Source organism: Ruegeria sp. H6 (assembly GCF_056532975.1).
Window position 1 is genome coordinate 171326 of record NZ_JBQFOA010000006.1, and the last position, 42956, is coordinate 214281.

A 42956-nucleotide genomic window follows, 5' to 3' on the forward strand; every position below is an offset into this window, starting at 1 on the left:
CCCGAGTTGACCAATCTGCTGGTGGCACAGGCGGCCGAGATGACGGGCGACACAAAAAAGGCGTCTGACACCTACAAAAAGCTGGTGACAAACAATGCAACCCGTTTTGTCGGTGTGCGTGGGATCATGAAGCAGAAGTTGGCCGAAGGCGATGATGAAACCGCCCGTAAGCTGGCCGAAAAGGCGCTGGCGCTGAAGCCGCGGCATGAGGAAACGCAGGACGTTCTGCTGAATCTGCAGACCAAGGCACAGGATTGGGCGGGCGCGCGGTCAACGCTGACGTCGAAACTGAAGGCGGGGTATCTGCCGCGCGATGTGTTCAAGCGCCGCGATGCGATCCTGGCCCTGTCCGAAGCCAAGGGCATTCTGGACGAAGATGCCTCGGTCGAGCAACAGGAACGCGCGATTGAGGCGAACCGCCTGTCGCCCGATCTGGTCCCTGCCGCTGCCATGGCGGCCCGCGCCTATATCGCCAAAGACAAGCCGCGCGCTGCCACCAAGATCCTGAAAAAGGCGTGGGAGGTTCAGCCTCATCCCGATCTCGCCCATGCTTTTGCGGAAATCGCGCCGGATGAAAGCCCGGCGGATCGGATCAAGCGCTTTGCCGCGCTGACGCGGGTTCACCCGGAAAACATGGAAACCCGGTTGATCCTGGCCGAGCTGAATATTGTGGCCGAAGACTTCCCCGAAGCGCGCCGGGCGCTGGGCGATGTGGTGGAAACAAGTGCGGATGCGCGGGCCTATACGTTGATGGCTGCGATCGAACGGGGTGAGGGTGCCTCGGACGCGGTTGTTCAGGGCTGGCTGGCCCGGGCGCTGAATGCGCCGCGTGGACCGCAATGGGTCTGTGACAACTGCCATGACATTCAGGCCGAATGGGCGCCCGTTTGTCAGAACTGCGGCAGCTTCGATACGCTCAGTTGGCAGACACCGCAAACGCCCGAAATCGCCAGTGCAACCGGCGTACACATGCTGCCGCTGATCGTTGGTGCGCTGGAAGACAAGGCGGATGAACCTGTCGAAGAGCCTGAGATGCCAGAGCAGGACGGCGCCGAGGTGATCGAACTGGACGTGGAACCGGTCGAGGAAAAGGCCGAGAAACAAGCCTGACATACCGGGCAGCGGATGATTGTCGCGATCTGTTCCGTTTGCTAACGTCGACCGCACGTCGGGGAGGGCGTGCAGACCCATATGTTGGACTATTCGCATAACGGCTGGCTTGTGGCCGCGTCGCTTGCTGTGGCGCTTATGGCCGGGTTCACCGGGCTCTACCTGACGCATGGGGCGTCGAAACTGGATGTGCGGCAACGCAAGCTGGTGGTGGCCTTAGCGGCCGTCGTGCTGGGCGGCGGCATCTGGTCGATGCATTTCGTGGCCATGCTGGGGCTGCAGCTGCCCATCCTGTTCTACTATGACGCGCTGATTACCCTGATGTCGGCGCTGGTTGCGATCCTCATGGTCGGGCTGGCGCTGTTGTTGCTGCACTTTCGACCTCGAACCGCGCCGACCGTGATTGGTGCGGGGGTCATCGTCGGGCTGGGCATTGTGGTGATGCATTATGTCGGCATGGCGGGGATGCAGCTGTGCCGTCCTGTCAACAACGCGCTGGACATCGCTCTTTCGACATTGGCATCGGTTGTGCTGTCGGTGGCGGCCATCTGGGTGGCTTATGGCAACCGCACGCAGCGAAATATCCTTTTGGGCACGGCCTGCTTTGGTCTTGCGGTCTTTACCATGCATTTTGTCGCCACCAACCTGACCGATTTTGTGGCCAGCGATACGGCTGGCGGTGCGGGTCCGGCATTGGACAATCAGGTGCTGGCGATGGGTGTGACCGTCGCCGTGTTTCTGATTTGCGGCGCGTTTCTTCTGACCGGGATCACCTTTATCGAGCCCAAAGCCGCGCTTGCGCCCGCTACCAATTCGACGCCGCCAACGGAACCATCCACGATGCGCGCCGGAATTCCCTTTGAGAGGGAAGGCCAAACGTTCTTTGCAGATCCCGCTCAGATCGCGGCCATTCGGGCTGAGGGACACTATACGGTTCTCTACATGGGGGCTGAGAAACTCTTTTGCCCCTGGTCCATCACCGAAGCCGAAAAGAGGTTGATCCCCGAGGGGTTTTTGCGCGCGCATCGCAGCTATCTTTTGAACCCGCGACATGTCTCGGGGTTCGAGCGGCACAAGGATAACGGGACCTGCTATTTCGACGATGTCGAGGCGCTGAGCAAAGTCCCGGTCAGCCGGTCCCGCCTGACGGACATTCGCGAGGCGCTGGGCCTCTGATCGCAACTCGTGCAGCCCATTCGCATTTCGTGAAACAGGCTGCGCCCCCCGTTTTCCTTGGCTGGATCGGTTGATCCCTGCGCCCTTTGATCCTTCGTGGAAACCCCAGGCACTTTGCTCGGACCCAGGGAGGAAAAACATGATACCAGCCGGTTTTGAGTATCACCGGCCAGGCGACATCGCCTCGGCCATTGGCATTTTGCAAGAACACGGAGATGAGGCGCGCGTGATCGCGGGCGGGCACAGCCTGATCCCGATGATGAAGCTGCGCATGGCCGAGATGGGCCATCTGGTCGACCTGCAGGCCATTGAGGAGCTCAAGGGCATCGGTGTCGGGTCTGACACCGTCACCTTGGGCGCGATGGTCACGCAGCACGAGTTGATCACCCATGACGGGTTGGCCGCTGCCGTCCCGCTGATCCGAGAGGCAGCGCTGCAAATCGCGGATCCTCAGGTCCGGTACATGGGCACTGTGGGCGGCAACGTTGCCAATGGAGATCCGGGCAATGACATGCCGGGGTTGATGCAATGCCTGAACGCGACGTTTGATTTGTCCGGTCCGGATGGCGCGCGCAGCGTTGCCGCACGTGACTTTTATGAAGCCGCCTATTTCACCGCGCGTGAAGACGAAGAAATCCTGACACGGATTTCGATCCCTGTTCCCGGCGCAGGCGTTGGTCAGGCCTATGAGAAACAGAAACGCAAGATCGGCGATTATGCCACCGCTGCGGCTGCAGTGATGGTGGGCAATGGCACGGCTTCGGTCGCGATGACCAATCTGGCCGACACGCCGATCTGGTCCGAAGACGCCGGCACCGCTTTGGCGGGTGGCGATGTCGATGGCTGTGTGGCTGCGATGCTCGATGCGATTGATCCGGTCGCCGACAATCGTGGCCCTGTCGAATTCAAGAAACATGTGGCCAGCGTCATGCTGCGCCGCGCCATCGACCGCGCGCTAAGCCGCGCGGGTTGAGGAGGGATTACCCATGTCGAAAATGCACGTCAAACTCACCGTGAACGGCAAAGAGGTCGAAGGTCTGGCCGAGCCGCGCACGTTGCTCATTCACTTCCTGCGGGAAGATCTGAAAATCACCGGCCCTCATATCGGGTGCGAAACCAGCCATTGCGGCGCCTGCACCGTGGATATCGATGGCAAGTCCGTCAAATCCTGCACCACCTTCGTGGCGCAGGTGAACGGGGCCGATATCACCACGGTCGAAGGGTTGACCAATGACGACGGCAGCCTTGGTGTGTTGCAGGAAATGTTCCGTGAACATCACGGACTGCAGTGCGGCTTCTGCACGCCGGGCATGATCACCCGCGCGCATCGCTTGCTACAGGAAAACCCGAACCCGACCGAGGAAGACATCCGTTTCGGCATGGCCGGGAACCTCTGCCGCTGCACTGGCTATCAGAACATCGTCAAGGCGATCTCAGCCTCGGCTGACATGCTGAACGCTCAGAAGGAGGCTGCGGAATGAACGACCAGACAATGACCCCCGAAGAACGCGCCGCCAATCTCAAAGGCATGGGTAGCTCGCGCAAACGCGTCGAGGATGTGCGCTTTACCCAAGGCAAGGGCAATTATGTCGATGACATCAAGCTGGACGGGATGCTGTTCGGCGACTTTGTGCGCTCCCCCTACGCACATGCCCGCGTCAAATCCGTGAACAAAGAGGCCGCATTGGCGCTGCCCGGTGTGATCGCTGTTCTGACGGCTGAGGATCTGTCTCCGCTGGGCCTGCACTGGATGCCGACCTTGGCCGGTGACAAACAGATGGTTCTGGCCGACGGCAAGGTACTGTTCCAGGGCCAGGAGGTCGCGTTTGTCGTGGCCGAAGACCGGTACATTGCGGCGGATGCCGTGGAACTGGTCGAGGTGGATTATGAAGAGCTTCCGGTCATCACCGACCCGTTCGAGGCGCTGAAATCCGATGTGGTCCTGCGTGAAGATCTTGAAGGCCAGACCGAAGGCGCGCACGGGCCGCGCAAGCATCACAACCATATCTTCACCTGGGAACAGGGCGACAAAGACGCGACCGAGGCCATTCTGGCCGAAGCTGACGTAGTCGCCGAGGAGATGGTCTATTACCACCGCACTCATCCCTGCCCGCTGGAAACCTGCGGGTCCGTGGCCAGCATGGACAAGGTGACGGGCAAGCTGACGCTGTATGGCACGTTTCAGGCCCCGCATGCGATCCGTACGGTTGTGTCGCTGATTTCGGGCATTGCCGAACACAATATCCGCGTGATCAGTCCTGATATCGGTGGCGGGTTCGGCAACAAGGTCGGGGCTTATGCGGGCTATGTTTGCTCGGTTGTGGCGTCGATTGTCACCGGCAAGCCAGTGAAATGGGTCGAGGACCGGATGGAGAATCTGATGTCCACCGCCTTTGCCCGCGACTACTGGATGCAGGGTAAGATCGCGGCCACCAAGGATGGCAAGATCACCGGGCTGTGGTGCCACACTACTGCGGACCATGGCGGCTTTGACGCCTGTGCTGACCCGACCAAGTTCCCGGCAGGCTTCATGAACATTTGCACCGGGTCGTATGACATCCCCACCGCTTATCTGGCCGTGGATGGTGTCTATACCAACAAGGCTCCGGGCGGGGTGGCCTATCGCTGTTCCTTCCGTGTGACCGAGGCGGCCTATTTCATCGAGCGCATGATCGAGGTTCTGGCCATCAAGCTGAACATGGACGCCGCCGAGCTGCGCCGGATCAACTTCATCAAGGCCGATCAGTTCCCATATCAGTCCGCACTGGGTTGGGAGTATGACTCGGGCGAATATCACACCGCCTGGGACAAGGCGCTGAAGGCTGTCGATTACGACGGTCTGCGCGCCGAACAGGCGCAGCGGGTCGAGGATTTCAAGGCTGGCAAAACCCGCAAGCTGCTGGGCATTGGTCTGACGCATTTCACCGAAATCGTGGGTGCCGGGCCAGTGAAGAACTGCGATATCCTCGGGCTGGGTATGTTCGACAGCTGCGAAATTCGCATCCACCCGACTGGGTCGGCTATTGCGCGATTGGGGACGATCTCTCAGGGTCAGGGTCACGCCACGACCTTTGCGCAGATCATCGCCAGCGAGATCGGCCTGCCTGCAGATGACATCACGTTGGAGGAAGGCGACACGGATACAGCGCCTTATGGGCTAGGGACCTATGGATCTCGATCCACGCCTGTGGCTGGTGCGGCAACGGCAATGGCCGCGCGCAAAATCCGTGCCAAGGCGCAGATGATTGCGGCCTATCTGCTGGAGGTCCACGACGACGATGTCGAATGGGATGTGGATCGCTTTGCGGTCAAAGGTGCGCCCGAGCGGTTCAAGACCATGAAGGAAATCGCCTTTGCAGCCTATAATCAGGCGATCCCGGGGCTGGAACCCGGGCTGGAGGCGGTCAGCTACTATGACCCGCCGAATATGACCTACCCGTTCGGGGCCTATATCTGCGTCATGGAGATCGACGTGGATACCGGCGAGTGGGACGTTCGGAAATTCTATGCGCTGGACGATTGCGGCACCCGGATCAACCCGATGATCATCGACGGGCAGGTGCATGGCGGCGTGACCGAAGCGTTGGCCATCGCGATGGGGCAAGAGATTGCCTATGACGAAATGGGCAATGTCAAAACCGGCACGCTGATGGATTTCTTTCTGCCGACCGCGTGGGAGACGCCGAACTATATCACCGACTATACGGTGACGCCCTCGCCCCACCATCCGATTGGTGCGAAGGGTGTTGGTGAGAGCCCCAATGTTGGGGGCGTGCCCTGTTTCTCGAACGCGGTGCATGATGCGTTCCGGCCCTTTGGGCTGGTGCAGAGCCATATGCCGCATGACCATTGGCGGATCTGGAAGATTGCCAATGGGCTGGGGATGCATGGGTGATTGGTCTCGGACCGGTTTTGGCCGGTCCGAGCGAACGGAGGGGGCCAGCCCCCTCGCAACCTCCCCCAGGATATTTTTAGCCAGATGAAGAATGGATCCTGGTTTTGACTTTGAGTGACGTGCAGAACGGGTTGGCCGCGCAGGGCTATGTTGCCGATGATCGGTTGGCGATGGCGTTGCATCTGGCGCAGGCTTTGGGGCGGCCTTTGCTGTTGGAAGGGCCCGCAGGGGTGGGCAAGACCGAGGTGGCAAAGGCAATGGCGGCGTGGCGTGATACCCGCTTGATCCGGTTGCAGTGCTATGAGGGGCTGGATGCGTCTCATGCGATTTATGAGTGGAACTATCAGCGGCAATTGCTGGCGGTCAGGGCAAGCGAGGCGCAGGGCGGTGTTGGTGAGGCGCAGTTGTTTTCCGATGCGTATTTGCTGAAACGTCCCTTGTTAGAGGCTATTTCCGAGGACAAGCCGCCTGTTCTTTTGATAGATGAGATTGATCGGGCGGATGAGGAGTTTGAAGCGTATTTGCTGGAAATCCTGTCCGACTTTCAGATCACCATCCCCGAACTTGGGACGGTCACGGCGAAAGCGCGACCTGTTGTGATCCTGACAGCCAACGGGACACGCGATCTGTCGGACGCGTTGCGGCGGCGGTGTTTGTACAGTTTCCTCAACTACCCCTCGCGTGAATCCGAGATGGCCATTCTGAAGGCGCGGATGCCCGAGGTTGAGGGGTTGTTGGCGCGGCAGATCATCGGCGTCGTACAGGCGCTGCGCAGTGAGGATCTGGAGAAAACGCCGGGTATTGCCGAGATGCTGGATTGGGCGGCTGCGCTGTCTGGATTGGGTGTGAACGATCTGGCGCAATCCCGGGAGGCGGTTCAGGCGACCCTGGTCTGTTTGTTGAAAACCGCCGCTGACTATGATGCGGCCCCACCCGAGCTGCTGGATCGCTTGATCGGAAAGGTGGCGTGATGCAAGTGACGCGCTTTCCCTCTCGCGCAGCTGGCCTGGCTGATCGGATGTCGGGGTTCATGGCGCATCTGCGCATGAATGGTATGCGCGTAGGCGTGAGCGAAACCGGAGACGCCCTGGCCGCTTTGTCGGAGGTCGAGGCCACGGATGTCGCCCAAGCCCGGCAGGCATTGTGTGCCCTCTTGGCCGGGGATGCAGATGACTGGCGGCGCTTTGACGAATTGTTCGACGCATATTGGTTCAATGCGGGCAAGCACCGCAGCGGTGTGGCTCAGAACGCCCATGTCCGCGTGCAATCGGCAAAACCGATGATCTGGCAAACCCGGGATCAAGCCGTTCAAGAGGATGGCGCGGGTCCGGATCAATCAGCGACCACTCCGGATACCGGAGAGGGTGAGGCCGAAGGAACAGATGGCAAGTTGATTGCGACCCGAACGGCCAATCTGAGCCGGCGGGACCTGCGCGAATTGATGGATGAACAGAGCCTAAAACAGGCGGAAGTGGCTGCAACGCGGATTGCACGCGCTATTCGCGATCGGCGATCCCGGCGGCGTAAACAAGCCGCCAGAGGACCTGCGCTGGACATGCGGCGCATTCAAAGGGCCAGCCTGTCTCGGGGTGGCGAGCCGATGGACCTGTTTCGAAAAGCGCGCCCCCCGCGTCCGATGCGAATCGTCGCCTTGTGCGATGTCAGCGGGTCGATGACCGTTTATTCGCGCGTGTTTCTGGCCTTTCTCAAAGGGCTGATCGGCAGCGGGTCCGAGGCGGATGCCTATCTGTTTCACACGCGGTTGATGCGCGTGACCGATGCGTTGCGCGACCACGATTCGATCCGGGCGGCGGGACGGCTGTCGCTGATGGCCGAAGGTTTCGGGGGCGGCACCGATATCTCCGGGAGTCTTGAACGTTTCGTCGCGGGCTATGGCGCAAGGGCGCTGAACGGGCGTACCATCGTTCTGATCTTGTCGGACGGGTATTGCAGCTCTGACCCGCAGGCTTTGGGCCATGTATTGGCCCGGCTGCAACGCAAGGCCCGCCGTGTCGTCTGGTTGAACCCGCTGAAAGGGTGGAAAAACTATGAGCCGGTGGCCGCCGCCATGCAGGCTGCGCTGCCGCATCTGGATGCCCACCTGCCCGCGAACACTCTGGACGCTTTGGCGGCGCTTGAGCCCGAATTCCGCAAGTTGTGAAAGGTACAGCCATGCCCGGTTTCGACATATTCGACACGATCGACACATTGCGCGAAAAAGGCGAGAGCTTTTGTGTCGCCACGGTGTTGCGCACGGCGGATGCGACCTCGGCCAAAGCCGGGGCAAAAGCAGCTATCACCCGGGGTGGTGACATCCTGGGGCATCTTGGCGGGGCCTGCGTTCAGCGGGCGGTGCGAAAATCTGCAGATCAGGCTCTAACAAGCGGCGAACCGCAGCTGATCAGCATCAAACCCTCACACAAGGTGGTGGCCATGTCGGATACGGATGGGGTTCAAACCTACAAAAGCGGCTGTCCGTCAGGGGGAACGGTGGATCTGCTGGTCGAGCCATATCAACAAGCGCCGCGTCTGATGATTTTTGGCGAGACACCCATCGCATCGGCGCTTGCCGCCCATGCGAGCCTTGCGGGGTTCCGCGTCTGCCTGCCCGAGGGGTCCGAAGGTCCGGATCATATCCCATTCGATCCCACCGATCTGACCGCATTTAACATCGAGGCGCGGGATTTTGTGGTTGTTGCCTCTCAGGGCAATTCGGACAGCACGGCGTTGAAGGCAGCGCTTGCGTCGCCTGCGCGGCGTGTTTCGATGGTTGCCAGTCGACGCAAGGCGCAGGTTTTGTGCGACAAGCTGATCGAACAGGGGGCCGAGCCCGCTCAGGTGGCGCGGCTGAAAGCCCCGGCAGGGCTGCATATTCACGCTGTTGACCCGCATGAGATCGCGCTGTCGATTCTGGCCGAGATCGTCAAATGGCGAAACACTGACAAGAACACGGAGACGCTCAATGATGAAAAAATGGCGTGAGCGGTTGCGGGCCTTCTGGCCAGCGCGACCTGAAATGTCTACCAAAGAAGCGACGGAAGAGGCGCTTCGCGTGTATCCGAGATGTTGTTAAACAAGGAAAATCCCAATGGAACTAACCGATGAAATCCGCATCTCCGCACCGCGAGACGTCGTGTATGAAGCGCTCAACAATCCCGAAGTGCTGCGCGATTGCATTCCCGGCTGTGAAGAGCTGACGCAATCCGCACCCGGCCAGCTTGAGGCGAAGGTCGTGCTCAAGATCGGGCCAGTCAAAGCGAAATTTGCGGGTGAAGTAACGCTGGATACCTCGAACGCTCCGAATGGCTTTACCCTGACCGGTGAGGGCAAAGGCGGCGCTGCAGGGTTTGCCAAGGGCGGCGCCGATGTCACCCTGACCGAAGAAGGCGCCGAAACCGTTTTGGCCTATACGGCAAAGGTTGATGTGGGTGGCAAGATCGCCCAGTTGGGCAGCCGGCTGATCGCCGGGACGGCCAAGAAACTGTCCGGCAAGTTCTTTACCAAGTTCGGCGAAATCGTCTCGGAACAGGCGGCAGGCTGATTTTGACTGGGCCTCGGGCCAACCCGACGGTTTCACATTGACGCACGGGCCTTTGCACGCGATCAAAAGACCGACCTGCGGACCCCTTTCCGCAGGCGGAGACCCGCATGACCCACGACGCGCAGCAAATCGAGGCACTTGAGGCACGGCTACGCCAGACCCCAAACGACATGCAGGCCCTGCGTCGGTTGGTGACACGGCTGGACCAAATGCCGCCTGACTTTGCGGGCGACGGTCGGTTTACAGCCGCTCAGCGGTTAATCGCGAACAGTTTGCCAGAGGATTGGCAGCTGGCTTTTCTGCATGGGAACACGGCCGCAGAAAGCTATGGGGAATGGCAGGGTGCGTTGCGCAAGGCGGGGATCAAGCGAGCCGTTCCCATCGGTCAGATCTTTGCCGGGCGCACGATGACGATCAAGGGCACCCACGCGCATTGTGGTGAGCGGCTGAAGTTCTTCGCACAAACCGGCGCGATCTCTGCACTGTGCAACGATTGCTACAAGGTTCAGATCCTGCCGAACAACCTGGAGGCCCTGATCCGGGTCTATTTCTTGCTGATCAATCTGAGGCTGCCGAATGACAACGCCCGGAAATGCATGATCGAACTGCGTGACGGGATCAAATACCCCTACAAAGCCTATATCTACTGCGAAAGTATCCCTGAGGTTCAGGAGTGTCTGGCAGCGTTTCAACGCGCACAGGCCGAGGTTGGGATTGCGGGCGTCCGCTCACAGATTTCGCATGGATGTTCGGAATATTCTCAGGCCTATCCGGCGTTCAAGTTTGACGAACATTCACGCGATGCGTTTCGGGCGCCATCAGAATGGGCAAAGATCGAGCGGGAGTATTTTGGGAAAATCGCCCTCACCCCACCCAAACGCACCGATAACAGCAAACCGCTGATCAGCCTAAGGGACGTATTCGCGTTTCGAACATGGGCCAAATACGCCGAACTTATCGGCGACCCCAGCGCTGAAAGGTTCAAAAACCCCACCGCCCCCGATTTGCCACCCGTCTTCCTGCAGCGCGTGACCGCACAGGCCGCCAAGCGGCGGGACGAGCTTGCCGAATTGGTGTCTTAGGCGGGCCCTCTGCCGAAGGGTAAATTGCGTGGCGTATCGAATATTGATGCGTTTCAACAACTTGCATGTCGCTGTATTTGCCGCCATTCTCGGTAGGTACCAGACAGATGCGTCCAAAAGGGGCAAAGAATGCTGATTACGCTTGTTGCTTGCATGCGTAACGAGGCGGCGGTGCTGCCGGAATGGATCGCTTACCATCGCGCTATTGGCGTCACGGATTTCGTTGTATTTACAAATGATTGTGAGGATGGCACCGACCTGATGCTTGATCGCCTTGCCGAGTTTGGTGGCGTGCATCATGTGCCCAACCCCCGGCAAGGCAAGAAGACGGTACAATGGAAGGCGCTCAACCGGGCGAGGCATCATCCGGCTGTCAAAAAGGCGGATTGGCTTGGTGTATTGGATGCGGATGAATATCTCGTAATTCATCCGGGCGAAGGAAAACTCCAGGATCTGATCGCGTCTGACCCGGATGCTGCCGGGTTCATCTTGTCTTGGCGGATGTTTGGCTGCTCGGGCTTTTCGGCCCCCTTAGCGGATATGCGCCTGACCACCCGGTTCACGCGGGCCGCGCCGGACCGGATGCTTTGGCCCTGGCGATCTGTTCAACATAAATGTCTGTGGCGAAACAACGGGCGTTACAAAAAACTGGGCGTCCACCGTCCTTTGGAACCCACCTCGGAAGCTCGGGATGAATATTGGGTGGATGACCGCGGCCAACGGCAGCCTCCGCCAAAAGCCACAGTAAGCCTGCATGATCAGCCGCGATACGGGCTGGCACAGATCAACCACTATGCGCTTGGCTCTTATAGCGATTTTCTGCTGAAACAGGAACGCGGGCGCCCCAACCGCAGCGATCTGCCAATTGATATTGACTATTGGATCGAGCGGGATTTCAACGATGTTGAAGACCAGAGTATTTTGCGCTTTTCAGATGCGATAGAAGACGGCATTGCCTCAATGATGACAGATACGAAACTGCGAGAGCTTTACGAGCAGGGTCTTGCGTGGAAGCAATCGCGGATTTCTAAACTTAGCGAAACGCCGGAGGGGTTTCAGACTTTGCAACTGCTCGAACATCTGGGTCAGGGCAAAAGCCTTCCTCTGGCCAGACAGCGCCAGCTGTTGCATGCGTTCATGGCCCTTCGGCGAAAAGAACTGGCCCTGGATGAGGAGCAAACCGTTGGAAGGGCTGGCGACCTTGCTTAAGTTGGATGCCTGAGCAAAGGAATAGGTTTTGACGGACCCGGCTATTCTTACCGAATTGCGCGATCGAAAAAGTCGGCACGGGACAGTGTTGGCGGTTTCGATGATGAAAGATGAGGCAACCTATCTGCTGGAATGGGTCGCGCATCATCTTGCGGTCGGGTTTACGGATTTGCTGGTCTATACCAATGACTGCACCGACGGAACGGTCGAGATGCTGCAAAGGCTTGAGGAACTTGGCCTGGGCTATCATCGCGAGAACAAGATCCCCAAGAACATCAAACCTCAACCCTCGGCCATCAAACACGCGCAGAAAGAGCCGATCGTCGGCGCGGCCGATTGGGTGATGTTGTTTGATGCAGACGAATACCTGTCGATCAACCACCCTTCCGGGGAATTGGACGGTTTGTTGGATGATGTTGTTGCCAAAGGCGCCAATGGTCTGGTCGTCACCTGGCGGGTATTTGGCTCTGGCGGGGTTGTTGATTGGTCACGCGAGCCTGTAACGGAACAATATCAAAGGGCGGCCCCGCCCCTGTGGAACAAGGGATGGGGTGTAAAGACGCTGTTCAAGTTCGATCCGGAGTATTGGAAGCTTGGAATTCACCGGCCCAAGATCAAACGCAAGCACATAGAAAAAGGATTCGCCGACAAAGTCCATTGGCTGAACGGCTCTGGCCAGCCTATGGAGGAGTATTTCAAATTCCGTGGCTGGCGCTCTATCCGTCGCACGGTCGGGTACGATTGGGCGCAGTTGAATCATTACGCGGTGAAGTCGGTTGATGCGTATGCGGTTCGAAAGTTTCGCGGCAACGTCAACAACAAGAAAGACAAATACAACGCTGACTATTGGTCGCTGCAGGACCGCAACGAAGTTCAGGATCGTTCGATCTTGCGGCACGCCCCGCGCCGTGCCCAGATCATGGCCGGACTGCTGCAGGATCCGGTCTTGTCAGACTTGCATGAAAACGCCCTGGCGCGGGTCGAGGCCCGCTTGAACGCGTTCCGGTCGACCGATGCATATGAGGCTTTGAAGTCCAGCCTTGTTGAGGCAAGCGCTGTTCCGATCACCAAAGTCGACGCCAAACCACCGAAAGCGCGCGATCCTGCCAAGATCGCTGCGCGCATGAGCAAGGTCGAAAAGCAGACATTGCAGCATTCGGAACACACAAGGAAAGCCCCCACATTCATCCGGCAAAGTTGGGCTGGCGAAAGCTTGTATGTGGATCAGCGCATTGATTTGTCCGAAGACATCGACCTGGAATGGGTAGACAATCAAGGGCTGCAATTGCCGGTCGATCCGCGCATTTTTTCGCCATCGGGGCTCGAAGGGGTCGTGTCCGGCAAATTCGACCGCCGCAACGCGCGCAATATCTCGACCTACTATGCCGACAGCTCTCGCATTCTGGACGTCGGGGCAGGCGTGGGTTTTGTGGCTATGAAGGCTTTGTCAGCGGGGCATCCGGCCATCGTGATGGCCCATGACGAGAGAAAGGGCATGGACGCCGCCGCCCGTTTGATTGCCCAAAAAAACGGCTTTTTCGATTCCTCTCGCTTTAAATATGTAAGCGGGCCGCTTCAGTTTGACGACAGCGGCGAGGCCCCCGGGCTTGTCGCACTTCTGAACGATTTCTCACCGGATACGCTGCGGCTGGGCGAGGTCGGAGTACCAATTTCAACGCTGATCGGATCGATCCCGGGCAGCCTCAAACGCATTGTGGTCCCTTTTCACAGCGAAGAGGCCGCCACAGAATGGCGGCACCACGCGGCCGAGTTTTTGAAAGCAGAAGCCTTTGAAGAAAAGCCGGACCACGCCGCAGGCGGATCGCTGCTGTTCTGCCGTTCGTGATTAAGGCTGAGGTCAAGCCGGTCAACTTGTCTGATCCGTGAGTACACGGGGTTTTCCGGGGAATTCGGTCGCCCAAAAAGAACGGTCGCAACGTATCTAACAGCATGATCACGCGTCGAGTATTCTTAATTTTTTTGGATTTGGTGCCCAGGAGAGGACTCGAACCTCCACGTCCATACGGACACTAGCACCTGAAGCTAGCGCGTCTACCAATTCCGCCACCTGGGCAGGTGTCGTGGAGCGCCGTTTAAGCCGACTGGCGTGGGGCGTCAACCGGATTCGGACGGAATTTGAAAGTTTTTTGACGGCGCCACAGGCATTGCGTCCAACCCGGCGATACATGGCAATTGCCGGGCGCGGCGTATTAGCGGCTTGTTTGCGGGTCTGATGAATTGTAGATCGGATCAGGACGAAGAAAGCAGGAGCGCCATCATGTCCAAAATGGTCACGATTTACGGTGGATCGGGATTTGTCGGGCGCTATATCGCTCGTCGAATGGCGGCCCAGGGATGGCGCGTTCGGGTCGCGGTGCGGCGCCCGAACGAGGCGATGTTCGTCAAGACCTATGGCGTGGTTGGGCAGGTCGAGCCGGTATTGTGCAATATCCGGGACGATGCCTCGGTTGATTTGGCCATGCAGGGGGCAGAGGCGGTGGTGAACTGCGTTGGTGTCCTCAACGAGTTGGGCAAAAACGATTTCGACGCAGTTCAGGCCGACGGGGCCGAACGTATCGCGCGTTTGGCTGCCAAAAATGGTGTTGCGCGGATGGTGCATATCTCGGCAATTGGCGCGGATGCCGAGGCGGACAGCGCCTATGCCCGCACCAAGGCCAAGGGCGAGGCTGGTGTGCTTGCGCATATGCCGGCTGCCATCATCCTGCGCCCTTCGATCATTTTTGGAACCGAAGATCAGTTCTTTAACCGCTTTGCCGCGATGACGCGATTTGGCCCGTTCCTTCCGCTGGTAGGGGCCGAAACCAGGTTCCAGCCCGTTTATGTCGATGATGTGGCCAAAGCAGCCGAAGCAGCGGTGCTGGGTCAGGGTGAAGCTGGAGTTTATGAGCTGGGCGGCCCCGAGGTCAAAACCTTCCGCGCACTCATGCAGCAGATGCTGGACGTGATTCACCGTCGTCGTGTGATTCTGAGCATGCCGTTCTTTGCGGCCAATGTCATGGCCGGCGTTCTGGACATGCTGAAATTTGTCAGCTTTCAGCTGTTCTCCAATCCCATCCTGACCCGTGATCAGGTCAAGAACCTGCGCAATGACAACGTTGTCGCGGAAGGGGCCAAGGGATTTGTGGAATTGGGTATCGAACCCGCAGCGCTGGATTCGGTTTTGCCCAGCTATCTGTGGAAATTCCGCCCCTCTGGTCAGTATGACGACATCCAGAATTCGGCCAGGAACCTGCGGATGTGATCAGCTGTAGGCGATCACCAGCAGGACAGCACCCAGAATAACGCGATAGACAACGTAGGGCGTAAAGCTGACGCTGCGCAGCAGCCGCATCATCAGGCTGAGCGCCAGCAGCGCTGCGACAAAGGCAAAGGCGGCGGCAATGGCACCGTCCCGGGCAAGTGCTGCGTCTGCGTTGCGTATGACGTCCACTGACAACAAGGTGCCCGAGGCGAGGATCGTCGGGATGGACATCAGCATTGCGATTCTGGCGCCGTCTTCGCGGGAATATCCCAGCTGTCGCGCTCCGGTGATCGTGATCCCGGATCGGGATGTGCCGGGGATCAGGGCCAACAACTGCCACAGCCCCATGATCACGGCATCCCGAATACCCCAATCGGCAGAGCGTTTGGTTTGCGGCCCTTTCTGATCGGCCCAGTAAAGGACAAGACCAAACCCAAGCATGGCCCAACCGATCACGGCGATCGAGCGCAGCAATTGATCCAGGCCGGTTCCAAAAAGAATGGCGCCTGCAATGACTGTTGGGATGGTCGCGATGATCAAGGACAAGGCCAGCCGGGATTCAGGCGTATCCGCCCGACCGGTCAGGGCACGCGGCAAACCCGAAAGGGCCTGTTTCACGTCCGTCCAGAAGTAGACCACAACCGCACCAAGCGTGCCGATGTGAACGGCCACGTCGATTGTCAGCCCCTGATCCTCCATACCCGTCAGGCTTGGAAGCAGGATCAGGTGACCCGAGGAAGAAACTGGCAGAAACTCGGTAACGCCCTGAATGATCGCCACCAGAATCAGTTGCAAAAGACTCATCTAAACCGCCGCGTCACCGCCTCGAATGCACTATGGTCCATGGGTATAATCGCGCTGTCGGAAAGGAAAGCACTCAAATAGGTCCGAATCGGAACTAAAATTGATCTGATTTCTCTGAATTTGTGAGGTGCGCGTCGATATTTCCTAAAATAGGTCAGTATAATTGACTTTTAATTCAGAAACCCATGTCTTAAAGAGGCACGACCAAGCCAATTCATGGAGTCTGACCCGTGGCCAAGCAACCGATGCTGAAATTTGTGCAGATCGACCGTGTCATGCCCGAAAAGCGTGCCGCCGACACCCGCAAGGAAGACTTCGACGAAATCTATGCCGAGTTTGCAGCCGAGAAGGCGGCCGAGCAGGCCAGCCGCTGCAGCCAATGTGGTGTGCCCTATTGTCAGTCGCATTGCCCGCTGCACAACAACATTCCCGATTGGCTGCACCTGACAGCCACGGGGCGCCTGGAAGAGGCCTATGCCACAAGTCAGGCCACCAACGCCTTCCCCGAGATCTGCGGCCGTATCTGCCCACAGGACCGCCTGTGTGAAGGCAATTGCGTGATCGAACAATCGGGCCACGGCACGGTCACCATTGGCACGATCGAGAAATACATCACCGACACCGCCTGGGACAAAGGCTGGGTGCAGCCCGTCGTTCCTGGCGCTGAACGCAGTGAAAGCGTCGGCATCATTGGTGGTGGACCCGGCGGCCTGGCCGCGGCGGACATGCTGCGCCGGTCGGGCATTCAGGTCACGGTATATGACCGCTATGACCGCGCAGGCGGGTTGCTGATGTACGGGATCCCAGGTTTCAAGCTGGAAAAGGACATCGTGCAGCGTCGCAATGATCTGTTGGCCGAAGGCGGGGTCGAGTTCGTTCTGAACTGTGACGTGGATGCCGAGAAGTTTGCCGAGATTCGTGCCAAGCATGACGCTGTGATCATCGCCACCGGCGTTTACAAATCGCGTGACTTGTCCATGCCCGGTAGCGGTTTGGGCGGTATCGAAAAAGCCATCGACTTTCTGACCGCCTCAAACCGCAAGAGCTTTGGTGATGAGGTCGAAGACTTTGACAATGGTCGCCTGAACGCGGCTGGCAAAAAGGTTGTTGTGATCGGTGGCGGTGACACCGCGATGGATTGCGTGCGTACCTCGGTCCGTCAGGGGGCCACGTCGGTTAAGTGCCTCTACCGGCGTGACCGGGCCAATATGCCCGGCTCGCAGCGCGAAACCCAGAACGCCGAGGAAGAAGGTGTGATCTTTGAATGGCTCAGCGCGCCGAAAGGCTTTACCGGGGACGGCTCGGTGTCCGGCGTGATGGTGCAAAAGATGCGCCTTGGCCAACCTGATGCGACAGGCCGTCAAGCGCCCGAAGTGATCGAAGGCGCGGATTACGTGGAAGAGGCTGATTTGGTGATCAAGGCGCTGGGCTTTGAGCCCGAGGACCTGCCGACCCTGTTCGGCCAGCCCGACCTGCCGGTGACCCGCTGGGGCACGATCAAGGCAGCATTCCAGACCGGCGCGACCGAGATGGACGGCGTTTACGCCATCGGTGACATTGTGCGCGGCGCGTCGCTGGTCGTGTGGGCGATCCGCGACGGTCGCGATTGTGCAGATGCGATCCTCGACCGGTTCAACGCCAAAGTGGCGGTTGCGGCCGAATAACGGCCCCCTCTGCTTGAATTCAACGAATTGCCCCACGGGGACGCGTCCGCAAACGGATGCAAGCAAATGACCAAAAACCGAGGCTCAAGCGCAGAACGCGACTCGGAAGAAGGAGACAGCCAATGACCAAATACGATGCCGATTGGGTGCGGGCCGAAGAGGCCAAGCGCAAATGGATGGCGGAAAATGGTCTCTATTCCGAGGAAGAAGAGCATTCTTCGTGTGGTGTGGGCCTTGTTGTTTCGGTCGACGGCAAAGCGTCGCGTAAGGTGGTGGATGCAGGTATCGACGCGCTCAAGGCGATCTGGCACCGAGGCGCGGTGGACGCGGATGGCAAGACCGGCGACGGCGCGGGCATTCACGTGCAGATCCCGGTTCCCTTCTTTTACGACCAGATTCGCCGCACCGGGCACGAACCGAATATGGATGAGCTGGTCGCCGTTGGTCAGGTCTTTTTGCCGCGTACCGATTTCGGCGCGCAGGAACAATGCCGGACCATCGTGGAAACCGAGGTTCTTCGGATGGGCTATTACATCTATGGCTGGCGCCATGTGCCGGTCGATGTCACCTGTCTGGGTGACAAGGCCAACGCCACCCGGCCTGAAATTGAACAAATCCTGATCTCGAACTCCAAAGGGGTCGACGAGGAAACGTTCGAGCGCGAGCTTTATGTGATCCGCCGCCGTATCGAAAAGGCAGCCGCATCAGCGGGCATCTCGGACCTTTACCTCGCATCTCTCAGCTGCCGTTCGATCATTTACAAGGGCATGATGCTGGCCGAGCAGGTGGCGGTTTTCTACCCCGATCTGATGGACGAACGGTTCGAATCTGCGTTCGCGATCTATCATCAGCGCTATTCGACCAACACCTTCCCGCAATGGTGGCTGGCGCAACCTTTCCGCATGTTGGCCCATAACGGCGAGATCAACACGCTCAAGGGCAACATCAACTGGATGAAAAGCCATGAGATCCGCATGGCGTCGGGAACCTTCGGTGATTATGCCGAAGATATCAAACCCATCATCGCGGGCGGATCGTCGGATTCAGCTGCATTAGACTCGGTTTTTGAGGTTTTGGTGCGTGCTGGCCGGTCCGCGCCTATGGCCAAGACCATGTTGGTGCCCGAAAGCTGGTCCAAGCAGGCGGTTGAGTTGCCGCAGGCCTGGCGCGACATGTATTCCTACTGCAACTCGGTGATGGAGCCATGGGATGGCCCCGCCGCCTTGGCTATGACCGATGGCCGCTGGGTCTGCGCGGGTCTCGACCGGAACGGGTTGCGCCCGATGCGCTATGTGGTGACCGGGGATGGTCTGGTGATTGCCGGGTCCGAGGCCGGGATGGTTCCGATTGATGAGGCATCCGTGACGGAAAAGGGCGCTCTGGGTCCAGGGCAAATGCTCGCCGTCGACATGAAAAAGGGCAAGCTGTTCCGCGACAAACAGATCAAGGACAAACTGGCCCGTGCGCTGCCCTTTGGCGAATGGGTCGGCAAGATCAAGGATCTGGACGATACGCTGGCCGGCGTGTCCGAGGCGCCGATTTTTTCTGGCGAAGAACTGCGCAAGCGCCAGATCGCTGCTGGCTATTCTGTTGAGGAACTGGAACAGATCCTGGCCCCGATGGCCGAAGACGGCAAAGAGGCTTTGGCCTCGATGGGGGATGACACGCCATCTGCGGTTCTATCCAAGAAATACCGTCCACTCAGCCATTTCTTCCGCCAGAATTTCAGCCAGGTGACCAACCCGCCCATCGACAGCTTGCGCGAATACCGTGTGATGTCGCTGAAAACGCGGTTTGCCAACCTCAAGAACGTGCTGGACGAAGATAGCAGCCAGACCGAAATCGTGGTTCTGGAAAGCCCCTTTGTCGGCAATGCGCAGTGGGACAAACTGGTCGAAAGCTTTGATGCGCCGCTGGCGGAAATTGACTGCAGCTTTGAACCAGGTCAGGGCGCACTCAGCGCCGCTTTGGCCCGTGTTAGAGCCGAAGCCGAAGAGGCTGTGCGCTCGGGCGCGGGGCATCTGGTGCTGTCTGACATGAACTCGGGTGCGGGTCGCGTGGCGATGCCGATGATCCTGGCGACCAGCGCCGTGCATTCACATCTGACCCGTCAGGGGTTGCGGACCTTCTGCTCGCTCAACGTGCGGTCCGCCGAATGTGTTGACCCGCATTATTTTGCCGTGCTGATCGGGTGTGGTGCGACCGTAATCAACGCCTATCTGGCCGAGGATTCGCTGGCAGACCGCATTGATCGCGGCTTGCTGGACGGAACGCTGACTGAAAATGTGGCGCGCTATCGCGAGGCGATTGATCAGGGTCTTTTGAAGATCATGGCCAAGATGGGGATTTCGGTGATCTCGTCCTATCGCGGCGGTCTGAATTTCGAGGCCGTGGGCCTCAGCCGCGCCATGGTGGCCGAGTATTTCCCGGGCATGACAAGCCGGATTTCCGGCATCGGGGTCACCGGCATTCAAACCAAGCTGGAAGAGATCCATGCCAAGGGTTGGGACAGCGGTTTGGACGTGTTGCCCATCGGCGGATTCTACAAATCGCGCAAATCGGGTGAGACCCACGCGTGGGAAGCGACCTCGATGCATATGATGCAAATGGCCTGTAACAGAGCCTCATATGAGCTGTGGAAGCAGTATTCGGCCAAGATGCAGTCGAACCCGCCGATCCACCTGCGCGACCTGATGGATTTCAAACCGCTGGGCAAGCCCGTGCCGATTGAAGAGGTTGAATCCATCACCTCGATCCGCAAACGGTTCGTCACACCAGGCATGTCGCTGGGCGCGCTGTCGCCCGAGGCGCATAAGACGCTGAACGTGGCGATGAATCGGATCGGTGCCAAATCTGACTCGGGTGAGGGTGGCGAAGATCCGGCGCATTTCGTGCCGGAACCCAATGGTGACAACCCGTCCGCGAAGATCAAACAGGTGGCGAGCGGTAGATTCGGTGTGACCGCCGAATATCTTAACCAGTGTGAAGAGCTTGAGATCAAGGTGGCCCAGGGCGCCAAGCCCGGTGAGGGTGGCCAGTTGCCCGGCATGAAAGTGACCGATCTGATTGCGCGTCTGCGGCATTCGACCAAGGGCGTGACCTTGATTTCGCCACCGCCGCACCACGACATCTATTCGATCGAGGATCTGGCGCAGCTGATCTATGACCTGAAACAGATCAACCCGCGCTGCAAGGTGACTGTGAAACTGGTGGCATCTTCGGGCGTGGGCACGATTGCCGCCGGTGTGGCCAAGGCCAAGGCGGATGTGATCCTGATTTCCGGCCACAACGGTGGCACCGGGGCCTCGCCCGCGACCAGCATCAAATATGCCGGGCTGCCGTGGGAGATGGGCTTGACCGAGGCGCATCAGGTTCTAGCGATGAACAACCTGCGCGACCGGGTGACTCTGCGCACCGATGGCGGGTTGCGCACGGGGCGCGATATCGTCATGGCCGCGATGATGGGGGCCGAGGAATACGGCATCGGCACTGCCGCCCTGATCGCGATGGGCTGTATCATGGTGCGCCAGTGCCAGTCGAACACCTGTCCGGTTGGGGTTTGTACGCAGGACGAGTCCCTGCGCGCCAAGTTCACCGGCAACGCCGATAAGGTCGTCAACCTGATCACGTTCTACGCGCAGGAAGTACGCGAGGTTCTGGCCAGCCTTGGCGCGCGGTCTGTCGATGAGATCATCGGCCGGGCCGATCTGTTGGCGCAGGTCAGCCGGGGTTCTGCGCATCTGGATGATCTGGACCTCAATCCGCTGCTGATCACCGTCGATGGCGCGCATGACATCGTTTATGACCGCGACAAGGATCGGAATGCGGTTCCGGATACTCTGGACGCTGAAATCGTCCGCGATGCGGCGCGGTTCCTGAAAGACGGTGAGAAGATGCAGCTGTCTTACGCCATTCAGAACACGCACCGGACGGTCGGCACGCGGGTGTCCAGTCATATCGTGCAGAATTTCGGCATGCGGAATACGTTCCAGGACGACCATTTGCATGTAAAACTGCAGGGCTCAGCCGGTCAGTCGCTGGGCGCGTTTGCGGCTCCGGGGCTCAAGCTGGAGGTGTCGGGTGATGCCAATGACTATGTCGGCAAGGGCTTGTCGGGTGGCACAATTGTCGTGCGCCCTCCCCAGGTCAGCCCGCTGAAGGCAGATGACAACACGATCATCGGTAACACGGTGCTGTATGGCGCCACAGACGGCCACCTGTTCGCGGCGGGTCGCGCAGGAGAACGGTTCGCGGTACGTAACTCGGGGGCCAAAGTGGTGATCGAGGGCTGCGGGTCAAACGGGTGCGAATACATGACCGGCGGCGTTGCGGTGATCCTTGGCGATATCGGTGCGAACTTTGGGGCCGGTATGACCGGCGGTATGGCCTACTTGTACGATCCCGAAGGCAAAGCCGAACTGCTGATGAACAAAGAGACGCTGGTGATCTGTCCGGTGACTGTCGATCACTGGGAAGCGCAGCTGAAATCGCTGATCGAACGGCATGCTGCGGAAACACACAGCCGTAAGGCCCGCGATATCCTGCAACATTGGGCGGTGGAAAAAGGCCACTTCCTGCAGGTTTGCCCCAAAGAAATGCTGTCCAACCTCAGCCACCCGCTGACCAGTGAGGTGAGCGCCGTTCCGGCGGAGTAAGCACCTGAAACAAGCCCTTCGCGTGTTATTTGTACCACGCGAAGGGCGGCGAAACGCAAATATTGCGCAGGGCATTCTTGTTTACGAATCGAGAACCTGCCTAGCTTTAGAATAAGAAACCGATCGCGTGCCGGCACCGTGCTGGCATCTCTGTTGTTTCCTTGTTCCGGAGCGGGCGAATGCCAACGACGTATACGGACCAGTTTTTTATCCTTGACCCGGCGAACCCCGGGGCAAATGGCACCGTGCCCGGTTCCACCCTGACGGTCGCAACGCTGGATATCGTTGATCAGAACGACGATGGTCTGATCAACCGACTGGACCCGCCCGGCGGCGGGGATACAGTTGATGGGTCCGACATTACTGCTTCGTATTTCGATGACGTGGTCACGATTGAGTTGGCCGACGGCACGCCAGTCACCTACACGGGTGTCACGTTTTATCTGGCTGACGGGCGCGAAGTCTTCACACCTACCGATGGAAGCGTGTTGCAGGAGGGCACATTTGTGTCCTCTTCCATTGTGGATACGAGTGACACAGGTGCGAGTTTCGGGTCGCTCGATCCCGCCGACCTTGCTCCGCCCTGCTTTACGCCCGGAACTTTGATCGACACCCCAGATGGTTCGCGACGGGTCGAAGATCTGAAGGTTGGCGACCTGGTTCTGACTCAGGACCGTGGGGCGCAGCCATTGAAATGGATTGGCAGAACCACCGTCGAGGCAACCGGGAAGTTTGCGCCTATATTGTTCAACAAGGGCGTGTTGGGTCTGACGGCCCCCCTTTTGGTTTCGCCACAACACCGGATGCTGATCGACGATTGGCGCGCGCCATATCTGTTTGGCCACGCCGAAGTGCTGGTTGCCGCCCATTGCCTGGTGAACGGTAACACCGTCTCGCGGGTCGAGGGCGGCCAGGTCGAATACATCCATCTACTGTTTTCCGACCACGAAATCATCGTGGCCAACGGTGCAAAAAGCGAAAGCTATTTTCCCGGGCACGCGATTTCGCAGTCTTCCCGCAGAGCGCAGGCGGAAATTCTGGAATTGTTTCCAGAGCTTGCGGGCGTTGGCGTGAATGAGCTCAGAACCGTGCGGCCGGTGGTGCCCCCGCGCGAGGCACGGCTGATTGCCAAATAAGCCTTTCCCATCACAACCGGCGCGACGTATAGCAAGGACATGGCAAAGAAAGCAGCCCGCTCCTCAAGCGGTAAGAAAAAGAAGTCATCACAGGCAAAAAAACGGCGCTCTGTCTTTGGTCAGGTGCGGCGCTGGGCAGTGCGCGTTGCACTGGCTAGCGTCCTTGGCTTCATTGCGCTCGTGCTGCTCTATTCGGTCGTCAATCCGCCGGTCACGCACACGATCTGGTCCGAATGGCGGCGTCTGGGCCGGGTTGAGCGGGAATGGGTTCCGATCGAAAACATCGCTCCGGTCATGGCCCGGTCTGTTGTTGCGGCTGAGGATGCCAATTTCTGCCTGCATTGGGGATTTGACGTCGAGGCGATCCGAGATGCGCTGGAAGACGGTGGATCTCGCGGAGCCTCGACGTTGTCGCAGCAAGTGGTGAAGAACGTGTTCCTGTGGCAAGGCCGCAGCTGGGTGCGCAAGGCGCTTGAGACGTCAATGACCCCGGTCGTTGAAATCATCTGGTCCAAGCAGCGGATCATTGAGGTCTATCTGAACGTCGCCGAAACGGGACAGGGCATCTTTGGTGTCGAGGCCGCAGCGCAGCACTATTTCGGCGTCAGCGCACAGAACCTGAGTGCCGTCCAGGCCGCGCGATTGGCGGCCATCCTGCCTTCGCCCCGCAAAAGGTCGGCCCGGGACCCTTCGGTCTGGACCCGCAGACGCGCGGCCTCGATCCAGGATGGGGCGGCTACCATCCGCGCAGATGGTCGCGCGGATTGTTTCGAGGATTGAAACCGCCCCCCCGACAAGGCTAAAGCTGAAAAGGTATTATCTGGTTCGATTGGAAGTCCATGGCGCGTCTGTTTCACGTACCCCTCTCGCCTTACTGCCGTAAGGTCCGGCTCTCACTTGGGGAAAAAAAGATCGAGGTCGAACTGGTCGAGGAGAGATATTGGGAGCAGGACCCGGATTTTATGCGCCGCAATCCGGCAGGCAAAGTGCCTGTGTTGCGGCTGGACGGGCAGTTGATGTCCGAAAGCGCCGCGATTTGCGAGTATATTGAGGAAACCCGGCCCGAGCCGCCGTTGATGCCCAAAAAGCCCGAGGCCCGGTTCGAAGTGCGTCGCCTTGTGGGCTGGTTTGACGACAAGTTCCATCACGAAGTGACCTCGAAGCTGCTGTATGAGCGGGTGAACAAGAAGGTGACGGGGCAGGGCTATCCCGACAGCAAGAATGTCAAGCAGGGCGCCAAGGCGATCAAGTACCACCTGGACTACATGTCCTGGCTGCTGGATCATCGTCGTTGGCTGGCCGGGGATCAGATGACGTTGGCCGATTTCGCGGCGGCGGCACATTTGTCGGCGCTGGACTACATCTCGGACGTGGATTGGAACCGCTCTCAGGCCGTGAAGGACTGGTATGCCAAGATCAAATCCCGCCCTGCATTCCGGTCGATTCTGGCCGATCAGGTGCCGGGTTTCCGACCCCCTCCCCATTACGCCGATCTGGATTTCTGATAAGGTGACGGCTGACTTTGTCCCTCGTGTTGAGGTGCGAACCCCTCAAGAGTATTTGTAGCCAGATGAAAAGCGGATCGGAGTTAAAGGAACGGCTGATTGCCCAAGCCTTGTCCGAAGGCTTTGTCTCATGTCGGATATGTCGACCCTGGGATGTACCCGACGTGCCGGACCGGCTGCAAGAGTTTCTGGATGCCGGGTATCACGGGCAGATGGGCTGGATGGCCGAACGCACCCATTGGCGCGGCGATCCGGCGGCGCTGTGGCCCGAGGCGCGATCCGTGATCATGTTGGCCGAAAGCTACACGCCTGATCATGACCCGAGCGCGATATTGGACCATCCGGACAAGGCGGCGATTTCCGTTTACGCGCAGAACAAGGACTACCACGATCTGGTCAAGAAGCGCCTCAAACGTTTGGCGCGCTGGCTGATTGCCGAAGGTGGCGGCGAGGTCAAAGTGTTTGTGGACACGGCCCCGGTGCCCGAAAAGGCCCTGGGCCATGCGGCGGGGCTGGGATGGCAGGGAAAACATACCAATCTGGTCAGCCGCGATTGGGGCAATTGGGCCTTTATAGGGTCTGTTTTCACAACTTTGGACCTACCAAGGGATGCGCCCGAAGTCGATCATTGCGGGTCCTGCCGGGCGTGCCTTGACGTCTGTCCCACTGACGCGTTTCCGGCCCCCTATCTGTTGGATGCACGGCGCTGTATTTCCTATCTGACCATCGAACACAAAGGCCCGGTTGACGAGGCCTTGCGCAGCAAGCTGGGCAACCGGATTTATGGTTGCGACGACTGTCTTGCCGCGTGCCCGTGGAACAAGTTCGCAGTTGCCGCCAGCGACATTCGGTATGCGGCCCGGGACGAATTGAAAGCCCCTGTGCTGGCAGACCTGGCTGCCCTGGATGACGCGGGGTTTCGCGCGTTGTTTTCCGGCTCGCCCATCAAGCGGATCGGGCGCGACCGGTTCGTGCGCAATGTGCTTTATGCCATCGGGAACTCGGGTGAACCCGGGCTGAAACCGTCGGCGGAAGCATTGCAAAACGATCCGGACCCGGCGGTGGCGGATGCCGCGCGCTGGGCGGTGCAACAGCTGCCCTAAATGCCGCAAACAGGCTGGACGCGCCGCGTTTAACCGCTACACCCGAGACAGACGAACAGACGGAGGACCCCATGGCGTTGGCATTGGGTGTGGATACGGGCGGAACCTATACCGACGCGGTGTTGATCCGCGACGAAAAAGAGGTGATCGCCTCGGCCAAAGCGCTGACAACGCGGGCGGATCTGGCGGTTGGGGTCGGTAAGGCGATCTCGGCTGTTTTGGACGATGCCGGGATTGCACCGAATGAGGTTGCGATGGCCTCGCTCTCTACCACATTGGCCACCAATGCGCTGGTTGAAGGGCAAGGCGGGCGCGTCGCTCTGATTTATATCGGGTTTCGCGAGGGTGATCTGGAAAAGCACGGGCTTCGCGAGGCGTTGAAAGATGACCCGGCGCTGGTTGTGTCCGGCGGGCATAACCACGCCGGCGGCGAAGCGGCCCCGTTGGATCGGCAGGCCATTTCGGATTTCCTTGACGCACAAACCGGGGTCTCTGGCTATGCGATCGCTGCGCAATTCGCGACCCGAAACCCGGCGCACGAGCTTGAGGCCGCGCGAATTGTGGCGGAAAGGACCGGCGCGCCGGTCACATGCTCGCACCAGTTGTCTGCCAAGTTGAATGGTCCCAAACGCGCCGTAACGGCAGTGCTGAATGCGCGGCTGATCGGGATGATCGACCGATTGATCGGACGGGCGAAGGACAGGCTGCAAGAACTGGGCATTACCGCGCCAATGATGGTTGTGCGGGGTGATGGCGCGTTGATGAGCGCTGAACAGGCGCGGGACCGGCCGATTGAAACCATCCTCAGCGGGCCAGCCGCATCTATCGTCGGCGCCCGCTGGTTGAAGGGAGCGGACAACGCGCTGGTGTCTGACATCGGCGGGACCACAACGGATGTGGCTCTGATCCGCGACGGCAAGCCCGCGATTGATCCCGCTGGCGCCAGCGTTGGCGGGTTTCGCACCATGGTCGAAGCGGTTGCGATGCGCACCCATGGCCTGGGCGGGGACAGTCAGGTTCATGTGGTGACCGAAGGCTTGGGCGGCGGCGTGTTCCTGGGCCCCCGGCGGGTCCTGCCGGTTTCGCTGATCGCGACCGAAGCGCCCGAATTGGTCCATGCCGTTCTGGACGAACAGTTGCGTGCCACCACGGTGGGCGAGCATGACACCAGATTTGCGCGCAGGTTACCGAGCGTGCGCGCCGATGGCGTTGGCCCCCGAGAAGAGGCGTTGCTTGAACGCTTGGACGATCAGGTTCTGCCCTTGGATAAACTGCTGCGCACCCGGATGGAGCAGGGCGCGCTGACCCGTTTGGTGGATCGGGGCATCGTTCAGGTTTCGGGCATCACTCCATCGGATGCCAGCCACGTTCTGGGGCGTCTGGCCGAATGGGATGGCGAAGCGGCCCGAAAAGCGGTTGAGGTGATCGCCAGACGGCGTGTCGGATCGGGTGATGTGTTGGCAAAAACACCGGAAGAGCTGGCGCAGATGATTATCGATCAACTGACGGAACAGACGTCTTTGGTCTTGTTAGAGACTGCTTTTGCCGAAGAAGCCGATAGCTTTGCGCTGCCCGCCCCTGACCTTGCCCGCCATGTTTTGCTGCAGCGCGGCCTGGCGGGTCATCGGGGTCTGGTCGCGCTGGACGCCGGGTTGAACCTTGATGTCGTCGGGCTGGGCGCCTCTGCCCCCAGCTATTACCCCGCTGTGGGCGAGCGTTTGCATTGCCGGATGATCCTGCCCGAACATGCCGGTGTGGCCAACGCGATCGGGGCGGTTGTGGGTCGTTTGACCCTGCGCAGGTCGGGCACGGTAACGTCACCTGCCGAAGGGCGATACCGCGTGCATCTTGAGGACGGGCCGCAGGACTTTTCGGATTCGCAAGAGGCGCTGACCCTTCTGGAAACCGTCTTGCGGAGTCAGGCGGAAGGTGCGGTTCGGGACGCTGGCGCCGAAGATATCCGCGTTATCGTCGATCACGACATCCGCACCGCCAAGATCGAGGCACAGGAAGTGTTTGTCGAAGCGCTGATCACGGTCGAGGCCAGCGGGCGACCTCGGGTCGCGGTGGGGTAGACCCCCCACCGCACGCAATTTATTCAGCCGCGTCGACGCGTTTGGGCAAAACCCAGTCCTGCCGGGGGAAGTGGCAGGTATAGCCGTTGGGGATGCGCTCCAGGTAATCCTGATGCTCGGGCTCGGCCTCCCAGAAATCGCCGACCGGTTCAACCTCGGTCACCACCTTGCCGGGCCAGATCCCACTGGCATCGACATCCGCAATCGTGTCCAGCGCAACCTGTTTCTGGGCGTCGTCCACATAGTAGATGGCTGAACGATAGCTCATCCCCCGGTCATTGCCCTGACGGTTCAGGGTGGTGGGGTCGTGGATCTGAAAGAAAAACTCCAGCAGCTTTCGGTAGGAAATCTGCGCCGGGTCGAACCAGATCTCGATCCCTTCGGCATGGGTGCCGTGGTTGCGATAGGTGGCGTTCGGTACATCGCCGCCGGTATAGCCGACGCGCGTGCGCGATACGCCGGGAAGTTTGCGGATCAGGTCCTGCATGCCCCAAAAGCAGCCACCGGCTAAAACAGCGCGTTCTTCGGTCATTGGATATCCTCCACATGTGTCAGGTAATCGCCGTAGCCTTCGGCCTCCATCTCGTCGCGATGGATGAACCGCAGGGCGGCAGAGTTGATGCAGTAACGCAAACCGCCATGTTCGCGCGGGCCGTCGGGAAACACATGGCCCAGATGGCTGTCCCCATGTTTCGAGCGGACCTCGGTTCGGACCATGCCGTGGGTCGTGTCGCGAAATTCCTCCACATGCTCATGGATGATCGGCTTGGTGAAACTGGGCCAGCCGCAACCGGATTCGTATTTATGGGTCGAGGCAAAAAGCGGCTCGCCCGAGACGATGTCGACGTAAATCCCCGGTTCCTTGTTGCCCAGCAGCTTGCCGGTGCCCGGACGCTCGGTCCCGCTGCGCTGGGTGACGTGGAACTCCTCAGGAGAGAGAGCGGCGATGGCCTCGGGGTCTTTGGTATAACGGGTCATTGCGCCTCCTGTCATTGGTGTGTGGTCTACTATTTGGGCATATCCGCGCGGAAATCAAAATCATATTTCAACCTGCTCGCGGGTCCGTGCAATTGATCCGAGGGGCGGCGTGCCGCGTAAACAGGTTAACAGGAGGTGAAGACATGTTACGGATGGCTTTGTTGTCGGCTCTGATCTTTTTGGCCAAAGCCGTTCAGGCGGCACCGCTCAGCGCTGAATTCAACTCGATCGACGGGGGTACGCTGTCGTTGGAAGACTGGCGCGGGCAACCTGTTCTTGTGGTCAACACGGCGTCGCTGTGTGGGTTCACCGGTCAATATGCCGATCTGCAAGAGTTGCATGAAACCTACCAAGAGCAAGGTCTGGTGGTTCTGGCGGTGCCTTCGAACTCGTTCCGTCAGGAGCTGGAGTCTGCCGGAGACGTCAAAGAGTTTTGCGAGATCCACTATGATCTGACCCTGCCGATGACGGATATCATCGATGTCAAAGGCCCCAATGCGCATCCCTTCTACAAGGCTGTTGCGTCACAGACCGGCTTTGTTCCCAACTGGAATTTCAACAAGGTCCTGATTTCGCCCCAGGGCACTGTTGTTGCTACCTACGGGTCGGGCACCAAACCGAATGGCCGTAAGCTGATCAATCAGGTTGAAGCCTTGCTGCCCTGAGCGGGCTGGCGCGAGAGCTGTACGGCAAGGATACCCAAAGTGGTGATCACCACGCCCACCGCGTCCAGTGGGCCCAGCCGTTCGCCCAGCAAAAGATAGGCGATGGCAACGCCAAAGACCGGGTTGAGAAAGTGGAACGTGGCCGCGCGGATCGCACCGACCCGGTTGAGCAGAAGAAACCAGATCAGCGTCGCGATCAGGCCCGGAAACAGGGTGGTGTAGGCAAAGGCCATGGCCAGCGGCAGGGTCGGGTTGATATAGATCGTCTCAAATATCGGTGCGGCGAAAAACAGGACGGCAGAGCCCACGAACATCTGCAGCCCCACGACCATCATAAAGTTTCCGCCAGACGTCGCCCCGCGCACGGCGAGCGTTGCAAAGCTAAGCGCCAATGCACCCAAACCGCACAGCACGATCCCGAACAGATCGACGCCTGCGCTGATGCGGCTGCCCATGATCAGAGCCACGCCAACAAACCCGGCCAGCAACCCCACGACGCCCATGGGCTTTAGCCTGTCACCCAAAAACGCCCAACTGGCAAACGCGACCAGCAATGGCATGGTTGATGCGATGATCGCCGCGACCGAGGCCTCGACCGTTTGCATGGCGTAGAAATTTAGACCCAGATACAGCGCGTTTTGGCATAGCCCGAACAGGAAGGTCGCGCGCCATTGAGCGGGGGTCAGGCGCCAGCTTTGCCCCATGGCGCGGGCAATCGCCACGCCGATTATGCCAGAGATCAGGAACCGCAGCGCCAGCGAAAACAGGGGCGAGGCATCGGCCACGATGATGCGCGCCGAGGTAAAGGCCGACGACCAGATCAAGGCAAAGGTCAGCCCCATGGCAATGGCGCGCAGATCCATTTGGTTCTCCTGAGATTTCCGGGCAGACCTTTGACGGTTTTTTAGCCGACCGCAAGCAAAAGGGGCCGCCAATCGGCGACCCCTAAAATTCAGATGTTGAAAGCCGCGGCTTAGCCGTTCACGCTGTCTTTCAGTGCTTTGGCGATGGTCATCTTGACGACCTTGTCGGCTTCTTTCTTGAACTGTTCACCGGTGGCGGGGTTGCGCACCATACGCTCGGGGCGTTCACGGCAGTAGATTTTGCCAACGCCGGGCAGGGTGACAGCACCACCTGCGGACACTTCGCGGGTGATCAGGCCGGTCATGGCCTCCAGCGCCGCGTTCGCGGATTTCTTGTCTGTCCCCATTTCCTCAGCGAGAGCAGCAACCAGCTGAGTCTTTGTCATAGGCTTTGCCATTTCTTGGTCTCCTTAACGTGCCCGATAATTTGGGCCTCACCGCGTAACTGTAACGGGATATTGTGGGTGAACACAACGAATAGTAGCGCTGAGAACCATAAAAATATGGGGAAATCGTTGCTTTTTTGCGTCAGAGAAAGGCCGTTTCGTCGAAAGAGCGCAATTTCCGGCTGTGCAGACGCTCAAGCGGCATGCCTCGCAAGTGTTCCATCGCGCGTATGCCGATGGCCAAATGGCGGCTGACTTGTGTTGTATAAAAGGACGAAGCCATGCCTGGCAACTTCAATTCGCCATGCAGCGGTTTATCTGAAACACATAGCAACGTGCCGTATGGCACCCGGAAACGATACCCGTTTGCGGCAATGGTTGCGCTTTCCATATCCAGCGCGATGGCCCGCGATTGGCTGAGCCGCTGCACCGGGCCGGATTGATCGCGCAACTCCCAGTTGCGGTTGTCGACGGATGCGACGGTGCCGGTGCGCATGATCCGCTTTAATTCATACCCTTCCAACTCGGTCACTTCGGCCACGGCGTGTTCCAGGGCCACCTGCACTTCGGCCAGCGGAGGGATCGGCACCCAAACAGGCAGATCATCATCCAGCACCTTGTCTTCGCGCAGATAGGCATGGGCCAGCACGAAATCCCCAAGGGCCTGGGTGTTACGCAGCCCGGCGCAGTGGCCGACCATCAGCCAGGCATGCGGGCGCAGGACAGCGATGTGGTCGGTGGCGGTTTTGGCATTGGATGGACCCACCCCGATATTGACCAGCGTGATCCCCGACCCGTCGGCACGTTTCAGGTGATAGGTCGGCATCTGCGGCAGTTTCAGCGGTTGTTCCAGCGTCGCGTCCGCCTCGGTGATCTCGACATTTCCGGTCGACACAAAGCTGGTATAGCCACTTTCGGAATCGGCCAGTTTTTCGCGTGCATAAGCCTCGAACTCGGACACGTAAAACTGGTAGTTGGTGAACAGGATGTGGTTCTGGAAATGGCTGGGATCCGTGGCGGTATAATGCGCCAGTCGGGCCAGCGAGTAATCGACGCGCTGCGCAGTGAACAGAGCCAGCGGGCCGCACCCGTCCTTGTGAACATCCACGCCGTTGACGATGTCATCATTTGTGGTTGTCAGGTCCGGCACATCGAACACGTCGCGCAATGTGAAACCTGCAGCCCCTTGTTGCGGCACAACCAGATCTGGGTTGTTGGCCACGGCGAAATGCACGGGGATCGGCGTGTCCGATACACCGATGGTCACCGGCTGATCATGGTTCTTGATCAGTAGGGCGATCTGTTGGGTCAGGTAAGACCGGAACAGGTCGGGCCGTGTCACGGTGGTGGCATGGATACCCGGTTCGGAGACGTGGCCAAAGCTCAGCCGGCTGTCGACCTGCGCATAGGTCGAGGTCTCGATCCGGATCTCAGGGTAATAGGCGCGAAACCTTGAACAGGGTGTTTCCTTTTGCATCGCGGCAGAGAAGCTTTCGCACAGAAAGTCCGTCGCCTGATTATAGAGCTGTTCCAGCCGCTCAACCGCAGCGACAGGATCCGTGAAGCGTTCCGGTTTCGGTGCGGCCGGTGTTTTGAGTGTTGTCATGCAAGGGGTTCCAGAAGGTCTATCTTTTCAAATGTGCGCACATCGACCAGCCCAAGGTCCGAGATCCGCAATTCCGGGATTACGACCAAAGCCAGCAGAGAGTGCTGCATATACGCGTTGTTCAGGTTACAGCCGCAGGCCTGCATCGCAGCCACCATGGCGTCGGCCGTGGCAGCAACTTTGGCGGCGGGGCTGTCGGACATCAAGCCAGCGATGGGCAGTTCAACCAGGGCAAGCTCTTCGCCGTCGCGGTAGATGGTGATGCCGCCGCCAATCTCGGCCAGACGGTTGGCGGCAAGGGCCATCTGTTCGCGGTCGGTTCCTACGACAATCATGTGATGGCTGTCATGCGCCACGGTCGAGGCCATGGCCATTTTGCCCTGATATCCAAAGCCCGACACAAAGGCGTTTGTCACACCGCCCGTGGCCTTGTGCCGTTCGACCAGCGCTATCTGGCAGACATCGCCTTCGCCCTCGACCAGCCCGCCGATAATCGGCAGCTCGGCCTTCAGGGCTTTGGTCGGGGCCTGATTTTCAACCACGCCGATGACGTTCGCCTGTACCCGGTTGGCGCCTTTGGGGGCTTCGATCTCAAAATCACCCGCGGCCAAGGCGTGACCAAGATGCACGGTGTTGCGCGCGCGATCAGGCCAGTTGAGATGCGGGCAATCGACGGTAATTGCACCATTTTCCGCAACGACCTGTCCGCGCGCGATCACGGTTTCAATCGGCAGCTCGGTCAGGTCCGAGCTGAGGACGATATCCGCCCGCCGTCCCGGCGTGATCGAGCCGATCTCGCGTTCCAGATCGAAATGCGTGGCCGTGTTGATCGTTGCCATCTGCAGCGCCACCAAAGGATCGCATCCGCAGGCAATGGCGTGGCGCACCACCCGGTTCATGTGCCCGTCATTGACCAGAGTGCCGGAATGACAGTCATCGGTGCACAGAATAAAGTTGCGCGGATCCAGACCCTTTTCCGTCACCGCGGTGATCTGGCTTTCAACGTCGTACCAGGCCGAGCCCAGTCGCATCATCGACCGCATCCCTTGGCGAACCCGCGCGATGGCATCCGCCTCGCAGGTACCTTCGTGATCGTCCGCAGGCCCGCCCGCGACGTATGCCGCGAATTCAGGCCCTAAATCTGGCGAAGCATAATGCCCGCCCACCGTTTTCCCGGCGCGCTGGGTCGCTGCAATCTCGGCCAGCATCTTGGGGTCGCCGTTGATTACGCCAGGGAAATTCATCATCTCGCCCAGACCGATGATACCGGGCCAGTTCATTGCTTCGGCCACGTCCTCGGGCGTGATTTCATAGCCCGTCGTCTCCAACCCCGGGGCCGAAGGCGCGCAGGACGGCATCTGGGTAAAGATGTTCACCGGCTGCATCATCGCCTCGTCATGCATCATCCGCACACCGTCCAGACCCAGCACATTCGCGATCTCATGGGGGTCGGTGAACATGCTGGTGGTGCCGTGCGGTATAACCGCCCGGGCAAATTCCGCCGGGGTCAGCATCCCCGATTCGATGTGCATATGCGCATCGCACAGCCCGGGGATCATGAACCGTCCCCCGGCATCAATGACCTCCGTGTCGGGACCGAAACAATGCGAGGCATCCGGACCCACATAAGCCACGCGTCCAGCGATGATGGCGACCGAGTGGTCTGTCAGAATCTCGCGGCTGTGGACATTCACCCATGCCCCATTGTGGATTACCATATCCGCAGGCGCACGACCTGCGGCAACAGCGATCAATTGAGGGGCGACATCGGGCCAGCTAGGGAAAGGCTTGTATTCCATGGCCCAACTTTCCCCAACGAACGGAAAGGTGCAACCCCCACCGGTCGCCTATCATGAAATCATCACACAACCTAAATGCCGCGCCACCTGCAGCGCGTCAGCGCTGCCACCCCCAACCAGAGGAGAGGCCCCATAAGGGGCCGCGACGATGGGCGGGAGCGCGCCGTACTATGCGGAAACACCTGCCGCGATCTCCGCGCGAATCCAATTGGCAAAGGCCACCGCGCCGGGTGTTTCCTCGGCCTGAGGGGACAAGAGTAGGTAATAGGCCTCTTCCATCGGCGCACGGTGTTCAAATGGGGCGACAAGGCGCCCCTGGCCTATCAGGTCCTCAACGATCAGGTCATGCGCCAGACAGAGCCCGCCGCCGGCCATAGCCACCGACAGGCTGACCAGATAGGTGGTGGAATAGGTGATCGGTGGATGGGCCCAAGGCATACCCTGATCTTCGGCCCAATTCGCCCAGTTTGACAGCAGGTTGGAGCAATCGAACAAGGGCTGCAATTGCAGGTCGTCCATCGTCACCGGATACCCCGGGGCGCATACCGGATAGTAATGGTCAGTCCGCAAAAGCTCGGTTCGCACCGTGTCGGCAGGGCGCAGGGAGTAGCGGATCTCGACCGCGGCGCCCTGGGCCATTTCCCGGGGCTCCCACAGCTCGGTGAAGATGTTCAGATGCACTTCGGGGTGTTGTGCCTGAAACCGGGGCAGGCGCGGGGCCAGCCAGTTGACGGCAAAAGTGATGTTGCTTTGCACCTGCACAGCGTTCTGCTGCGCACCGGTCACCGCCTGGGTGCCGCGGGCAAGCGTGCGAAAGGCTTCGCGTACGACGGGCAGATAGGTGATCCCTGCCTCGGTCAGTTCCAGCGCGCGGGGGCGGCGCAGGAACAAGGGCTGGCCCAGATACCCCTCCAGCGACTTGATTTGCTGGCTGACCGCGCTTTGGGTCATGTTCAGATCGCGCGCGGCACCTGTAAACGACAGATGGCGGGCGGCGGCCTCGAATGTGCGCAACCACCCCAGCGGAGGAAGCTGTTTCTGCATGTGCATAACCTTGCCATTAGCTTTGCTAATGCAATAGGAGTGATTTTTTCGTTGGTCAAATCATTGCGGCGCAGGCACGGTTTTCCAAACACCCGCTGCCCAAGGAGCCTGTCATGACCGTCACAGACCTGCGCCCGAACATGGAACATTGGCCTGAACGTGTGGACATGGCCGCCACCTTCCGCTGGACCGAGCGGCTGAACATGCACGAGGCGGTGGCCAATCACTTCAGCCTTGCGGTGAACGATGCTGGCACCCGATTTCTGATGAACCCCAATCAGATGCACTTTGGGCGTATCCGTGCCTCGGACCTGTTGCTCTTGGATGCGAACGATCCTGACGTGATGACCCAGGCCGGTGCTCCGGACCCAACCGCCTGGGGGTTGCACGGATCGATCCACCGCCACTGCCCCCACGCGCGGTGCGTGATGCATGTGCATTCGATCTTTGCGACGGTCTTGGCCGCGCTCGCCGACAGCACTCTGCCGCCGATCGATCAGAACACGGCAACGTTCTACAACCGGTATGTAATCGATGATGCTTTCGGGGGGCTGGCCTTTGAGAGCGAAGGCGAGCGCTGCGCCTCGATGCTTTCGGACCCGAAAAAGAAAGTCATGATCATGGGCAATCACGGCGTGCTGGTGATCGGCGACAGCCCGGCAGATACCTTCAATCGGCTCTATTACTTTGAGCGCGCGGCCGAGACCTATATCCGCGCCCTGCAAACCGGTTTGCCGCTGCGCGTTCTGTCTGATGAGATTGCCGAAAAAACTGCGCAAGAGCTGGACAACTACCCAGATCAGGCCGAGGCGCATCTGCGTGAGATCAAGATGCTGCTGGATGCCGAGGGCTCGGACTATGCCAGCTGACCTCTGCAACCCTCGCAGAACACAGGGATCACAAGCATGACCGAAAATCCACAGATGCAGGACATGAGTCGCGAGTGGAATTATCATCCGGATCTGCCCCTGCATAACCCTTCGGTTTTCCAGTGGCCGCCGCGTCCGGCTTATCTGGCGGGTTGGTTGGCCCGGAACTGGCTGACCCTCAGCGAACGGGTGCTTATGGTGGGTTTGGCCGTGCTGCTTTGGGCCGTGTTTTACCCGCCTCTGTCTGATGCGCAGAATTTTGCTTTTGGGTGGATTTTCCGGGTTTGGCTGGTGAACTTTGTGATGATCTTCGCCGTTGCGGGCGGCTTGCACTGGTATTTCTATATGCGCAAAGCGCAAGGCAAGAAGCTGAAGTTTGAACGGCGCGATCAGGGCAAGAACAACAAGCTGTGGGATTTCGGCGACCAGCTTAAGGACAATATGTTCTGGTCACTGGGTTCAGGCGTACTGCAACTGACCGGGTTTCAAGTGGTCACGATGTGGCTGATGGCCAACGGCTATGCGCCGGTCATCACATTTGCCGAGAGCCCGGTCTGGTTCATTCTGTGGCTGATCCTGATCCCGATGTGGTCCGCCTTTCACTTTTATTGGGTCCACAGGCTGCTGCATCAGCCGTTCCTCTACAAAAAGGTCCACAGCCTGCACCATCGCAACGTCAATATCGGCCCCTGGTCCGGGTTTTCGATGCATCCGGTCGAACATTTCTTTTACCTGACGACCCTGTGTATTCACTGGATCGTGCCCTCGCATCCGATCCACCTGTATTTCCACATCGTGTTTCAGGGCCCCGGTGCGGCGATGACCCATACCGGCTACGAGGATCTGTTGATCAAGGACAAAAAGAGCCTCGCGCTGGGCACGTTCTATCACCAGCTTCACCACCGGTATTACGAATGCAACTACGGCAATCAAGAGATGCCCTGGGATCGCTGGTTCGGCACGTTCCATGATGGCTCGCCCGAGGCCACCGCGACAACACGGGCGCGGAAAAAGCGGATGTTCGGATAGGCGCTTCTAGGTTCTCTCAAACAGCGCGATGAACGCGGTGTCGTCGCGATTGGGGCCTGCGGCCAGATCGCCGTAGATGCGGGTTTCGGGCAGGTGGAGGTTTGTGATCCGATCTTCTTCCAGCCGACGAAACGCATCGGCAAAGCCTAGCTTTTCAAAATGTTTGGCGTTGATCGACAAGGCAAACTGCGCGCCGGGCCTGGCCACACGCAGCAGGGCGGGCAAAACCTCGGGGCCCAGATGCCCATGCGTGAAGGTGCCAGAGGATACGACCCCGGAATAGCTTTCGCGTGGCACCGGAATGCCTTGGGTCAGGTCCGCTTCGATCGCATCGCGATAGACGTCCTTGCGCATTGCCTGGTCCAGCATCTCTTTGCTGATATCGGCGGCATCAATGGGCCCCACGCCCAGCCCTGCCAGAATCGCCCCGCACAGCCCGGTTCCGGCCCCCACATCCAGCACCGGGCCTTGGCCACCTGCGCCGACAAAGGCGCGCGCGGTCTGGATATGCAGCTGGTAATCCTCCAGTGCGGCAAAGCTGTCGTCGTAATCCTTGGCCCATTCGGCATATAGCTGTTTGTTCTCGTCCGGAGAGTTCAGATCGTAGGCGGCGTGCAGGTTGGGGCGCTTGTCACTCATGGCTTCATGAAGGCCCAATGACGGATTCGAATCAAGCCTGCGGACAGAGCCCTTGCATCCGGCGGGCCGGGGCCTCATCAAGGGGGGATGACAGGCACTCTTTTTTCGTTCGGGCATGGTTACACGGCCAGGGCCCTGTCGCGGCATCTGGCGCCGCAGGGATGGCGCGTGGTCGGCACATCGCGCGACCCGGCGCATACCGACGCCATCCGGGCCTCGGGCGCCGAGGCGATGATCTGGCCCGGTGCGACCCCGGACCTGAGCGGCGTGACCCATATGCTGATCTCAACCGCGCCAACCGCAGAGGGCGATCCGGTTCTAGCCGAGCTTCAGGCACAGATCGCAGCGCGGGCAAATCAGTTTCAATGGGTCGGATACCTTTCGACCACCGCCGTCTATGGTGACCATCAGGGCGCGTGGGTCGATGAAACCACGCCGCCGACGCCAACCGCAGAGCGTGGCAAATGGCGGTTGAGGGCCGAGACCCAATGGGCGTCGATCCCCGATTTGCCGCTGCACATCTTTCGGCTGGCCGGAATCTACGGGCCGGGTCGCGGGCCGTTCTCGAAACTGCGGCGCGGCGGATTGCGGCGGATCATCAAACCGGGGCAGGTGTTTTCGCGCATTCACGTCGAAGACATCGCGCAGGTGCTTGCGGCCTCGATGGCGCGGCCCGATCCGGGGACGATCTATAATGTGTGCGATGACGAACCCGTCCCGCCGCAGGATGTGATCGGGTATGCTGCGGAATTGCAGGGTCTGCCCTTGCCGCCAGCCGTACCCTATGAAGAGGCGGATTTGACGCCCATGGCGCGAAGTTTCTACAATGAAAACAAGCGTGTCAGGAATAACCGCATCAAGGACGAGCTTGGCGTGACATTGAAATACCCCAATTACCGCGTCGGGCTTGAAGCGCTGTTGGCGCATCAGAACGCGGATTAGCCGGGGCACCTTCCGCTTATCGGATTTGAGGACAGCAATGGAAAGCCGAACCGCTGCGTTGAACATCACGGTCTCTACCCTGACCCGGCAGCGTCCCGAGATGCTGAAGGCGCTGATCCTCAGTTGGGGCGACCTTGTCCTGCCCCCCGATACCACGGTTCGCTTCCTTGTGGTCGAAAATGACACCACGCCAGCCAGTGAGGCGACCGTAGCGGCTTTTGGTGGTGCGTTGGCGAACGGATGTACGATTGGCTATGTGCTCGAACCCGAGCTGGGAATTCCCTTTGGCCGCAACCGCGCCGCCAAAGAGGCCATTGCCGCGGGCGCAGATATCCTGTGTTTTGTCGATGATGACGAGGTCGTCGCCCAAGATTGGCTGGACCGGCTGGTGCAGGGATACCGCGACAGCGCGGCTGTGCTGTTGGGCGCGCCCCTACGGGCGGCGGGACCTGCCGGATCGGAAACGGCCCTGCAGCGCCTGATGCTGCGCAATATCAGCAACCGGTATCTGGCCAAAGAGCAAGCCGCCGCGCGCAAATCCACATTGAACGATACGGGCGGCGTGACCATCGTGACCAACAACTGGTTGGGGGAGGTCCGTCTGTTTACCGAACACGGGCTGTGGTTTGACGAAACGATGCGAATGACCGGCGGTACGGATGCCAAGTTCTATGCGCAGGCGGTGGAAAAGGGCCTGACGGTCGGATGGGTGCCGGACGCCTTCGTCTATGAGACGGTGCCGCCCGGGCGGTTGTCCTTCTGGTATCAGGCCGCGCGCGGGCGCGATCAGTCGAACACCCATATGCGCCGCAAGCTGGGCACCCGACCACTGAGCGCAGCCCTTGGATTTCTAAGCATTCCCATCCGGCTACTGGCCCTGGCGGGTGCAATTGTGCTGATGCCGTTTCAACCGGACCGCCGGTATATTCAGCTTGCCAGAACTCTGGGCTGGCTGGTTGGCGTATTGGGCATCCCGTTTGGCTACAAATCCGCGCTTTATAAGAAAGTCAGCGGTCACTAGGTGGCGGGCTATCAATCAGGCCAAAGCCATAGTTTTTGATTATTAATATGATCTAAAAACAAAACTTATTTGCATGGTTTTTATTTGCTAGCGTGGCCGCGAGACGAGACAAGCGAGTCGCTGATGACGTGTTCTGACAGGGTGTTTCCGAACGACCAGACCCGTGGCCCTTGCCATGTGGTCCGGCCGTGCGCGCCCTCATCCATCGGCCTTGTTGACCTCATCCTTTTTTGACCGCGCGAGCACATCAGACTTAGCCAGGAATGGAGATGAATTATGGACGGAAGCGATAACCCAAAGATGGGTGGATGCCCGGTAATGCACGGTGCCGGTACCCAGTCGAATCGCGATTGGTGGCCTAACCAGCTGAACCTTTCGATCCTGCACCAGCACGGCGCTGCCTCAAACCCGATGGGCGAGGATTTCAACTATGCCGAAGAGTTCAAGAAGCTCGACTTCAAAGCGCTGAAAGAAGACCTCTATGCGCTGATGACGGATTCTCAGGACTGGTGGCCTGCGGATTATGGTCACTACGGCGGGCTTTTCATCCGTATGGCCTGGCACAGTGCGGGCACCTACCGGACGGCAGATGGCCGTGGCGGTGCCTCGACCGGCAATCAGCGCTTTGCGCCGCTCAACAGCTGGCCGGACAATGGCAACCTGGACAAAGCACGCCGCCTGCTGTGGCCGATCAAGCAGAAATACGGCAACCAGATTTCCTGGGCTGACTTGATGATCCTGGCGGGTAACTGCGCCATCGAATCCATGGGTGGTAAGACCTTTGGTTTTGTCGGCGGTCGCGAAGACATTTGGGCGCCTGAGATCGACATCTACTGGGGGTCCGAGACCGAATGGCTGGCTCCGACCGACAATCCCAACAGCAGGTACTCGGGCGAGCGCCAGCTGGAAAACCCGCTGGCGGCGGTTCAGATGGGTCTGATCTATGTGAACCCCGAAGGTCCCGATGGTCAGCCCGATATTCTGGCCTCGGGTCGTGATGTGCGTGACACCTTTGCCCGTATGGCGATGGATGACGAAGAAACCGTAGCGTTGATCGCTGGCGGCCACACGTTCGGCAAGGGCCATGGCGCGGGTGATCCCGATCTGGTGGGCCCAGAGCCCGAGGCTGCCCCGATCGAGGAAATGGGCTTTGGCTGGATCAACAAGCTTGGTTCCGGCAGGGGCGATGATACCACAACCAGCGGGATCGAAGGCGCATGGACTGCGAATCCGATCCAATGGGATAACGGCTATTTCGACCTGCTGTTCGGCTATGACTGGAACCTGACCAAGAGCCCCTCGGGTGCCTGGATATGGGAACCGGTCGGCGTGACCGAAGACGACATGGCCCCGGCGGCGCATGATCCGTCGAAAAAGGTCAAGACAATGATGACCACCGCCGACATGGCGATGCGCATGGATCCGATCTATGGCCCGATCTCGAAGCGGTTCCATGAAAACCCGGATGAGTTCGCAGATGCCTTTGCCCGCGCCTGGTTCAAGCTGACCCACCGCGACATGGGTCCCCGTTCGCGCTATATCGGCGAAGAAGCCCCGACCGAAGAGTTGCTGTGGCAGGACAATGTGCCCGCCGTTGATCACGATCTGGTCGACGATGCCGACGTGGCTGACCTGAAAGCCAAGATCGCTGCTTCTGGCCTTTCGGTTTCGGAACTTGTTTCAACCGCATGGGCTTCGGCCTCGACCTTCCGTGGGTCGGATATGCGTGGCGGCGCCAATGGTGCGCGTATTCGCCTTGCCCCCCAGAAGGATTGGGAGGTGAACGAGCCGATGAAGCTGTCCAAGGTTCTGGATGTGCTGCAGGGCGTTCAGCAGGCCTTTAACGATGCGCAGTCTGGTGGCAAGAAAGTGTCTCTGGCGGATTTGATCGTTCTGGCCGGTGCTGTTGGCGTTGAACAGGCGGCCAAAGCCGGCGGTCAGGATGTCGAAGTTCCGTTTGCGCCGGGCCGGACGGATGCGACGCAGGACCAAACGGATGTCGACAGCATTGGCATGCTGGAACCGGCAGCAGACGGGTTCCGCAACTACCAGAAGACCGAGTTCAGCGTCTCACCCGAAGAGCTGTTGGTCGACAAGGCTCAGTTGCTGACGCTCTCGGCGCCCGAGATGACTGCTCTGGTTGGCGGCTTGCGGGTACTGGGTGCGAATTTTGGTGACAGCGCTCATGGTGTGCTGACCGACCGTGTCGGGACGCTGAGCAACGACTTCTTCACCAACCTGATGGACATGAGCACCGAGTGGAAACCCGCTGGTAAGGGTGTCTACGAAGGTCGCGATCGCGCCAGCGGTGAGGTCAAATGGACCGGTACCCGTGTCGATCTGGTCTTCGGTTCCAACTCGCAGTTGCGGGCGCTGGCCGAGGTATATGCCCAGTCGGATGCCGGGGGCAAATTCGTCTCTGACTTTGTGTCGGCCTGGAACAAGGTGATGAACGCGGATCGTTTTGATCTGAACTAATCCCGAAGCTGCTTATGTGATTGCGCCGTCCGAGGAGACTCGGGCGGCGTTTTCATTGGCAGTACCTCAGGGTTCCAGCATGGTGCAGGGGACGATTCCTCCGCGAAGCTGAACTCTTTCCCGATCTGATCAGCCTGGAAGCCATGTAGGCAGGGCATTTCTTAATCTAACCTGTTGTTTTTATTAACATGAGCGAGTTTTTGCGAAGAAATGTGAAGTTTTTTCAAAATGGGGGTTGCAGCTTTTTGACCCAATCCGTAAATACGCCTTCACCGGCGCAGCAGAGGTTGTTGTTTGGTTGGCTGAGAAGGCCTGACGGACTGGAAAGACGGTTGAGACGCTCGGGAGAGACTGGGGGCATCTGAGGTTATGGAATGGGCGGTAGCGCTGAGTGATTGGCGTTATGGTCTGGTTTTGGGT

At 59.4% G+C, this 42956-nt stretch carries 35 protein-coding genes and 1 tRNA gene (1 of these 36 cut by a window edge); 26 read left to right on the forward strand and 10 right to left on the reverse strand.

Annotated features, from left to right (window positions below):
- The 12 genes from ACR0AG_RS12860 to ACR0AG_RS12915 all read left to right on the forward strand — a co-directional run.
- A protein-coding gene (locus tag ACR0AG_RS12860) for a heme biosynthesis HemY N-terminal domain-containing protein (protein ID WP_480839423.1) crosses the window boundary here: on the forward strand, positions 1-1110 show its 3' portion. It extends 381 nt beyond the left edge of the window; only the last 1110 of its 1491 coding nucleotides appear in the window; its start codon lies beyond the left edge, outside the window; it ends in the stop codon at positions 1108-1110.
- Between the two features lie 81 nt (positions 1111-1191).
- On the forward strand, positions 1192-2286 hold the full coding sequence (locus tag ACR0AG_RS12865) for an MHYT domain-containing protein (RefSeq protein WP_480839502.1): 1095 nt from the start codon (positions 1192-1194) through the stop codon (positions 2284-2286).
- A gap of 139 nt (positions 2287-2425) precedes the next feature.
- Positions 2426-3259: an FAD binding domain-containing protein gene (locus ACR0AG_RS12870; RefSeq protein ID WP_480839425.1), complete on the forward strand. Its 834-nt coding sequence runs from the start codon at positions 2426-2428 to the stop codon at positions 3257-3259.
- 13 nt (positions 3260-3272) lie between these two features.
- The gene (locus tag ACR0AG_RS12875; RefSeq protein WP_170473684.1) at positions 3273-3767 is read left to right on the forward strand and encodes a (2Fe-2S)-binding protein; all 495 of its coding nucleotides are present in this window, start codon (positions 3273-3275) and stop codon (positions 3765-3767) included.
- Positions 3764-6181 carry an aerobic carbon-monoxide dehydrogenase large subunit gene (locus ACR0AG_RS12880; protein ID WP_480839427.1) on the forward strand — a complete coding sequence of 806 codons (2418 nt, stop codon included), beginning with the start codon at positions 3764-3766 and terminating at the stop codon, positions 6179-6181. Before ACR0AG_RS12875 ends, ACR0AG_RS12880 begins: the two co-directional genes overlap by 4 nt.
- Before the next feature lie 104 nt (positions 6182-6285).
- Positions 6286-7152, forward strand: a complete 867-nt coding sequence (locus ACR0AG_RS12885; protein WP_480839429.1) for an AAA family ATPase — start codon at positions 6286-6288, stop codon at positions 7150-7152.
- Positions 7152-8342 (forward strand): vWA domain-containing protein, encoded by a 1191-nt coding sequence (locus tag ACR0AG_RS12890; RefSeq protein ID WP_480839431.1) that lies wholly within the window; start codon positions 7152-7154, stop codon positions 8340-8342. Before ACR0AG_RS12885 ends, ACR0AG_RS12890 begins: the two co-directional genes overlap by 1 nt.
- A gap of 11 nt (positions 8343-8353) precedes the next feature.
- The gene (locus tag ACR0AG_RS12895; protein ID WP_480839433.1) at positions 8354-9163 is read left to right on the forward strand and encodes an XdhC family protein; all 810 of its coding nucleotides are present in this window, start codon (positions 8354-8356) and stop codon (positions 9161-9163) included.
- Between the two features lie 106 nt (positions 9164-9269).
- On the forward strand, positions 9270-9722 hold the full coding sequence (locus tag ACR0AG_RS12900) for an SRPBCC family protein (RefSeq protein ID WP_480839435.1): 453 nt from the start codon (positions 9270-9272) through the stop codon (positions 9720-9722).
- Between the two features lie 107 nt (positions 9723-9829).
- Positions 9830-10804 (forward strand): hypothetical protein, encoded by a 975-nt coding sequence (locus ACR0AG_RS12905; RefSeq protein WP_480839437.1) that lies wholly within the window; start codon positions 9830-9832, stop codon positions 10802-10804.
- A gap of 129 nt (positions 10805-10933) precedes the next feature.
- Positions 10934-12013, forward strand: coding sequence for a glycosyltransferase family 2 protein (locus tag ACR0AG_RS12910; protein WP_480839439.1), 1080 nt, complete (start codon positions 10934-10936; stop codon positions 12011-12013).
- Positions 12014-12116: 103 nt separating this feature from the next.
- Positions 12117-13859: a glycosyltransferase family 2 protein gene (locus ACR0AG_RS12915; RefSeq protein ID WP_480839441.1), complete on the forward strand. Its 1743-nt coding sequence runs from the start codon at positions 12117-12119 to the stop codon at positions 13857-13859.
- Between the two features lie 141 nt (positions 13860-14000).
- On the opposite strand, the gene ACR0AG_RS12920 is transcribed toward ACR0AG_RS12915, so the two are convergent.
- Positions 14001-14087, reverse strand: a tRNA-Leu gene (locus tag ACR0AG_RS12920).
- Positions 14088-14291: 204 nt separating this feature from the next.
- Between ACR0AG_RS12920 and ACR0AG_RS12925 the strand changes: the two genes are divergently transcribed.
- Positions 14292-15275 carry a complex I NDUFA9 subunit family protein gene (locus ACR0AG_RS12925; protein ID WP_480839443.1) on the forward strand — a complete coding sequence of 328 codons (984 nt, stop codon included), beginning with the start codon at positions 14292-14294 and terminating at the stop codon, positions 15273-15275.
- On the opposite strand, the gene ACR0AG_RS12930 is transcribed toward ACR0AG_RS12925, so the two are convergent.
- A complete protein-coding gene (locus ACR0AG_RS12930) occupies positions 15276-16079 on the reverse strand; it encodes an undecaprenyl-diphosphate phosphatase (protein ID WP_480839445.1) in 804 nt (267 codons plus the stop codon).
- 230 nt (positions 16080-16309) lie between these two features.
- Here ACR0AG_RS12930 and ACR0AG_RS12935 point away from each other — a divergent pair, with 230 nt between their 5' ends.
- The 7 genes from ACR0AG_RS12935 to ACR0AG_RS12965 all read left to right on the forward strand — a co-directional run bounded on the left by ACR0AG_RS12935 (position 16310) and on the right by ACR0AG_RS12965 (position 28217).
- Positions 16310-17743 (forward strand): NAD(P)-dependent oxidoreductase, encoded by a 1434-nt coding sequence (locus ACR0AG_RS12935; RefSeq protein WP_480839447.1) that lies wholly within the window; start codon positions 16310-16312, stop codon positions 17741-17743.
- A 122-nt stretch (positions 17744-17865) separates the two neighbouring features.
- Positions 17866-22398: a glutamate synthase large subunit gene (gene gltB, locus ACR0AG_RS12940; RefSeq protein ID WP_480839449.1), complete on the forward strand. Its 4533-nt coding sequence runs from the start codon at positions 17866-17868 to the stop codon at positions 22396-22398.
- Positions 22399-22577: 179 nt separating this feature from the next.
- Complete coding sequence (locus ACR0AG_RS12945; protein ID WP_480839451.1) at positions 22578-23534, forward strand: Hint domain-containing protein; 957 nt, start codon at positions 22578-22580, stop codon at positions 23532-23534.
- A 39-nt stretch (positions 23535-23573) separates the two neighbouring features.
- Positions 23574-24314: a monofunctional biosynthetic peptidoglycan transglycosylase gene (gene mtgA / locus ACR0AG_RS12950; RefSeq protein WP_480839453.1), complete on the forward strand. Its 741-nt coding sequence runs from the start codon at positions 23574-23576 to the stop codon at positions 24312-24314.
- Positions 24315-24373: 59 nt separating this feature from the next.
- Positions 24374-25039 carry an FtsZ-binding protein FzlA gene (gene fzlA, locus ACR0AG_RS12955; protein ID WP_480839455.1) on the forward strand — a complete coding sequence of 222 codons (666 nt, stop codon included), beginning with the start codon at positions 24374-24376 and terminating at the stop codon, positions 25037-25039.
- A 65-nt stretch (positions 25040-25104) separates the two neighbouring features.
- Positions 25105-26142, forward strand: a complete 1038-nt coding sequence (gene queG, locus ACR0AG_RS12960) for a tRNA epoxyqueuosine(34) reductase QueG (protein WP_480839457.1) — start codon at positions 25105-25107, stop codon at positions 26140-26142.
- Between the two features lie 71 nt (positions 26143-26213).
- Entirely contained in the window at positions 26214-28217 is a 2004-nt protein-coding gene (locus ACR0AG_RS12965) for a hydantoinase/oxoprolinase family protein (RefSeq protein ID WP_480839459.1), read from the forward strand.
- A gap of 19 nt (positions 28218-28236) precedes the next feature.
- Here the strand turns inward: ACR0AG_RS12965 and msrA are convergent, their stop codons facing one another.
- Both msrA and msrB read right to left on the reverse strand, forming a co-directional pair.
- Positions 28237-28749, reverse strand: a complete 513-nt coding sequence (msrA, locus tag ACR0AG_RS12970) for a peptide-methionine (S)-S-oxide reductase MsrA (protein ID WP_480839461.1) — start codon at positions 28747-28749, stop codon at positions 28237-28239.
- Positions 28746-29195: a peptide-methionine (R)-S-oxide reductase MsrB gene (gene msrB, locus ACR0AG_RS12975; protein WP_480839463.1), complete on the reverse strand. Its 450-nt coding sequence runs from the start codon at positions 29193-29195 to the stop codon at positions 28746-28748. The genes msrA and msrB overlap by 4 nt, the downstream gene beginning before the upstream one ends.
- 143 nt (positions 29196-29338) lie before the next feature.
- On the opposite strand from msrB, the gene ACR0AG_RS12980 reads away from it, so the two are divergent.
- The gene (locus ACR0AG_RS12980) at positions 29339-29860 is read left to right on the forward strand and encodes a glutathione peroxidase (protein WP_480839465.1); all 522 of its coding nucleotides are present in this window, start codon (positions 29339-29341) and stop codon (positions 29858-29860) included.
- Here the strand turns inward: ACR0AG_RS12980 and ACR0AG_RS12985 are convergent.
- From ACR0AG_RS12985 to ACR0AG_RS13005, 5 genes are all read right to left on the reverse strand, one after another.
- Positions 29836-30723: a DMT family transporter gene (locus tag ACR0AG_RS12985; RefSeq protein WP_480839467.1), complete on the reverse strand. Its 888-nt coding sequence runs from the start codon at positions 30721-30723 to the stop codon at positions 29836-29838. The two genes, ACR0AG_RS12980 and ACR0AG_RS12985, sit on opposite strands and share 25 nt — an antisense overlap.
- Before the next feature lie 110 nt (positions 30724-30833).
- Positions 30834-31121 carry an HU family DNA-binding protein gene (locus ACR0AG_RS12990; RefSeq protein ID WP_010442901.1) on the reverse strand — a complete coding sequence of 96 codons (288 nt, stop codon included), beginning with the start codon at positions 31119-31121 and terminating at the stop codon, positions 30834-30836.
- A gap of 130 nt (positions 31122-31251) precedes the next feature.
- Positions 31252-32715 carry an AMP nucleosidase gene (locus tag ACR0AG_RS12995; protein WP_480839469.1) on the reverse strand — a complete coding sequence of 488 codons (1464 nt, stop codon included), beginning with the start codon at positions 32713-32715 and terminating at the stop codon, positions 31252-31254.
- Positions 32712-34514: an adenine deaminase gene (gene ade / locus ACR0AG_RS13000; protein ID WP_480839471.1), complete on the reverse strand. Its 1803-nt coding sequence runs from the start codon at positions 34512-34514 to the stop codon at positions 32712-32714. Before ade ends, ACR0AG_RS12995 begins: the two co-directional genes overlap by 4 nt.
- A 168-nt stretch (positions 34515-34682) precedes the next feature.
- Positions 34683-35558 carry a LysR family transcriptional regulator gene (locus ACR0AG_RS13005; RefSeq protein WP_480839472.1) on the reverse strand — a complete coding sequence of 292 codons (876 nt, stop codon included), beginning with the start codon at positions 35556-35558 and terminating at the stop codon, positions 34683-34685.
- Between the two features lie 113 nt (positions 35559-35671).
- Between ACR0AG_RS13005 and ACR0AG_RS13010 the strand changes: the two genes are divergently transcribed.
- Together ACR0AG_RS13010 and ACR0AG_RS13015 are read left to right on the forward strand one after the other, a co-directional pair.
- Positions 35672-36427 (forward strand): class II aldolase and adducin N-terminal domain-containing protein, encoded by a 756-nt coding sequence (locus ACR0AG_RS13010; RefSeq protein WP_480839474.1) that lies wholly within the window; start codon positions 35672-35674, stop codon positions 36425-36427.
- 36 nt (positions 36428-36463) lie between these two features.
- Complete coding sequence (locus ACR0AG_RS13015) at positions 36464-37456, forward strand: sterol desaturase family protein (protein ID WP_480839476.1); 993 nt, start codon at positions 36464-36466, stop codon at positions 37454-37456.
- A 6-nt stretch (positions 37457-37462) separates the two neighbouring features.
- On the opposite strand, the gene ACR0AG_RS13020 is transcribed toward ACR0AG_RS13015, so the two are convergent.
- On the reverse strand, positions 37463-38095 hold the full coding sequence (locus tag ACR0AG_RS13020; RefSeq protein ID WP_480839478.1) for a class I SAM-dependent DNA methyltransferase: 633 nt from the start codon (positions 38093-38095) through the stop codon (positions 37463-37465).
- Between the two features lie 87 nt (positions 38096-38182).
- On the opposite strand from ACR0AG_RS13020, the gene ACR0AG_RS13025 reads away from it, so the two are divergent.
- The 3 genes from ACR0AG_RS13025 (at position 38183) to katG (ending at position 42536) form a co-directional block, all read left to right on the forward strand.
- Positions 38183-39037 carry an SDR family oxidoreductase gene (locus ACR0AG_RS13025; protein ID WP_480839480.1) on the forward strand — a complete coding sequence of 285 codons (855 nt, stop codon included), beginning with the start codon at positions 38183-38185 and terminating at the stop codon, positions 39035-39037.
- A 37-nt stretch (positions 39038-39074) separates the two neighbouring features.
- A complete protein-coding gene (locus tag ACR0AG_RS13030) occupies positions 39075-40058 on the forward strand; it encodes a glycosyltransferase family 2 protein (RefSeq protein WP_480839482.1) in 984 nt (327 codons plus the stop codon).
- A 276-nt stretch (positions 40059-40334) separates the two neighbouring features.
- The gene (katG, locus tag ACR0AG_RS13035) at positions 40335-42536 is read left to right on the forward strand and encodes a catalase/peroxidase HPI (protein ID WP_480839484.1); all 2202 of its coding nucleotides are present in this window, start codon (positions 40335-40337) and stop codon (positions 42534-42536) included.
- The last annotated feature ends 420 nt before the right edge of the window (positions 42537-42956 follow it).

What these genes read in the sequence shown, in the direction of transcription:
- ACR0AG_RS12865 (WP_480839502.1), top strand. Translation starts at nt 1,192, where the DNA reads ATGTTGGACTATTCGCATAACGGCTGGCTTGTGGCCGCGTCGCTTGCT.
- ACR0AG_RS12870 (WP_480839425.1), top strand. Translation starts at nt 2,426, where the DNA reads ATGATACCAGCCGGTTTTGAGTATCACCGGCCAGGCGACATCGCCTCG.
- ACR0AG_RS12875 (WP_170473684.1), top strand. Translation starts at nt 3,273, where the DNA reads ATGTCGAAAATGCACGTCAAACTCACCGTGAACGGCAAAGAGGTCGAA.
- ACR0AG_RS12880 (WP_480839427.1), top strand. Translation starts at nt 3,764, where the DNA reads ATGAACGACCAGACAATGACCCCCGAAGAACGCGCCGCCAATCTCAAA.
- ACR0AG_RS12890 (WP_480839431.1), top strand. Translation starts at nt 7,152, where the DNA reads ATGCAAGTGACGCGCTTTCCCTCTCGCGCAGCTGGCCTGGCTGATCGG.
- ACR0AG_RS12895 (WP_480839433.1), top strand. Translation starts at nt 8,354, where the DNA reads ATGCCCGGTTTCGACATATTCGACACGATCGACACATTGCGCGAAAAA.
- ACR0AG_RS12900 (WP_480839435.1), top strand. Translation starts at nt 9,270, where the DNA reads ATGGAACTAACCGATGAAATCCGCATCTCCGCACCGCGAGACGTCGTG.
- ACR0AG_RS12905 (WP_480839437.1), top strand. Translation starts at nt 9,830, where the DNA reads ATGACCCACGACGCGCAGCAAATCGAGGCACTTGAGGCACGGCTACGC.
- ACR0AG_RS12910 (WP_480839439.1), top strand. Translation starts at nt 10,934, where the DNA reads ATGCTGATTACGCTTGTTGCTTGCATGCGTAACGAGGCGGCGGTGCTG.
- ACR0AG_RS12915 (WP_480839441.1), top strand. Translation starts at nt 12,117, where the DNA reads ATGAAAGATGAGGCAACCTATCTGCTGGAATGGGTCGCGCATCATCTT.
- ACR0AG_RS12925 (WP_480839443.1), top strand. Translation starts at nt 14,292, where the DNA reads ATGTCCAAAATGGTCACGATTTACGGTGGATCGGGATTTGTCGGGCGC.
- ACR0AG_RS12930 (WP_480839445.1), bottom strand. Translation starts at nt 16,079, where the DNA reads ATGAGTCTTTTGCAACTGATTCTGGTGGCGATCATTCAGGGCGTTACC.
- gltB (WP_480839449.1), top strand. Translation starts at nt 17,866, where the DNA reads ATGACCAAATACGATGCCGATTGGGTGCGGGCCGAAGAGGCCAAGCGC.
- ACR0AG_RS12945 (WP_480839451.1), top strand. Translation starts at nt 22,578, where the DNA reads ATGCCAACGACGTATACGGACCAGTTTTTTATCCTTGACCCGGCGAAC.
- mtgA (WP_480839453.1), top strand. Translation starts at nt 23,574, where the DNA reads ATGGCAAAGAAAGCAGCCCGCTCCTCAAGCGGTAAGAAAAAGAAGTCA.
- fzlA (WP_480839455.1), top strand. Translation starts at nt 24,374, where the DNA reads ATGGCGCGTCTGTTTCACGTACCCCTCTCGCCTTACTGCCGTAAGGTC.
- queG (WP_480839457.1), top strand. Translation starts at nt 25,105, where the DNA reads ATGAAAAGCGGATCGGAGTTAAAGGAACGGCTGATTGCCCAAGCCTTG.
- ACR0AG_RS12965 (WP_480839459.1), top strand. Translation starts at nt 26,214, where the DNA reads ATGGCGTTGGCATTGGGTGTGGATACGGGCGGAACCTATACCGACGCG.
- msrA (WP_480839461.1), bottom strand. Translation starts at nt 28,749, where the DNA reads ATGACCGAAGAACGCGCTGTTTTAGCCGGTGGCTGCTTTTGGGGCATG.
- msrB (WP_480839463.1), bottom strand. Translation starts at nt 29,195, where the DNA reads ATGACCCGTTATACCAAAGACCCCGAGGCCATCGCCGCTCTCTCTCCT.
- ACR0AG_RS12980 (WP_480839465.1), top strand. Translation starts at nt 29,339, where the DNA reads ATGTTACGGATGGCTTTGTTGTCGGCTCTGATCTTTTTGGCCAAAGCC.
- ACR0AG_RS12985 (WP_480839467.1), bottom strand. Translation starts at nt 30,723, where the DNA reads ATGGATCTGCGCGCCATTGCCATGGGGCTGACCTTTGCCTTGATCTGG.
- ACR0AG_RS12990 (WP_010442901.1), bottom strand. Translation starts at nt 31,121, where the DNA reads ATGGCAAAGCCTATGACAAAGACTCAGCTGGTTGCTGCTCTCGCTGAG.
- ACR0AG_RS12995 (WP_480839469.1), bottom strand. Translation starts at nt 32,715, where the DNA reads ATGACAACACTCAAAACACCGGCCGCACCGAAACCGGAACGCTTCACG.
- ade (WP_480839471.1), bottom strand. Translation starts at nt 34,514, where the DNA reads ATGGAATACAAGCCTTTCCCTAGCTGGCCCGATGTCGCCCCTCAATTG.
- ACR0AG_RS13005 (WP_480839472.1), bottom strand. Translation starts at nt 35,558, where the DNA reads ATGCAGAAACAGCTTCCTCCGCTGGGGTGGTTGCGCACATTCGAGGCC.
- ACR0AG_RS13010 (WP_480839474.1), top strand. Translation starts at nt 35,672, where the DNA reads ATGACCGTCACAGACCTGCGCCCGAACATGGAACATTGGCCTGAACGT.
- ACR0AG_RS13015 (WP_480839476.1), top strand. Translation starts at nt 36,464, where the DNA reads ATGACCGAAAATCCACAGATGCAGGACATGAGTCGCGAGTGGAATTAT.
- ACR0AG_RS13020 (WP_480839478.1), bottom strand. Translation starts at nt 38,095, where the DNA reads ATGAGTGACAAGCGCCCCAACCTGCACGCCGCCTACGATCTGAACTCT.
- ACR0AG_RS13025 (WP_480839480.1), top strand. Translation starts at nt 38,183, where the DNA reads ATGACAGGCACTCTTTTTTCGTTCGGGCATGGTTACACGGCCAGGGCC.
- ACR0AG_RS13030 (WP_480839482.1), top strand. Translation starts at nt 39,075, where the DNA reads ATGGAAAGCCGAACCGCTGCGTTGAACATCACGGTCTCTACCCTGACC.
- katG (WP_480839484.1), top strand. Translation starts at nt 40,335, where the DNA reads ATGGACGGAAGCGATAACCCAAAGATGGGTGGATGCCCGGTAATGCAC.